The 57,671-nt window shown below is 65.1% G+C and carries 51 protein-coding genes (2 of these 51 only partly in view); 16 read left to right on the top strand and 35 right to left on the bottom strand.

The features are described from left to right. The 7 genes from smc to asnB all read right to left on the bottom strand — a co-directional run. On the bottom strand, positions 1-947 hold the start of the coding sequence (gene smc, locus HB634_RS07535; RefSeq protein ID WP_213948146.1) for a chromosome segregation protein SMC. The gene continues 2,554 nt to the left of window position 1, outside the view; only the first 947 of its 3,501 coding nucleotides appear in the window; it begins with the start codon at positions 945-947; its stop codon lies off the left edge, out of view. 146 nt (positions 948-1,093) lie between these two features. Continuing rightward, positions 1,094-1,357 carry a BolA/IbaG family iron-sulfur metabolism protein gene (locus HB634_RS07530; protein ID WP_213948145.1) on the bottom strand — a complete coding sequence of 88 codons (264 nt, stop codon included), beginning with the start codon at positions 1,355-1,357 and terminating at the stop codon, positions 1,094-1,096. Further along, entirely contained in the window at positions 1,354-1,653 is a 300-nt protein-coding gene (locus HB634_RS07525) for a YciI family protein (RefSeq protein WP_063574326.1), read from the bottom strand. Before HB634_RS07525 ends, HB634_RS07530 begins: the two co-directional genes overlap by 4 nt. Before the next feature lie 52 nt (positions 1,654-1,705). Further along, complete coding sequence (locus tag HB634_RS07520; protein WP_213948144.1) at positions 1,706-2,452, bottom strand: hypothetical protein; 747 nt, start codon at positions 2,450-2,452, stop codon at positions 1,706-1,708. A 76-nt stretch (positions 2,453-2,528) separates the two neighbouring features. After that, positions 2,529-4,061 (bottom strand): lysine--tRNA ligase, encoded by a 1,533-nt coding sequence (gene lysS, locus HB634_RS07515; protein ID WP_213948143.1) that lies wholly within the window; start codon positions 4,059-4,061, stop codon positions 2,529-2,531. A 57-nt stretch (positions 4,062-4,118) separates the two neighbouring features. Further along, positions 4,119-5,244, bottom strand: a protein-coding gene (gene prfB, locus HB634_RS07510) for a peptide chain release factor 2 (protein ID WP_157504152.1) whose coding sequence is annotated in 2 segments (ribosomal slippage) — positions 4,119-5,168 and positions 5,170-5,244 — 1,125 coding nt in all. Because the reading frame shifts where the segments join, the coding sequence is not laid out codon by codon here. A gap of 176 nt (positions 5,245-5,420) precedes the next feature. Then, positions 5,421-7,091 carry an asparagine synthase B gene (gene asnB, locus HB634_RS07505; protein ID WP_063572850.1) on the bottom strand — a complete coding sequence of 557 codons (1,671 nt, stop codon included), beginning with the start codon at positions 7,089-7,091 and terminating at the stop codon, positions 5,421-5,423. Between the two features lie 233 nt (positions 7,092-7,324). Between asnB and HB634_RS07500 the strand changes: the two genes are divergently transcribed. Further along, a complete protein-coding gene (locus HB634_RS07500; protein ID WP_213948142.1) occupies positions 7,325-7,753 on the top strand; it encodes a hypothetical protein in 429 nt (142 codons plus the stop codon). Here HB634_RS07500 and HB634_RS07495 read toward each other — a convergent pair. Further along, entirely contained in the window at positions 7,717-9,075 is a 1,359-nt protein-coding gene (locus HB634_RS07495; protein WP_213948141.1) for a formimidoylglutamate deiminase, read from the bottom strand. The two genes, HB634_RS07500 and HB634_RS07495, sit on opposite strands and share 37 nt — an antisense overlap. 54 nt (positions 9,076-9,129) lie before the next feature. On the opposite strand from HB634_RS07495, the gene HB634_RS07490 reads away from it, so the two are divergent. The 5 genes from HB634_RS07490 (at position 9,130) to HB634_RS07470 (ending at position 15,922) form a co-directional block, all read left to right on the top strand. Beyond that, the gene (locus HB634_RS07490) at positions 9,130-10,701 is read left to right on the top strand and encodes a bifunctional GNAT family N-acetyltransferase/carbon-nitrogen hydrolase family protein (RefSeq protein ID WP_063573158.1); all 1,572 of its coding nucleotides are present in this window, start codon (positions 9,130-9,132) and stop codon (positions 10,699-10,701) included. Further along, positions 10,698-12,053: a chloride channel protein gene (locus tag HB634_RS07485; RefSeq protein WP_082879233.1), complete on the top strand. Its 1,356-nt coding sequence runs from the start codon at positions 10,698-10,700 to the stop codon at positions 12,051-12,053. Before HB634_RS07490 ends, HB634_RS07485 begins: the two co-directional genes overlap by 4 nt. Then, on the top strand, positions 12,050-13,288 hold the full coding sequence (gene hutI / locus HB634_RS07480; protein WP_063573156.1) for an imidazolonepropionase: 1,239 nt from the start codon (positions 12,050-12,052) through the stop codon (positions 13,286-13,288). The genes HB634_RS07485 and hutI overlap by 4 nt, the downstream gene beginning before the upstream one ends. A gap of 106 nt (positions 13,289-13,394) precedes the next feature. Next, positions 13,395-15,173, top strand: a complete 1,779-nt coding sequence (locus HB634_RS07475) for a hypothetical protein (protein ID WP_213948140.1) — start codon at positions 13,395-13,397, stop codon at positions 15,171-15,173. 20 nt (positions 15,174-15,193) lie between these two features. After that, the gene (locus tag HB634_RS07470) at positions 15,194-15,922 is read left to right on the top strand and encodes a hypothetical protein (RefSeq protein ID WP_213948139.1); all 729 of its coding nucleotides are present in this window, start codon (positions 15,194-15,196) and stop codon (positions 15,920-15,922) included. A gap of 59 nt (positions 15,923-15,981) precedes the next feature. On the opposite strand, the gene HB634_RS07465 is transcribed toward HB634_RS07470, so the two are convergent. The 6 genes from HB634_RS07465 to gltX form a co-directional block, all read right to left on the bottom strand. After that, a complete protein-coding gene (locus HB634_RS07465; RefSeq protein WP_063572817.1) occupies positions 15,982-16,149 on the bottom strand; it encodes a 30S ribosomal protein THX in 168 nt (55 codons plus the stop codon). 84 nt (positions 16,150-16,233) lie between these two features. After that, a complete protein-coding gene (locus HB634_RS07460) occupies positions 16,234-17,199 on the bottom strand; it encodes a cation diffusion facilitator family transporter (protein WP_063572816.1) in 966 nt (321 codons plus the stop codon). Between the two features lie 36 nt (positions 17,200-17,235). Continuing rightward, positions 17,236-17,694, bottom strand: coding sequence for a MerC domain-containing protein (locus HB634_RS07455; protein WP_213948138.1), 459 nt, complete (start codon positions 17,692-17,694; stop codon positions 17,236-17,238). Between the two features lie 108 nt (positions 17,695-17,802). After that, on the bottom strand, positions 17,803-18,276 hold the full coding sequence (locus HB634_RS07450; protein WP_063572815.1) for a transcriptional repressor: 474 nt from the start codon (positions 18,274-18,276) through the stop codon (positions 17,803-17,805). Positions 18,277-18,316: 40 nt separating this feature from the next. Continuing rightward, entirely contained in the window at positions 18,317-18,625 is a 309-nt protein-coding gene (locus tag HB634_RS07445) for a hypothetical protein (protein WP_213948137.1), read from the bottom strand. Next, positions 18,618-20,021: a glutamate--tRNA ligase gene (gene gltX, locus HB634_RS07440; protein WP_213948136.1), complete on the bottom strand. Its 1,404-nt coding sequence runs from the start codon at positions 20,019-20,021 to the stop codon at positions 18,618-18,620. The genes HB634_RS07445 and gltX overlap by 8 nt, the downstream gene beginning before the upstream one ends. A gap of 133 nt (positions 20,022-20,154) precedes the next feature. On the opposite strand from gltX, the gene HB634_RS07435 reads away from it, so the two are divergent. The 3 genes from HB634_RS07435 to HB634_RS07425 all read left to right on the top strand — a co-directional run bounded on the left by HB634_RS07435 (position 20,155) and on the right by HB634_RS07425 (position 22,260). Then, positions 20,155-21,315: a glycosyltransferase family 1 protein gene (locus HB634_RS07435; protein WP_213948135.1), complete on the top strand. Its 1,161-nt coding sequence runs from the start codon at positions 20,155-20,157 to the stop codon at positions 21,313-21,315. Continuing rightward, positions 21,287-21,829 carry a phosphatase PAP2 family protein gene (locus HB634_RS07430; RefSeq protein WP_255548418.1) on the top strand — a complete coding sequence of 181 codons (543 nt, stop codon included), beginning with the start codon at positions 21,287-21,289 and terminating at the stop codon, positions 21,827-21,829. The genes HB634_RS07435 and HB634_RS07430 overlap by 29 nt, the downstream gene beginning before the upstream one ends. Before the next feature lie 83 nt (positions 21,830-21,912). Further along, the gene (locus HB634_RS07425; RefSeq protein ID WP_213948133.1) at positions 21,913-22,260 is read left to right on the top strand and encodes a type II toxin-antitoxin system RelE/ParE family toxin; all 348 of its coding nucleotides are present in this window, start codon (positions 21,913-21,915) and stop codon (positions 22,258-22,260) included. Between the two features lie 5 nt (positions 22,261-22,265). Here the strand turns inward: HB634_RS07425 and HB634_RS07420 are convergent, their stop codons facing one another. The 14 genes from HB634_RS07420 to HB634_RS07355 form a co-directional block, all read right to left on the bottom strand. Beyond that, positions 22,266-22,604 (bottom strand): XRE family transcriptional regulator, encoded by a 339-nt coding sequence (locus tag HB634_RS07420; RefSeq protein ID WP_063573299.1) that lies wholly within the window; start codon positions 22,602-22,604, stop codon positions 22,266-22,268. A gap of 984 nt (positions 22,605-23,588) precedes the next feature. After that, positions 23,589-24,467, bottom strand: a complete 879-nt coding sequence (gene accD, locus HB634_RS07415; protein WP_213948132.1) for an acetyl-CoA carboxylase, carboxyltransferase subunit beta — start codon at positions 24,465-24,467, stop codon at positions 23,589-23,591. 37 nt (positions 24,468-24,504) lie between these two features. Then, on the bottom strand, positions 24,505-25,305 hold the full coding sequence (gene trpA / locus HB634_RS07410) for a tryptophan synthase subunit alpha (protein WP_213948131.1): 801 nt from the start codon (positions 25,303-25,305) through the stop codon (positions 24,505-24,507). After that, positions 25,305-26,516 carry a tryptophan synthase subunit beta gene (gene trpB, locus HB634_RS07405; RefSeq protein WP_063572692.1) on the bottom strand — a complete coding sequence of 404 codons (1,212 nt, stop codon included), beginning with the start codon at positions 26,514-26,516 and terminating at the stop codon, positions 25,305-25,307. Before trpB ends, trpA begins: the two co-directional genes overlap by 1 nt. A 10-nt stretch (positions 26,517-26,526) precedes the next feature. Next, the gene (locus tag HB634_RS07400; protein WP_213948130.1) at positions 26,527-27,138 is read right to left on the bottom strand and encodes a phosphoribosylanthranilate isomerase; all 612 of its coding nucleotides are present in this window, start codon (positions 27,136-27,138) and stop codon (positions 26,527-26,529) included. Continuing rightward, a complete protein-coding gene (gene truA, locus HB634_RS07395) occupies positions 27,135-27,902 on the bottom strand; it encodes a tRNA pseudouridine(38-40) synthase TruA (RefSeq protein WP_213948129.1) in 768 nt (255 codons plus the stop codon). The genes HB634_RS07400 and truA overlap by 4 nt, the downstream gene beginning before the upstream one ends. 190 nt (positions 27,903-28,092) lie before the next feature. Then, complete coding sequence (locus HB634_RS07390) at positions 28,093-30,531, bottom strand: FimV/HubP family polar landmark protein (RefSeq protein ID WP_213948128.1); 2,439 nt, start codon at positions 30,529-30,531, stop codon at positions 28,093-28,095. A 170-nt stretch (positions 30,532-30,701) separates the two neighbouring features. After that, complete coding sequence (locus HB634_RS07385) at positions 30,702-30,992, bottom strand: hypothetical protein (protein ID WP_213948127.1); 291 nt, start codon at positions 30,990-30,992, stop codon at positions 30,702-30,704. Then, positions 30,992-32,020, bottom strand: coding sequence for an aspartate-semialdehyde dehydrogenase (locus tag HB634_RS07380; protein ID WP_063573739.1), 1,029 nt, complete (start codon positions 32,018-32,020; stop codon positions 30,992-30,994). The genes HB634_RS07385 and HB634_RS07380 overlap by 1 nt, the downstream gene beginning before the upstream one ends. A gap of 31 nt (positions 32,021-32,051) precedes the next feature. Further along, a complete protein-coding gene (locus HB634_RS07375; RefSeq protein ID WP_213948126.1) occupies positions 32,052-33,050 on the bottom strand; it encodes a D-glycerate dehydrogenase in 999 nt (332 codons plus the stop codon). Further along, positions 33,043-34,158, bottom strand: coding sequence for a chorismate synthase (aroC, locus tag HB634_RS07370; protein ID WP_213948125.1), 1,116 nt, complete (start codon positions 34,156-34,158; stop codon positions 33,043-33,045). The genes HB634_RS07375 and aroC overlap by 8 nt, the downstream gene beginning before the upstream one ends. An 18-nt stretch (positions 34,159-34,176) precedes the next feature. After that, a complete protein-coding gene (gene prmB, locus HB634_RS07365; RefSeq protein ID WP_213948124.1) occupies positions 34,177-35,097 on the bottom strand; it encodes a 50S ribosomal protein L3 N(5)-glutamine methyltransferase in 921 nt (306 codons plus the stop codon). 128 nt (positions 35,098-35,225) lie between these two features. After that, positions 35,226-37,367: a phospholipase C, phosphocholine-specific gene (locus HB634_RS07360; RefSeq protein ID WP_213948123.1), complete on the bottom strand. Its 2,142-nt coding sequence runs from the start codon at positions 37,365-37,367 to the stop codon at positions 35,226-35,228. Between the two features lie 8 nt (positions 37,368-37,375). Continuing rightward, positions 37,376-38,167: an inositol monophosphatase family protein gene (locus tag HB634_RS07355; RefSeq protein ID WP_213948122.1), complete on the bottom strand. Its 792-nt coding sequence runs from the start codon at positions 38,165-38,167 to the stop codon at positions 37,376-37,378. A 170-nt stretch (positions 38,168-38,337) separates the two neighbouring features. Here HB634_RS07355 and HB634_RS07350 point away from each other — a divergent pair, with 170 nt between their 5' ends. From HB634_RS07350 to HB634_RS07325, 6 genes are all read left to right on the top strand, one after another. Beyond that, positions 38,338-39,339, top strand: a complete 1,002-nt coding sequence (locus tag HB634_RS07350; RefSeq protein ID WP_213948121.1) for an ABC transporter substrate-binding protein — start codon at positions 38,338-38,340, stop codon at positions 39,337-39,339. Between the two features lie 28 nt (positions 39,340-39,367). Then, the gene (locus HB634_RS07345; protein ID WP_213948120.1) at positions 39,368-40,369 is read left to right on the top strand and encodes an ABC transporter ATP-binding protein; all 1,002 of its coding nucleotides are present in this window, start codon (positions 39,368-39,370) and stop codon (positions 40,367-40,369) included. Next, positions 40,366-42,024: an ABC transporter permease subunit gene (locus tag HB634_RS07340; protein ID WP_213948119.1), complete on the top strand. Its 1,659-nt coding sequence runs from the start codon at positions 40,366-40,368 to the stop codon at positions 42,022-42,024. Before HB634_RS07345 ends, HB634_RS07340 begins: the two co-directional genes overlap by 4 nt. After that, positions 42,014-42,769, top strand: a complete 756-nt coding sequence (locus HB634_RS07335) for a DeoR/GlpR family DNA-binding transcription regulator (protein ID WP_063571042.1) — start codon at positions 42,014-42,016, stop codon at positions 42,767-42,769. The genes HB634_RS07340 and HB634_RS07335 overlap by 11 nt, the downstream gene beginning before the upstream one ends. 133 nt (positions 42,770-42,902) lie before the next feature. After that, positions 42,903-45,923 carry a TonB-dependent receptor gene (locus HB634_RS07330; RefSeq protein ID WP_213948118.1) on the top strand — a complete coding sequence of 1,007 codons (3,021 nt, stop codon included), beginning with the start codon at positions 42,903-42,905 and terminating at the stop codon, positions 45,921-45,923. A gap of 10 nt (positions 45,924-45,933) precedes the next feature. After that, a complete protein-coding gene (locus tag HB634_RS07325) occupies positions 45,934-47,877 on the top strand; it encodes a CocE/NonD family hydrolase (protein ID WP_255548417.1) in 1,944 nt (647 codons plus the stop codon). A 59-nt stretch (positions 47,878-47,936) separates the two neighbouring features. On the opposite strand, the gene HB634_RS07320 is transcribed toward HB634_RS07325, so the two are convergent. The 6 genes from HB634_RS07320 to HB634_RS07295 form a co-directional block, all read right to left on the bottom strand. Next, positions 47,937-48,893 carry a LysR substrate-binding domain-containing protein gene (locus tag HB634_RS07320; RefSeq protein ID WP_063571045.1) on the bottom strand — a complete coding sequence of 319 codons (957 nt, stop codon included), beginning with the start codon at positions 48,891-48,893 and terminating at the stop codon, positions 47,937-47,939. Then, positions 48,884-50,014 carry a ferrochelatase gene (hemH, locus tag HB634_RS07315; protein ID WP_213948117.1) on the bottom strand — a complete coding sequence of 377 codons (1,131 nt, stop codon included), beginning with the start codon at positions 50,012-50,014 and terminating at the stop codon, positions 48,884-48,886. The genes HB634_RS07320 and hemH overlap by 10 nt, the downstream gene beginning before the upstream one ends. A gap of 2 nt (positions 50,015-50,016) precedes the next feature. Next, positions 50,017-51,276: a 5-aminolevulinate synthase gene (gene hemA, locus HB634_RS07310; RefSeq protein ID WP_213948116.1), complete on the bottom strand. Its 1,260-nt coding sequence runs from the start codon at positions 51,274-51,276 to the stop codon at positions 50,017-50,019. A gap of 66 nt (positions 51,277-51,342) precedes the next feature. Then, positions 51,343-52,779: a catalase gene (locus HB634_RS07305; RefSeq protein ID WP_213948115.1), complete on the bottom strand. Its 1,437-nt coding sequence runs from the start codon at positions 52,777-52,779 to the stop codon at positions 51,343-51,345. A 945-nt stretch (positions 52,780-53,724) separates the two neighbouring features. Beyond that, positions 53,725-53,937, bottom strand: a complete 213-nt coding sequence (locus HB634_RS07300) for a 4-oxalocrotonate tautomerase family protein (RefSeq protein ID WP_213948114.1) — start codon at positions 53,935-53,937, stop codon at positions 53,725-53,727. An 8-nt stretch (positions 53,938-53,945) separates the two neighbouring features. Continuing rightward, positions 53,946-54,680: an SDR family oxidoreductase gene (locus tag HB634_RS07295; protein WP_063573869.1), complete on the bottom strand. Its 735-nt coding sequence runs from the start codon at positions 54,678-54,680 to the stop codon at positions 53,946-53,948. A gap of 125 nt (positions 54,681-54,805) precedes the next feature. Here HB634_RS07295 and HB634_RS07290 point away from each other — a divergent pair, with 125 nt between their 5' ends. Beyond that, complete coding sequence (locus HB634_RS07290) at positions 54,806-55,732, top strand: LysR family transcriptional regulator (RefSeq protein WP_213948113.1); 927 nt, start codon at positions 54,806-54,808, stop codon at positions 55,730-55,732. A 98-nt stretch (positions 55,733-55,830) separates the two neighbouring features. Here the strand turns inward: HB634_RS07290 and HB634_RS07285 are convergent, their stop codons facing one another. Next, positions 55,831-57,671, bottom strand: the 3' end of a protein-coding gene (locus HB634_RS07285; protein ID WP_213948112.1) for an autotransporter outer membrane beta-barrel domain-containing protein. Its footprint extends 3,652 nt past the window's final position; only the last 1,841 of its 5,493 coding nucleotides appear in the window; the start codon falls outside the window, past its right edge — the gene reads right to left on this strand; its stop codon occupies positions 55,831-55,833.

Here is a 57,671-nt window from a genome sequence, read left to right as displayed (position 1 = left end):
CGTTCGCTGAGGTCGCGGTTGTGGCGCACCTGCTGTTCGACGCGCGCGATCTCGGCGCCGACCTTGTACACCTCGCCCTGCACCTGGTTCAGGTGCTCGCTGGCGCCCTGATGGCGCTCGCGAACGGTTTCCAGCTGCGCTTCGATCTGGCGCTGGCCGGCGAGATGCTTGTCGATCTCCAGCTCGGCCTCACGCAGGCCCGAGCCCTCGCCCTCATGCTGGCGATGCAGCGTGCGGTATTCGAGCGCGCGCAGTTCGGCTTCGCGGTGGGTGTGCTCTTCCTTGAAGGCCTTCCAACGCTCGGCTGCACGGGCCTGGCGATTGAGGTGGTCGAGCTGCTTTTCCACCTCGTCGCGCACGTCGCGGACGCGGTCGAGGTTTTCGCGCGTGGCCTTGATCCGGCTCTCGGTTTCCTTGCGGCGTTCCTTGTACTTGGAGATGCCCGCCGCTTCCTCGAGATGGGTGCGCAGTTCTTCCGGCGCCGCCTCGATGATCTGGCTGATCATGCCCTGTTCGATAATCGAATAGCTGCGCGGGCCCAGGCCCGTGCCGAGGAACAGGTCGGTGATGTCGCGGCGGCGGCAGCGCGCGCCATTGAGGTGATACGAGGACTGGCCGTCGCGACTGACGATGCGCTTGACCGAGATTTCCGCGAAGCTCGCGTACTCGCCCTGGATGGTGCCATCGCTATTGTCGAAGATGAGCTCAACCGTCGCCTGGCCCACCGGCTTGCGCGCGCTGGAACCGGAGAAGATCACGTCGGTGAGCGAATCGCCGCGCAGGCGGCTGGCGGCGGACTCGCCCATGACCCAGCGAATGGCGTCGATGATGTTCGACTTGCCGCAGCCGTTAGGGCCGACGACGCCGGTCATATTGGTGGGCAGGTGCAGCGTGGTGGGGTCGACGAACGACTTGAATCCCGCCAGCTTGATCGTGGTCAGACGCATTATGGTTTCCGTTGGGACGCGGCCGAGGGCTCCGTTCGGGAGCCACCCCCTGGCTGATCGGTCACTTTGCCAAAGGGGGGCGGGGTGCGCAATACGCGAAGCAGCATGAGGTTAAAGCGCTAACCCATTGTTTTTCGGCCTGACGATCACTCTCCGGGAGCTTTTGCCTCGATCGCGAGGGCGTGGATGCCGTCCGGCATCATGTCGCCCAAGGCAGCGTAGACCATGCGATGGCGCTCGATCGGGTTTTTTCCGGCAAAGGCCGGGCTGACGATGCGGGCGAAGAAATGACCCCTGCCCTCGCCCGAGTGCCCGGCGTGCTTGTGGCCCTCGTCGATCACGTCCAGCTCGACCGGGGCCAGGGCCTCGGTCAGCCGCTGGCGGATGCGCTCGACTTTCTCGACCGTCACGGCAGGACCACGCGGAACGGGCGAACCGTCACTTCGCGGTACACGCCAGCGCCGATGTACGGATCGGCGTCCGCCCAGGCCTGGGCGGCCTCGAGGCTTTCGAACTCGGCCACGATCAGGCTGCCGGTAAAGCCGGCCTCGCCCGGGTCCTCGGCATCGATGGCCGGAAACGGGCCAGCCAGCTTCAGGCGGCCTTCTTCCTTGAGCGCCGAGAGACGGGCCACGTGAGCCGGCCGCACGGAGAGGCGCTTTTCGAGCGAGTTCGGGTGATCGATACCGGTGATGGCGTAGAACATGAGAGGCTCCGGTCAGTAGACCGCGCATTGTATCGGCGGACGGGCGCCGCCGTCAGGTCGGCTTCGCTGCCGCAGCCGCAGGCGCGCTTGCGGCCGGCGCCTGGACAGGCGCCTGCTTGCCGTCCTTGTCCCCGTCTTCCTCGTCGTCCTCGTCATCGTCCCGGTTAACCGGGTACAGCGCGAATGTCGTGCACTTCGGCGCGCTGAGGGCGTGGAACGCCGTACGCGCCGAGAATGCGTTCAACACTTCGCAGCGGTTCCCACGCAAGCCAGCCAGGAGAGTCTCGGCAGCGCTCGTGGCGCCGGGAACGCCGCCGGGCGACGCCTTGACCGAGCCCCGGCCCACCAGGGTGCCAGTCGCGGTATCGAACACGGAGAAGGGCTGGTTCGCGGCCACATAGGAGACATGATCCTGATAGACACGGTTCGACCGTGCCGGAGGGAGGACGACGCGGTACCGGCTACCGATCGACGCCTCGACGCCCTTGTCCGGCTCGACAGGCTTCGGCGCCTTGAGGTCGACTTTGTAATTGACGAAATTCACCTTTCCGTCCATCCCCTGCGCCTTGGTGATGAGCGCGGCCCCCATCTGACGGCAGGCGCTTTCGCCCATGGCCCTGTCCATGGCACCCACGAAGCCGAGGAAACCGTCGTCGTCGAGCGGGCAATCCGGCACGTAAATCGTGGCCGGCAGCAGCGACTCGTCCAGCGGCAGTGGGGGTTTGATCACCGCCTGGCCGCAGCCGGCAACGAACAGAAGAACAGCCGCGAGAGACGGCACTCCAAGGCGCAAGCGCATAACGAGTCCTTTCGATAGGGGACGGGACGACCAGGGCGCGCCACCCCGGGGCGCCCTGGCGAAAATCAGAAGCTGGTCAGGCCTCGGGACGCATGGTCGGGAACAGCAGCACGTCGCGGATCGACGACGAGCCGGTCAGCAGCATGACAAGACGATCAATGCCGACGCCGAGACCGCCGGTCGGCGGCAGGCCGACTTCGAGCGCACGGATGTAGTCGGCGTCGTAGTGCATCGCCTCGTCGTCGCCGGCGTCCTTCGCGTCCACCTGGGCCTGGAAGCGCGCAGCCTGGTCTTCGGAGTCGTTGAGCTCGGAGAAACCATTGGCGAGCTCCTTGCCGTTGATGAACAGCTCGAAGCGGTCGGTGATGCCCTTGTCCGTGTCGCTTTCGCGCGCCAGCGGCGAAACCTCGACCGGGTGATCGGTGATGAAAGTCGGCTGGATGAGCGTGTGCTCCACCGTCGCCTCGAACACTTCCAGCAGGAGCTTGCCCCAGCCGTAGCCCGGCTTCACGTGGATGCCGAGACGCGTTGCATGCGCAGCCATCGCTTCGCGGTCGCGCAGGTCGGCCGGCTTGATCTCGGGGTTGAGTTCGAGCACGGCGTCTTCCATGCGCCAGCGACGGAACGCCGGACCGATGTCGATCGTCTCGCCGTCCCACTCGATCACCGTGTTGCCGACCACATCGGCGGCGGCCGTGCGGATCATGCCTTCGGTGATATCCATGATCTCGTGGTACGTGGCGTACGCCTGGTACAGCTCGAGCATGGTGAACTCGGGGTTGTGTCGCGTGGACACGCCCTCGTTGCGGAAGTTGCGGTTGATTTCGTAGACGCGATCGAAACCGCCGACGACAAGGCGCTTGAGGTAAAGCTCGGGCGCCACGCGCAGGAACAACGGGATATCGAGCGCGTTATGGTGCGTGGTGAACGGGCGCGCCGTGGCACCGCCCGGGATCACGTGCATCATCGGTGTTTCGACTTCCATGAAGCGACGCGGTTCGGCTTCGAGCCAGCGACGCACATGACTGATGATCTTCGAACGCAGCGCGAAGGTGCGGCGCGACTCCTCGGTGACGATGAGGTCGACATAGCGCTGGCGATAGCGCTGTTCGACATCGGCCAGGCCGTGGTGCTTGTCCGGCAGGCCACGCAGCGACTTGGTGAGCAGGCGGATCGACTCGACCTTGACCGACAGCTCGCCGGTCTTGGTGCGCATGAGCAGGCCCTCGGCACCGACGATGTCGCCGAGGTCCCAGCGCTTGAATGCGTCGTAGCCTTCCTCGCCCAGGGTGCCCTGGTGGACGAACAACTGGATGCGGCCCGTACCGTCCTGCATCTGCACGAAGCTGACCTTGCCCTGCCCGCGCATCAGGATGATGCGACCGGCGACAGTGACGCGCCGCGGTGCGCCCTCGATGGCCTCGGCCGTCCAGGTGTCCTTGTCGGCGAACTCGGCCTGCAGGTCACCCGCGAAGCTGTCCACCTTGAAGTCATTCGGGTAGGCAATGCCCTGTACACGCAGCGATTTCAGTTTCTCGCGACGCTCGGCGATGAGGCGGTTCTCTTCGGCGGCGGTAACGGGAGTGTCGGCGCTGGTGTCGTCGGTCATGGTGTGATTCTGGCTTCGTGTATGGAGTACGGGGGCGCAAATACGCCCCCGGGAACATCAGGCATCGAGACGCTTGGAGCCGGCTTCGAGGCCGGACTTCAGGCTGGCTTCGACGAATCCGTCGAGATCGCCATCAAGCACCTTCTGCGTGTCGGTGCGTTCAAGACCGGTGCGAAGATCCTTGATGCGCGACTGGTCGAGCACGTAATTGCGGATCTGGCTGCCCCAGCCGATGTCGGACTTGGTCGCTTCCAGCGCGTCCCGCTCGACGTTGCGCTTCTGCACTTCCAGCTCATAGAGCTTGGCTTTGAGCATTTTCATCGCGCGGTCGCGGTTGGCGTGCTGGCTACGTTCGGTCTGGCAGGCCACGACCGTATTGGTCGGGACATGCGTGATACGCACCGCCGACTCGGTCTTGTTGACGTGCTGGCCGCCGGCGCCTGACGAACGGTAGACGTCGGTACGCAGGTCGGCGGGATTGATGTCGATCTCGATGTTGTCATCGACTTCCGGCGAAACGAACACCGAGGTAAAGCTGGTGTGCCGGCGGTTGTCGGAATCGAACGGACTCTTGCGGACCAGGCGATGCACGCCGATCTCGGTCTTCAGCCAGCCATAGGCATAGTCGCCTTCCACACGAAACGTGGCCGACTTGATGCCCGCGACGTCGCCGGCGCTGACTTCCATCATTTCGGTTTTCCAGCCACGCGACTCCGCCCAGCGCAGATACATGCGCAGGAGGATTTCAGCCCAGTCCTGGGCCTCGGTGCCACCGGCGCCGGCCTGGACATCGACGAAGGCGGCAGCGGAATCGAGTTCGCCCGAGAACATGCGCTGGAACTCCAGCTTGCTCACGCGGTTGTCGATCTTGTTCAGGTCGGTGACGATCGACTGCAGGGTCTCGTCGTCGCCGTCGGCGGCGGCCATCTCGAGCAGTTCTTTCGAATCCGCGAGCGAGCCGGACATCTCGTCGATGCCGGTGACGATGCCATCGAGCGTGGAGCGCTCGCGACCCAGCTCCTGGGCGCGCTTGGGGTCATCCCAGACTTTGGGATTCTCCAGCTCGCGGGTTACTTCTTCGAGGCGTTCTTTCTTGACTGCGTAGTCAAAGATACCCCCTAAGCGACTCGACGCGGCCCGTGAGGTCCGCAATCTGCGCGAGGATCGGATTGGTCTCGATCATGGTTGGCTTGCCTGCTGGTGCGGCACGGAATCGTGCCGGCTAAAGCGGCTAATCGTAACAAATTCAGCGGCGCCCTGCTCCTGTGGGAGCCGCTTCAGCGGCGATGGGGTGATTGCCTCACCCTGGCCCGCTATCGCGGGATCGCCGATGAATCGGCTCCTGCAGAGCGGTGTGTCTCAGGCTGGGAGGGCCTCCTGGTGGATGCCGCGGACCGACCGGCCGGAGGGATCGGCGGCAGCGGCAAAGGCGGGATCCCACTCGAGGGCGGCCGGCGACGAGCAGGCGATCGACTTGCCGCCCGGCACGGTGGCCGCGCAGGCCTCGCCGGGGAAGTGCTTTTCGAAGAGCGTCCGGTAGAAGAAAGCCTCCTTGGTGGCTGGGGTGTTCAGGGGAAAGCGTGCCCCCGCCGCGGCGAACTCGCGATCGGAAACCATGGCCTCCGCGTGCGCCTTGAGCCCGTCGATCCAGCCGTAGCCCACACCGTCACTGAACTGCTCCTTCTGCCGCCAGAGGATTTCCTCGGGCAACGCACCTTCGAAGGCTTCGCGCAGGATGCCTTTCTCGATGCCCTTTCGCGCCACCATCTTCGCTTCGGCGTCGAAGGCCATGGCGATATCGAGGAACTCGGTATCCAGGAAGGGCACGCGTGCTTCCACGCCCCAGGCGGACATGGACTTGTTCGCGCGCAGGCAATCGTAATAGTGCAGCGCGTCCAGCTTGCGGATCGTTTCCTCGTGGAAAGCCCGGGCCGAAGGCGCCTTGTGGAAATACAGGTAGCCGCCAAAGATTTCGTCCGAGCCCTCGCCGGACAGCACCATTTTCACGCCCATCGCCTTGATCCGCCGGGCCAGCAGGAACATGGGTGTGGAGGCACGGATCGTGGTGACATCGTAGGTTTCGATGTGGCGAATCACCTCGGGCAGCGCGTCCAGGCCTTCTTCGAAGGTGTAGCGGAAGCCGTGGTGCACGGTACCCAACGCTTTGGCGGCGACCTCGGCGGCCGCAAGGTCCGGCGAACCTTCCAGGCCAATGGCGAACGAATGCAGGCGCGGCCACCAGGCCTCACCGCGATCGTCTTCCTCGATACGGCGACGCGCGAAACTGGCCGCCACAGCGGCAACGAGCGAGGAATCCAGGCCGCCGGAGAGGAGCACACCGTATGGCACGTCGGTCATCATCTGCCGATGCACGGCGGCTTCGAAGGCCGCACGGAGATCCTTCGGCTCGATCGAATGTCCCGCCGTGGCGTCGTAATCGCGCCATGCGGGCGTCCAGTAGCGCACCGCCGCGCCCACCTCGCTGTCGTAAACATGGCCCGGCGGGAAAGGTGCCACGTCCGCGCATACCCCGACCAACGACTTCATCTCCGACGCCACGCAGAGGCGCCCTGCCCGATCATGGCCCCAGTAGAGCGGGCACACGCCAAGGGCATCACGTGCGATCAGGAAACGGCGACGGCCGGCGTCCCACAGGGCGAAGGCGAAAATACCGTTGAGCTGGCCAAGGAAGTCAGCACCATGCCGGCGATAGAGCGCGTTGATGACTTCGCAGTCCGAGCCCGTGGTGAAGGCGTAGTCACTCGCGGCGCGAAGTTCGCGGTGGTTGTAGATCTCGCCGTTCACGGCCAGCGCGAGGTCGCCTTCCGGCGAACGCAGCGGCTGGGCGCCGCTCGCGGGGTCGACGATGGCGAGGCGCTCATGCACCAGGATCGCACCCTGGTCGACGTAGACGCCGCTCCAGTCCGGGCCGCGGTGGCGCTGCCGTTGGGAAAGCTCCATCGCCTGCGTACGCAGGGCAACCAGGTCGTCGCCGGCCGCGAGGCCGAACATCCCGAAGATCGAACACATGGCCTTGTCACTCCTGATCGGTAGAACGAAAAAAGGCCCGCCTGGTGAGGGCGGGCCTTTGGTGTGTGGGGTGATTTCGCTAACCCGCCTACACGCCGACCCTCCCGAGGTTCCGGGCATTATTGGTATTGGCGTTATTGGTGGTGAGGCGAATCATGGGTTGAATAGAGCATGATCTGGGAGGTGATGCAAGCACCCGTTCGCCGATGAATCGGCTCCTACAGGATCTCCCTATGCCCGCCCTACTCGCCCTCGCCCTGCTCGCCACCGCCCAGCCCGCGCCCATCTGGCTCGCTGGCGACTGGGAGCCTTACAGCAACGCCTTCATCGGGCTGCGCATGCTCCACGTCGACAAGAACACGCTCAGCTGGAAGGATTGCAGCAACGCCAGCTTCGACGTCGTCGACAGCAGCGACAACAGCGTCACGATCCGGCTGGCAAAGGGCAGCACGTGTACGCTCGACGACGAGCCTCCGACGCACGTGGACACGGTCCGCTTCACCCTTCGCGACAATCATTGCGACCTGGGCGTATCGGTATATGCCTCACCGGAGGCGGCGAAACGTAACGAGCCTTCCGCCGAAGGTCTCTACGGCAAACCGAAGTGTCCGACCGGCCCCTCGTCTCAGGCGGCGGCCAGCCTCTCCACGACCACGCGGTAAGCCTTGGCCGCCAACTGTTCGGCGGCGTGTGCAAAGTCGCGCACGCGCCACTGACCGCCGACCATCACATCACGCACGAGCGGCGTGTTACCGGCGAACAGGAAGCTGTCGATCACGTCAGCTTCGTCCCGTGCCGCGAGCAACGGTGAACGATCGTCCAGCACGAGAAGATCGGCACGCGCACCGTCGGCCAGCCGTGCGATATCCGTCGCCGCGGCCAATGCGCCACCTTGCAGGGCACGTTGCCAGAGCGCCGTGCCGACGCTCTCTTCCGGCCGCCGCGCGGTGACGTTGCGATGACGCGTGATCAGGCGCTGGCCGTACTCCAGCCAGCGCAGCTCTTCCACGGGCGAGACGGAAATGTGTGAGTCCGAGCCGATACCCAGCGTGCCGCCCGCGTCGAGGAAGGCGGCCAGCGGGAACAGCCCGTCGCCGAGATTCGCCTCCGTGGTCGGGCACAAGCCCGCCACCGCACCGCTTTTCGCGAGGCGATCGGTTTCGTGCGGGGTGAGATGCGTGGCATGGATGAGGGTCCAGCGCGCGTCGACGTCAGCGTGGTCGAGCAACCATTCAACGGGGCGCGCGCCGCGCACGGCAAGACAGTCCTGCACTTCTCCGATCTGTTCGGCGATGTGGATATGGATGGGCAGCTCGCGACACACGCTGCTGGACAGCAAGGCGCGCATGGCATCTTCCGGCACGGCGCGCAGCGAGTGCAGTGCGATGCCCAGGCGCAGCATGTCGTTCTGCAGGGGCGCAAGGCGCTCCAGAAGTGCCACGTACTGACCCACGTCGTGACGGAAGCGCTGCTGCCGCTCGTTCAGCGGGCGACCGTCGAAGCCACCGGTCATATAGAGAACCGGCAACAGGGTGAGGCCAATGCCGGCCTCTTTCGCCGCCTCGATGAGTGCAAGCGACATCGCCGCGGGTTCGGCGTAATGCACGCCCCGTGGCCCGTGATGCAGATAATGAAATTCACAGACCTGCGTGTAGCCCGCTTTCACCATCTCGATGTAGAGCTGGGTAGCGATCGCCTTGAGGTCATCCGGGTCGATCGCCTCGGCGAAGGCATACATCGTCTCGCGCCAGGTCCAGAAGCTGTCCTCCCCGGGGCCGCGCCGCTCCGCCAGTCCGGCCATCGCGCGCTGGAAGGCATGCGAATGCAGATTCGGCATGCCGGGCAATACGAAACGGCCGATCCGCTCGGCCGTCGCACCGGACGCCGCGGCGAACCGGGCACCGGACACCGACAGGCCTGCGCCACCCGCCTGCCAGGTACCGTCCTGCCAGAGGAAATCCGCGGTCAAGGGGGTCTGTGACATGGGGGTGTCCTGTGGGATCCAGCGGGCATGTTAACCGACGGGCATAATGCGGGAATGACCGAGATCATCGCCGCTCAATCGCCGAAGCTGCTGCTTCGTCTGGCGCGTCCGACCGACGTGCCTGAACTCGTCGCCCTCACCGCCCGCGTCTACACGCCCGAATGGGGCCATTCGCCGGAAATGTTGCAGGGCCAGCAGACCCACTTCCCCGAAGGCCAGTTCGTGGTCGAGTACGAGGGGAAGATCGTCGGCTTCTGCGCCACGTTCCGCATCAACGAGGCCGTGGCGCTCGCGCCGCACACCTGGATGCAGATCACCGGCGGCGGCTTTGCCTCGCGCCATGACCCGAAGGGCGACTGGCTCTACGGCATGGAAGTGGTGGTCCACCCGGATTACCGCGGCATGCGCATCGGGCAGCGCCTGTACATGGCGCGCAAGCGACTGTGCACCGACCTGAAACTCCGCGGTATCGTCTTCGGCGGCCGCATGCCGGGACTGGCCCGCGCGATCGCCCGCTACGGCAGCGCGGAAGGCTATGTGCAGGCCGTGGTCGACGGCAGCCGTCGCGATGCCACGCTCAGCTTCCAATTGCGCAACGGTTTCGAAGTCATTGGCCTGTTGCGCGAATACGTGCCGTCGGACCATGAATCGCTCGGTTACGCGGCGCACCTGATCTGGCGCAACCCGCAGCTCCACGATCACCCGGATACGCCGAAGGTCTCACAGAGCCATCGTCTCCCGGATTCCGTGCGCGTGGCTTCGGTCCAGTACCAGCAACGGCGGATCAGCTCCTTTGCCGAATTCGCCACGCAGGTCGAATACTTCGTCGATATCGCCGCCGATTACGACGCCGACTTCGTTGCCTTTCCCGAGCTGATCACGCTGCAGTTGCTCTCGATCGAGAACGCCGAGCTGTCGCCCGTGGATTCCATTCGTCGACTCTCCGAGTACACCGACGAGGTCAAGGCGATGTTCCATCGGCTGGCCGTGCACTACAACATCAACATCATCGGTGGTTCACACCCGACACGGCAGCCGAACGGCGATATCCACAACGTCTGCTACGTGTGCCTGCGCGACGGTTCCATCCACGAGCGCGAGAAGCTGCACCCTACCCCCAGCGAGCGCAACGTCTGGAATATCACCGGCGGGGATACCGCGGCGACGATCCAGACCGACTGCGGACCGATCGGCGTGATGATCTGCTACGACTCGGAATTTCCCGAGGTGGCCCGCCACCTCACGGACCAGGGCGCACTGATCCTGTTCGTACCGTTCTGCACCGACGTGCGCGAGGGCTACCTGCGCGTACGTTATTGCTCGCAGGCGCGCGCCATCGAAAACCAATGCTACGTGGTGCTTTCCGGCAATGTCGGCAACCTGCCCGGCGTCAACAATTTCGACATCCAGTACGCGCAGAGCTGCATCCTCACACCAAGCGACCTGCCCTTCGCCCGTGACGGTATCGCCGCGGACTCCACACCCAATATCGAGACCGTCTTGTTTGCCGACTTACGCCTGGAAAATCTCGCCCGTGCCCGCAACTCTGGCGCGGTGACGAACCTGAAGGACCGTCGCTTCGACCTCTACCAGGTGCGCTGGTCGCGCATGCCGGAGGGCAAGTGAATCTCGATCGACTCCGGGCGTTCGGCCAGCACGACTGGCTGTCACCCGAGCAATGGCGCCGCCGCATCCTGTTCTGGAGCGGCGCCATCGTGGTCGGCCTTGCCGCCGTGCTCTTCGCGAAGGCCGCGGATTTCGCCTTTGAGCTATTCCACAGCGTGGCCTCGCACGGCTGGTGGGTGCCGCTACTGATCACGCCTGCCGTGTTCGCCCTGCTCTGCTGGCTCACCCAGGGAGCCCTGAAGGCCACTCGCGGGTCCGGCATCCCGCAGGCCATCGCCGCGCTGAAAGTGGAGGACGAAGACTTCCGCACGCGCCTGCTCTCGCTCAAGGTGGCCGCAGGCAAGATGGCGCTCACCCTTGCCGCCTTGCTCGGTGGCGCTTCGGTCGGTCGCGAAGGACCCACCGTGCACATCGGCGCGGGACTGCTGTATTCCATGGGGCGCCGGTTCGGATTCGACGATCCCACGGCCGCCGGCCGGTTCATCCTTGCCGGCTCGGCCGCCGGCCTCGCCGCGGCTTTCAACACGCCACTGGCCGGTGTCGTCTTTGCCATCGAAGAAATGTCCGGCACGTTCGAACACCGCATCAGTGGCACGCTGCTCACCGCCATCGTCGTGGCCGGTGTCGTCTCGCTGGGCATCGTCGGCAACTACGCCTACTTCGGCGATATCACGGCCGCCTTGCCACTGGGCAGGGCATGGATCGCCGTCCTTCTCACCGGCATCGTCGGTGGCCTTGCCGGCGGCCTGTTCGCGCGCCTGATCATTCCCTCGGCTACCGGCTTTCGCGGGGCGATGGGGCGACTGCGCGCCCGCCAGCCCGTGGTTTTCGCCGCGGCCTGCGGCCTCGCACTCGTTCTGCTCAGCCTGCTGAGTGCCAACGGCCTTTACGGCACCGGCTATGGCCAGGCGCGTGACATCCTCCAGGGCCACAGCGACACCGGCCCCCTGTTCGGCGTGCTCAAGTTCCTCGGCAACATCGCTTCGTCGTGGGCTGGTATTCCGGGCGGCATCTTCTCCCCGGCACTAGCCGTGGGGGCCGGCCTCGGGGGCAACATCGCCCAGCTCCTGCCCAGCGCGGACAACTCGGCCGTCGTGCTGCTCGGCATGGCGGCGTATCTCGCCGGCGTCACCCAGGCGCCGCTGACGGCCGTCGTGATTTCGCTGGAACTCACAGCCAATCACCAGATGGCGTTGCCGATCATGGCGGCCTGCCTGCTGGCGCGAGCGGTCTCTGGCCTGGTCTGCCGTGTTCCCGTCTACAAAGCACTGGCCGATGTGCTCATCGACAAATACGAGGAGGAGCGCGTGCGCCGCGACTCTCCCGCTACCGAAGGAGCGACACCCGCATGACCACCGATGACCGCTGGGACGGCCTGCTACTGGACGTCGGCCTCGCCACGCTCGTCGACAATGGCGTGCCCTATGGGGCGATCGCGGACGGTGCGATCGGCTGGCGCGACGGCGTCATCACGTTCGCGGGGCCGCGCAGCGCATTGCACGGCGAGCCCCATGCGCTGGCGCACCGGGTCGAATCCTTGCCCGGCACCTGGGTGACACCCGGCCTCATCGACTGCCACACGCATCTGGTCTTCGGCGGCGACCGTGCGCAGGAATTCGAGCAACGCCTCGAGGGCGCGACGTACGAGGAGATCGCGCGTGCCGGCGGCGGCATCGTCTCCAGCGTGCGCGCGACGCGTGCGGCCAGCGAAGACGAACTGCTGCGACAGTCCCTGCCGCGTGCGAAAGCCTTGCTGGCCGACGGCGTGACCACGCTGGAAATCAAGTCCGGCTATGGCCTGGAGCCCGACGCCGAGCGGCGCATGCTTCGTGTGGCGCGGCGTATCGGTGTCGAGCTGGGCATCGACGTGCGCACCAGCTTCCTCGGCATGCATGCCCTGCCGCCCGAATACGCGGGACGCCGCGACGACTACGTCGCCCTGGTCTGCGACACCATGCTGCCTTCGCTGGCCGAAGAATCGCTGGTCGATGCGGTCGATGCATTCTGCGAAGGCATCGGCTTCACCCATGCCGAGACCGAGCGACTTTTCCGCAAGGCCAGCGAACTGGGCCTGCCGGTCAAGCTCCACGCGGAACAGCTGTCCGACCTGGGCGGTGCGGCGCTGGTCGCGCGCTACGGCGGCCTCTCCGCAGATCATCTCGAATGGACGAGCGAAGACGGCGTGCGCGCCATGGCGCAGGGCGGGACCGTGGCCGTGTTGCTACCCGGCGCCTACTACGCCCTGCGCGACACCCGCCCGCCGCCCATCGAAGCATTCCGTCGGCACGGCGTAGCCATGGCCGTGGCCACCGATCTCAATCCCGGCACATCCCCCCTCCTGTCGCTTCGCCTTGCGATGGGCATGGCCTGCACCCTGTTCCGCCTGACGCCCGAAGAAGCGCTTCGTGGTGCGACGATCCACGCCGCGCGCGCGCTCGGCCTCGACGACCGCGGCGTCCTTGCGCCGGGTCGGCGTGCTGATCTCGCCATCTGGAACATTCGCCATTTACCGGAGCTTTGCTACTGGATTGGCGGTGATCTGTTACACGAAGTGCGAGTGGCCGGCGAGCGTCCCAATACGACGTAATCCGCGCGATTTTTCCGAATTGTTCCATCGATAGGCGGGAACTTCTCGCCTAAGATCGTTGATGTCGATCTCGCGTGGCACACGCCGCGCGTTGTAAGGAACACCGTTGAACGCACCACCGCCAGCACACCGCGGGAATCGCGCCACGTCCCGCCGCGTCGCAAGCCTGATGTTCGCCCTGTCGCTGCTCGGCGCGTGCGCCGATCCCCGGGAGACCGCCGTCGAACGCGCCACGCGTGCCCGGCAGATGCGAGACGTGTCGCGCATGCTCGACGCGATGGAAGCCCCGCCTTCGTCCGCCAGCACGGCGCCTGGACTTGCCCGCCATCCCGCCGTGGCCACCCTCCTGTTGGCACCCGCAACGGCAAACGCTCCCACCCCGGAGCCTGCTGGCGACCGGCTCGTCTGGGTGCTGGCCGTCGTGGCCATGATAATTGGCGGCGTCCTCGCCCATTTGACATGGCAGCGTCGGCGCCGCGCGCGGCGCGCGCCATCCCCACCCCCGTCGATAGCGGGTGCATTCGCCGACGTCACCCCCTTGGCGCCCTCCGAGGCCACCGAGATGAAATCGCCTGAATGGGTCTACGAAGACTCACCGTACGCCACCCCGCTGCTCTACGTGGTCCCCGAGCCGGTCGACCTGCTTCTGTCACCGACACACGCGCCCGAGGCAGCGGCCTCCCCACCCGCCTCGTTCGTTCGGGTGGCTTCGCTACTGAATGCACTCCACGCCATCGATGCGAGCCCCGCCCTTCACCTCATCGGCGACGAGCGGTTTCCGGAAATTCGCCGCGTCGGCGAAGGCACGACCAGCGTCGAAGCCTGGCAAGCCATCCTCGAGGACGCAGGCAAAGATGGTGATGACGACGCCCGGCTGGCACGCTGGCTTTTGCCGGCCATTCTCGTGCTGCGCTCTCGCGACCATCACCGGCGAGGCGCCGAGGCGCCACTCGAGGAGGCCGCCCAGCGTACTCGCGACGGGATAAATCGCGCGACCGACACGGATCGTCCGCACTGGGTAGCCCGCGCCATTCGTGTGGAGCTGGCTCGCATCGAGCGCCTTTCGGGAGCGACACGATTGTTTGCCCTGCGCGCGCTCCAGGCCCGCCAGGCCGTCGACCTCGGCGCGGAAGAAACGCCCGTGCTCGACGCATGGATCGACGTGCAGCTGACCTGGGCGGGCTGGTTGCTCGGTGGTGGCGCGTCCGCGCGACAGGCCGAAGCCGAAGCCCTGTGCGATCGTCTCGCGACCATCGGGCCGGAGGCGATGACGCGCGCCCTGCGTCGGCGAGCGGAGGTCTTCCTCCAGCGAGCGGAAGGCGCGAAAGGCGCGGCACGCCTCGCCAGCCTGGACCGCGCGCAGGCCCTGCTCGAAGAAGCTCACACGCGCGACGGCGAGGCCGAAACCGCGCTCCTGCTCGCGCGCTGTGCGCGACTGCGCGCCATGGTGCTACCACCCGCCGATGCCGTCGACGCCTGCACGCTGGCGCTCACCCACGCCTTTCTCGCCGAGCAACATCCCGCCTGGCGAATGGACGCGCTCGAATGTCGCCTCGCTATCCAGCTGACCTACGAATCGTTACCTGGCCGCGCTATCCAGGGCGAAGTTGCCGCATCGTTGGGACGCGAACTCGCATCCATGGAGGCCGATTCCGTCGGTGCACGCACCGCCATGGCGGCGACGCGCCTGCGCGAAGGCGATTTCGCCGGCGCCAGCGCACTGTGCGAGGCCGCATGGCGCAGCGGTGGTGGCGACAGCCATCTGCTCAACCTCTGGCGCGACACGTGTCGCGGCTGGACCCAGACAGCCGACACCACCGGCCATGACCGCCATGCGCTCGCCCAGGCCGTGCGCCAGCTGGCAATCGCACGCGCCACTCTCTAGAACAGGAAGGCAGTACACCCATGAATTCCCCGCATCCCCCCAACGGCGCGTCTTCCCCGTTCTGGACCACGCGCTATGGCATTACCGCGGCAGTCGCCACCGACAACGTCGTCGCGCGCTCACTCCAGCTCTATGGCGAATGGGCCGAGCACGAGACCAACCTGCTCAGCGGGCTCATCGAAGAGGGGCAGACCATCCTCGAGTTCGGCGGCGATTTCGCCGCACATGCGCTGTGGATGGCTCACGCCGTCGGTCCCCTTGGACAGGTGCATGTCGTGGAACCGCGCCGCATACGATTCCAACAGCTGTGCGCGAACGTGGCGCTCAACCAGCTCGACAATGTTTTCACGCATCCGGCCTGGCTGGGTCGCAGCACGGGGCTGCACTCGTTTGGCGCGAAAGAGGCCGTTCGCGCGATCACGATCGACAGCCTGCAACTGGAATCGGTACACCTGATGAAGTTCAACCTCGCCGACACGCTCGTGGACGCGCTTGCCGGAGCCACGGAGACCCTGCGCGAGCACCGTCCCCTGCTCTACGTACGCCTGTCCGGGATGGACCAGGCGGCGGCGGAAATCGCGTCGATCAAGGCCCTCGGTTACCGTGTGTGGTCGCACGTACCCTATCTGTACAACAGCGATAACCACGCCGGCATCGAAAACAACATCTTCCCCGGCATCGTCCAGCAGAACGCGATCGCCGCTCCGGCGGACGGCCACTTCGAGTTCGGCGACCGGCTCGAGCTCTGAATCGGGCCCAACAAAAAGCCCCGCAATGCGGGGCTTTTCATCTCACGCTGGAAAGGCAATTAAGCCTTCTTGCGCGGGGCCGCCTTCTTGGCGGCAGCGGCGGCCGGCTTGGCAGCAGCCGGCTTTGCAACGGCTGCACCGGTGACGACGTCAACGTGCGGACGAGCGTTGCCATAGCTATGACGGTTGATCTTGCCGCGACGGGTGCGGCGATCGCCCTTGCCCATGGGAAACTCCTTGATTCTGAATAATGATGAGGAACGGCCCGCCATCGTATCAGCGGAGCCGCAAATGGCAAGCCTGAGCCCCGTTCAGGGAACGCCCCGGCCGCCCTTACCACAGCCTTCGAGCTCGTCCGGACACGGGCCCGGGTCGAACTGGACGGTGGCATGACCCACCTGCCAGCGCTCGATGAGCATGGTCTTGATGGCGGTGAGACAGCGCGACTGATCGGCACCGGGCTTCAGCTCGGCATGCAGCGTGGCCATCCGCGAGCCGGCCGTGACCTGCCAGACATGCACGTGGTGGATGTCGAGGATGTTCTCGTCCGCCTCGCGCAGGCCCTTTTCGATATCGGACAGGTGCACGCCTTCGGGTGTGCCTTCGAGCAGGATATGACCCGAGCGACGCAGCAGCGACCACGCACTGCGCAGGATCAGCAGCGAGACCAGGATCGACAGCACGGGATCCGCCCAGAGCCAGCCGGCCCAGCGCACGGCCAGGGCCGCGAGCACCGCGGCGACCGAGCCGAGCAGATCACCGAGGACATGCAGGCTGGCGCCGGCGATGTTGACGTCGTCAGGGTCGTGACCGTGCAACGTGCGAAGAACCACCACATTGGCAACGAGGCCGATCAGCGCCACCACCAGCATCACACCGGACAGGATGGGCTGGGGATCGAAGAGCCGCTGCACGGCCTCGACGATGATGAAGGCGACCAGCGCGAACTGCGTCAGCGCGTTCACGAAGCCGGCAAGGACCTCGATACGGCCGTAGCCGAAGCTGCGCTGCGCGTCGGCAGGTCGTGCGGCGAACCGCGCCCCGAGGAAGGCCAGCAACAGGGCCAGTGCATCGACCAGCATATGACCCGCATCCGCCAGCAGGGCCAGCGATCCGGAGACCATGCCTCCGGCCGCCTCCACCAGCAGCATGATCAGGGTGAGGACGAAAGCGAACAGCAGCTTCTTCTCGCTGCTCCCTTCGAAGTGGCTATGGTCGTGCGCGTGCGCCTCGCCGTGCGAGTGGCCGGCGTGGGCTTGGGAGTGATCGTGTGCCATGCGCGAAGGCTAGGGAATCGTGCCGCGGTTACACAATCACGGGTGCGCGCAGGACGGGCCGTGGATGTGGCCCGCATGCTCGCTGCGGTCTACTCGCAGGTTAACGAAATGCGCCGAAGCCAGCAGGAAACCGCCGCACGCAACGAGCACGCTATGAATGATGAGCGAGTCGCTGTGCAGGAAGGTCACTCCCAGCACCAGCAGCATCAGGCCAGGTGTCGCCAGGATCAACGGCAGGCGGCGGCGATGACGGCGGAAACCGGATATGAGCGCCGCGCTGGCCAGGACGCATGCAAAAGCGACGAAGCCCGCTTCGAAACGGTGGTCGGCGAGAAACGAAAGACCCAGCACCGGAAGCAGCGCCAGCACGAAAGGCAGCGCGGCGCAGTGGATGGCGCAAAGGAACGACGCCGTCGCACCGACGCGGTCGGCGGCGTGCCACCAGCGCCGGGGCGCCTCTGAATCGACTGGGGATTCGACAGGGAGATCGGTCATGAGATGCATAGCGTGACTTCTTGGACGGGTCCAGGCAAGCAATGCTACTTTATAACATTGCAGAAGCCAAGCAAATCAACGATTTCTGTACCCGGCCCCACACAAGGGCTACCGACAGTTCTTGCAGATGCCGTGGACTTCGAGGGTCTGGGCCTGCGGACGGAACCCCAGGGCCTTGGCCTGCAACTCGATCAGCTCCGCGACGCGCTCGTCGCAGACCTCCTGCGCGCACTGGCACTTGTCGCAGATCAGGAAGGGCACCTGATGCGATTCGGCCGGATGGTGGCAGGACACGTAGGCGTTGATGGACTCGAGCTTGTGGATGAAGCTGTTCTCGAGCAGGAAATCGAGCGCCCGGTAGACCGTCGGCGGCGCGGCGTTGCCGTGCTTCTCGCGAAGCCTGTCCAGCAGGTCATAGGCCTTCACGGGCTTGCCTGCACTGGCCACCAACTCGAGGACTTCCCGGCGCAACGGAGTCAACCGCAGGCCACGCTCATTCGAGGCGTGCTCGACCGCCGCGACGAAGCTGCGTGCGTCGTCGTGGTGCTCGTGGTCATGTCGGTGGGCGGCTTGCGTGGTCACATCGAAATCCTCGTGTGCGTCAGTCTAACATGAGGCCACGTCAACGCTTTTTCGAGCCCGGCAGCGGGGGCGGCTGGGGGCCTGCACCGGCCGGTGGCGCCGGCGGAGCCCGCTTTGGCAGGAAGGGAACGACCCAGCCGAAGGGACCCAGTAACAGCGCCCCGACGATGCCTGCTGTGGTCCGGCCGCGCCACCAGCCCAGCAGCGCGCCGACGACGACGAAAAAAACCTGCCAGGCGATCAGGTTCCACCAGGGCACCAGGCCCATCAGGTTGCTGAAGATGCGCAGGGCGGCACCGGGGTCGTCGGGATCGACGCCTTGCATCGCCCGGGCGAGAAGCTCATCCACGCGAGCGGGCGAGCGCCTCGTCGATGCGCGAGATGGCACCCTCGCGGCCCGCCAGGAAAATCGTGTGCTCGATGGACGGCGACACCTGGGTTCCGGTCATCGCCACGCGCAACGGCGCGGCAACCTTGCCCATGCCGAGCTCCAGCGCAGCCGCCACGCGCTCGACTGCGCCATGGATGGCTTCAGGCGTCCAGTCGGGTAGTGCGGCCATTTCAGCCTTTGCGGCCTCGAGTGCGGCCGGGGCCGTCTCGTTGCGCAGGTGCTTTTCGATAGCCTTGTCATCCCACTCGACGATCGGGCCGTACCAGATCTTCGCGCGTTCGGCCATTTCCTTGAACGTCTGCACGCGGTCGCGCAAGGCGACGACGACATCCGCCGGATTCGGACCCTTCGAGGCGTCGATACCGATCCTCTCAAGGTGCCAGGCCAGCTCGGCGCCGAGCAGAGCCGGATCGTCCGTCTTCAGGTAATGCTGGTTGAGCCAGGACAGCTTGGTAACGTCGAAACGCGATGCCGCCTTGTTCACATCGGCAACGTCGAACAGGGTCTTCATTTCGTCGACCGAGAAGATCTCCTTGTCGCCATGCGACCAGCCCAGACGCACGAGATAGTTGAGCAGCGCGTGTGGCAGGAAACCATCGTCGCGGTACTGCATGACGCTTACCGCGCCGTGACGCTTGGACAGCTTCTGGCCGTCCGGGCCAAGGATCATCGGCAGGTGCGCGAATTCAGGTACCGCCGCGCCCAGGGCCTTGTAGATGTTGATCTGGCGCGGCGTGTTGTTGACATGGTCGTCGCCACGAATCACTTCGGTGATGCCCATGTCGATGTCGTCCACGACAACCGCGAAGTTGTACGTGGGAAAACCGTCCGAGCGGAAGATCACCAGATCGTCCAGTTCTTCGTTGGACCACTCGATGCGCCCCTTCACCTTGTCGTCGAAGACAACACTGCCGGTAGCGGGATTCTTGAAACGGATGACCCGGTTCGGGTCATCGCGCTGCGGCTCGTTGCGATCGCGGTAGTAGCCGTTGTAACGCGGCTTAACACCCGCCGCCATGGCCGCGTTGCGCATCGCCTCGATCTCTTCCTTCGTCTCGTAGGCGTAGTACGCCTTGCCCTCGCGCAGCAGCTGGTCGGCGACCTCGCGGTAGCGCTCCATGCGCAACGTCTGGTAGTACGGGCCTTCGTCATGCACCAGTCCGAGCCAGGACATGCCGTCGAGAATGGCCTGCACGGCCTCCTGGGTGGACCGTTCGCGATCCGTGTCCTCGATTCGCAGCACGAATTCACCGCCCCGACGGCGGGACTCCAGCCAGCAATACAGCGCGGTGCGGGCACCGCCGATATGGAGGTAGCCGGTAGGACTGGGAGCGAAGCGGGTACGGACGGTCATCGTTGGGGTCGTCAGGCAGGCAAGACCGCGATTTTAACCCAGCCCCGCTGTCATATGCCGGTCATGCCCTGATAACCGCGCGGACACGCCATTGCGCGAGCATGCGTCAAGCCAGGCCAGAAGGGGCACCGCCATGCGAGTGGGCATCGTCACCGAGACCTACGCACCGGACGTGAACGGGGTAGCCCTTACCGTCCAGACGCTCGCCCGCGGACTTGTCCGGCGAGGGCACACGGTCGACCTCATCCGGCCGATCCACCCGGATACGCCACCGCTGGCCGACGCGGGCATGGATGTCCTCGCCGTCGAAGGCGCCGCGATGCCGCGATACTCCGGCCTTCGCTTTGGCCTCCCTGCCCGCTTCCGTATCGAACGCCGCTGGCGCGCAGAGCGCCCGGACGCGATCTATGTGGCGACGGAAGGCCCCCTCGGCTGGACTGCTGTCAGCGCTGCTCGCCGACTCGGCATTCCGGTCGCGACCGGTTTCCACACACGCTTCGACTTCTACGTGGGCCATTACGGTTTCGGCGCACTCACGCCTTTCGTGCGCCGCTATCTCGCCCGCTTCCATCGCCGAGCGCAGACCACCCTGGTGCCCACCGGCCAGCTGGCGGGCGAGCTCAACGATCTCGGCGTGCATGACGTGCGCGTCCTGCGCCGCGGCGTCGATACCGCGCGCTTCCATCCGGAGCATCGCAACGACGCGCTGCGCGAGAGCTGGGGCGCCGGTGCCGATACACCAGTGGTGCTCAGCGTGGGACGCGTCGCGCCCGAAAAGAATTTGCACGTTGTCATCGAGGCCTATCGTGCCCTGGTTCGGCGGGTGCCACAGGCCCGCTGCGTCATCGTCGGCGACGGTCCGGGGCGCGCCGCACTCGAGGCGGCCAATCCGGACGTGATCTTCGCCGGTACGCGTCGTGGTGAGGAGCTGGCGGCGTTCTACGCCAGCGCTGACCTGTTCGTCTTCCCCAGCCTCACGGAAACCTTCGGCAACGTGGTACTCGAGGCGATGGCATCGGGCATACCGGTCGTCGCCTACGCCGAAGCCGCCGCGCGTGAGTTCATCCGCAACGGGCAGAACGGTATTCGTGTCGCGCCAGGCAACGAAGGTGGCCTGATCGAACGCGCCGCCACCCTCGGTGCGGATACCACGGTGCGCACAGCCATGGGCCATGCAGCCCGCGCCTCCGTCGCCGGCCTTTCGCCCGAGTCCGTCGTGAACGACTTCGAAGCCATCATGCGGTCCCTTTCCGAGGAGAATGTCCATGAACGCAGCACCGCCGTCGCCGCGTAGGGCGAGCCTCGACCGGCGCATGTGCGTCGCCGCCAATCGCTGGGGCGCGCGCCGGGCCATCGGCATCTTCTTCGGCGCCATCAGCCGGCTGGGTGATGGCGTGTTCTGGTATTCGCTGATGACGGTCATCGCACTGGTCGGCGGCTGGCACGGCGTCGCCGTGGCGGCACAGATGGCCGTGACCGGTCTGACCGCACTGATGCTCTATCGCGTATTAAAGCGCTGGACGCGCCGCCCGCGCCCGTTCCGCACCTGTCCCGGCGTGATCGCGCACGTGCCGCCACTGGACGAGTTCAGTTTCCCGTCCGGCCACACGTTGCAGGCCGTCGCATTCACCGTCGTCGCGGTGGCGCACTACCCCATCCTGGCGCCGTTCCTGATCGGTTTTGCGGCGCTCGTCGGCGCGTCCCGCGTGGTGCTCGGCCTGCATTACCCGAGCGATGTACTGGCTGCGACGGTGATCGGCGCGGGTCTCGGGACGCTGTCGTTGTGGGCTGAGCGCGTGTTGGTTTGAAGCCAGGCCAACCGGAGGCATTAGCCGACATACAGGGATAATGCGAATCACGATGCTTTGCTCCGGGTTTACCGGAGCACGTCGTGGTGAAGAAAGGATTCGAATTCGTTTCCGCTGCCGCGAAGCGGGATTTTCGCGCATTGCCTGTGGATGAGCAGACGGCCTTCCTGTCTGACTTCGACTCACTTCAGCAAGGACTTTCTCCCTCTTCGTCCATCACTTACCTGGTGGGCAGCGTTGGCAAGGGAGCATTCGAACTAAAGCGCAACGGGAGCCCTGCCCACCGGGTCGTGTGCTGCCTGAAATACCTCGATACGTTGTTCGTCCTACATGCCTTCGCAAAATCGACCAACGGTGTTGATACGAAAAACATCGCAACGGCGAGCGCACGATACAAGGAACTCATGGGACGCGTACGTGACAGAGGCTAACGCGCCTATGCGTACTCGACTGCGCGAGCCTCGATCCGACCGATAGGTTCCGGCTCGAACGAAACCATGATGCCGACGCGGATACGCCCCATGTAACCGTTGAGCGTTGCAGAGGACAAGGCTGTGATCTTGCCTGTCATCAGCTCGCTTACCCTGGGTTGCGGCACACCGAGCACCTCGCCAATGTCTGCCTGACTCAGGGCCTTTGCCTTGAAGTATTCGCGAAGCGCGGCCATGACTCGGGACCGGTACTGCAGGTCAGCCGCCTCGGCCGGATCGTCGGTGATCGCGTCGAACGGATTTTCGTAGCGAAGCCGGTGTGGATCGTTAGGGACATTCGACATGGGGAGTCTCGGATATACGGTTTTCTGTATATTACCCACCCGGATGACCTCGTCAAGGCGATTCCCGTCAGGGTTTGCAGACGCGTCGTATCAGCGCGGCGACCGGAACGTGCACGTCGCGGCTCTCCGCCAAAAAAAGAGCTTCGCGGAAGACCGGGGCCCGGCCGCACGGGCTTCAGGCGGGGCAGTCTTTCGCACGTCGCACGTCGCACGTCGCACGTCACACCTCGCACCTCGCACCTCGCGCATGGCTCGCCTTCGGCTTCGCGGGCTCGGCTTTGCCATCGCTCTCTACACTTGGGCGTCTCGCGGGGAGACCTTGGTGCCCACCCTCGCTGCTCAGACACGTCCTCCGCGTTCGACAAGGAAAGGCCGCTCACGCGGCCCATGGTTCTATTTGGCCTACGGCCGCTCCACTTGTGCGGAACTCGCCTCGAGGGTGGACACCAAGGTCTCTCACGACGATACGGTCAGCGGGAAGGAGAGCCGTTGCGTGGTGCCGTCGTCGGGACCGGCCGGTCCCGGAACCCGCGCCGATGCGGAAGCGGTTGCTGGCACCGGTTGCCGGTCACGTCCTCGCGTCTGTGCCTGCGTGCCGGCGTGCCTGCCGACGACGCTGCCGCGCGCTTTGGCTCGACCCACGCGAACCTCACGGTCCGGGAGAGCCTTCGGTGCCCACTCTCGAGGCGAGTTCCGCACAAGTGGAGCGGCCGCAGGCCAAATAAGTACACGGCCGCGCAGCGGCCTTTCCGCTACGAAACGCGGAGGACGTGTCTGAGCAGCGAGGGTGGGCACCGAAGGCTCTGCGCCGCGACGTCTGCACGCCGACGGCTCTGCGCCTCACCGTCTTCAGCGTCCCCGGCATTCCGCGAAGAACCAAAAAAAAGCCCGACCTGAGTCGGGCTTGCTTGCTCCGCGATAACACGCTGTCACGGCGAAGGGTTTCGGCAACGTGGATATCGCCGCTGAAGCGGCTCCCACATATCACGCCGCGGCGCGCGGCGCCTTCTGCATGATGCCGAGCATCGCGCCGAGCTTGTCGCGCATTTCGCGGCGGTCGACGATAACGTCGATGGCGCCGTGCTCGACCAGGAAGTCGGGACGCTGGAAGCCCTCCGGCAGGGTCTCGCGAACGGTCTGCTCGATGACGCGCGGACCGGCGAAGCCGATAAGCGCCTTCGGCTCAGCCACGTTGATGTCACCCAGCATGCCCAGGCTTGCGGAGACGCCACCGGTGGTCGGATGCGTGAGCACCGAGATGTACGGCACGCCAGCGTCGCGCATCCGTGCCAGGGCGGCCGAGGTCTTCGCCATCTGCATCAGCGAGAACAGGCCTTCCTGCATGCGCGCGCCACCCGTGGCGGCGAAGCAGACCAAGGCACTCTTGTCGGCCAGGGCGCGCTCAGCGGCACGGGCGAACTTCTCGCCGACCACCGAACCCATTGAGCCGCCCATGAAGGCGAATTCGAAGGCCACCGACACCACCGGGCGATCCAGCAGGCGGCCGGACATCGCGATGAGCGCGTCTTTCTCGCCCGTTGCCTTCTGAGCGGCAGCGACGCGGTCCTTGTACTTTTTCTGGTCCTTGAACTTCAGCGCATCGACCGCTTCCATCTTCGGCCAAAGCTCGGTGGTGCTGCCCTCATCGAAGAAGGCATTCAGACGAACACGCGCACTGATCGCGTGGTGGTGACCGCACTTCGGGCACACCATCAGCGACTTTTCCAACTCCGGCTTGTAAAGGACGGTGCCGCAACCGGCACACTTTTCCCACACGCCCTCGGGCACCTTGCCCTTGTTGTCGCCGGCCGCGCGCTGCTGCGCGCGGGTCTTCGGCGTCATGATTTTCTGCAGCCAGTTCATGGTTCTCTCCGTGTATCTGTTCTAACCCAACGGCCGTTCAGCGCGCGTCGAGCGCAGCGCGGATCGGCGCGAGGAAGTCGTGTGCCCTGCCGGCGAGATCGTCCGCCGAGGTCGCGCCGGAGAGGCGATCGACCAGGGCGCTGCCGATGACCACGGCGTCGGCAAAGGCGCCAATCGCCACGGCACTTGCCGCGTCGCGAACACCAAAACCGACGGCCACCGGAGCCTTCGACCGGGCCCGGATGCCTGCCACGCGCTCGGCGATGTCGCCGGTGCTCAGCTGGGCCGCGCCGGTGATGCCAGCGAACGACACATAATACAGGAACCCCGAAGCCGCCTCGCTCAGGGCGGCCAGGCGCATCTCGGTAGTGGTCGGCGAGGCCAGCAGGATCTGGTCGAGACCCACCGCACGGAGCGGCGCGAGCACGTGCGACTCCTCGAGCGGACAATCCACCATAAGGACGCCATCGACGCCCTTCTCTATGGCATCTTCGGCGAACTCCTCATAACCGTACATTTCGACCGGATTGAGATAGCCCATCAGGACGATCGGTGTTTCATCGTCGGTCTCACGGAATGCTGCGACCCAGGCAAGCACGTTGTGCAACCCGACGCCTTTGCCGATAGCACGCTCACTCGCGTGCTGGATCACCGGGCCATCGGCCATGGGGTCGGAAAACGGTACCCCCAGCTCGATCACGTCGGCGCCGGCGGCAACCAGGGCGTGCAACATCGGCACGACGGCGTCGGGCAGTGGATCTCCCGCGGTGACGAAAGGAATCAGACCGGTGCGACCGGCGGCCTTCAGCGCCGCGAAACGGCGTTCGATACGGCTCATCAGAGTTCGATTCCTTCACGCTCGGCGATCGTGTGCACGTCCTTGTCGCCACGACCGGAAAGATTGACGAGCACCAGGCCGTCCTTGGGCAGTTCACGCGCGAGCTTGATGCCCTGGGCGATGGCGTGGCTCGACTCCAGCGCGGCGAGGATGCCCTCGGTGCGCGCCAGCAGGTGGAAGGCCTCCAGCGCTTCGTCGTCGGTGATGCCGACGTACTCGGCACGGCCGGCGTCTTTCAGGAAGGCATGCTCGGGACCGACGCCCGGGTAGTCCAGGCCGGCGGAGACGGAATGCGTCTCGACGATCTGTCCATTGGCATCCGACAGCACGTAGGTGCGGTTACCGTGCAGCACGCCCGGCTTGCCCGCAGCGAGCGAGGCGGCATGCCGACCGGTTTCGATGCCATCACCCGCAGCCTCAGCACCCACGATGCGCACATCGCGGTCGTTGAGGAAGGCGTGAAACAGGCCGATCGCGTTCGATCCGCCACCGACACACGCCGTGATCACGTCCGGCAGGCGACCGAACTGCTCGAGCACCTGCTCGCGCGCTTCGCGCCCGACGATGGCATTGAAGTCTCGAACCATCTGCGGATACGGATGCGGACCCGCCACCGTGCCGATAATGTAGAAGGTGTCCGCGACGTTGGTCACCCAGTCGCGCATCGCTTCGTTGAGCGCATCTTTCAGCGTCTTCGAGCCTGACGTGACCGGCACCACGTCGGCGCCGAGCAGACGCATGCGGTAGACGTTGATTTTCTGGCGCTCGATGTCCACGGCGCCCATGTAGACCACGCACTTCAGGCCCATGCGCGCGGCAACCGTCGCGCTGGCCACGCCGTGCTGGCCAGCACCGGTCTCGGCGATGATCCGGGTCTTGCCCATGTGCCGGGCCACAAGCGCCTGGCCCACCGTGTTGTTGATTTTGTGCGCGCCCGTATGGTTCAGGTCTTCACGCTTGAGCAGGATGCGCGCGCCGCCGACATGCGCGGAAAGGCGCTCAGCGTGATACACCGGGCTGGGACGACCGACGTAGTACTTGAGGTCGCGATCGAGCTCGGCGATGAAAGCGGGATCCTTCCGCAACTTCTCATAAGCAGCGGTCAGTTCGGCGAGTGGCTCCATGAGCGTCTCAGCCACGTAGATGCCGCCGTAAGCCCCGAAGCGACCATGCGCATCCGGGTAGGCGTGGAAATCCGCAATCTCGGTCATTGCCTTCTCGTTATCTTCGTACAGCAGAAATGAAGCGTTCCATCTTAGCCCGATCCTTAATGCCGGGCGACGACTCGATCCCGCTGGAGACATCCACCGCCCAGGGCCGCGCCACGCGAATGGCCTCCGCCACGTTGTCGGCATCCAGGCCACCGGCCAGGATCAGCGGCTGCGCAAGATCCTTCGGCATGAGCGACCAGTCGAAGCGCTGGCCACTGCCGCCCTGCTCGCCAAGGCCGTGGCCGTCGAGGAGCAGACCGGCTGCCCGCGGGAACTGCCGGAGGCGTTCGAGCGCGCCCTCGCCCTCACCCATGGCGATGGCCTTCGTGTAGCGCACACCAAACGCAGCGCATGCCTCGTCGGTTTCGCCACCGTGGAACTGAAGCATGTCCGGACGCAGCACGCGCAGCACTTCGTCGATATACGCAGGCTCATCGTCCATCACCAGCGCCACGCTCGTGATGTAGGGAGGCAGGGCGTCGCGCAGGCGCGCGGCGGCAGTCGGCTCGATGTATCGCTTGCTCCGGCGGGTCATGACGAAACCGATGGCATCGACGCCCAGCCGCGCAGCCAGCTCGACATCCTCGAGCCGGGTAAGGCCGCAGAACTTGATCCGGGTCATAGCGTCACTTCCGCCGGCAGGCCCCAATGGGATTCGTAGAGAGGGCCGATAAACGTCAGGCCTTCGGCAGGCGCCGTCGCACCGGCCACCTCACGGTTGCGGCCGGCGAGCAGTTCGGCCATCCAGCCGGCGTCCTGCTCGCCACGACCGATCGGCAGCAGCGAGCCGACGATATTGCGGACCATGTGGTGCAGGAAGGCATTCGCCTCGATCTCCACCACGACATGGATGTCTTCGCGAAACACGCGGATCGAACGCACGTTGCGGCGCGCATGCACGGCCTGGCAGGAAATGGCCCGAAATGCGGAAAAGTCGTGCTCGCCGACGATCGCCTGTGCCGCCTCGTTCATTGCTTCGGCGTCGAGCTGGCGCCGCTCCCAGGCGACGAAACGCGCATCGAGCGCAGGCCGGACGAAACGCGGCAGGATGCGGTAGCGATAACGGCGCCCGCGCGCGGAAAAACGCGCGTGGAAATCGTCCGGGACCGGCTGGGCCCAGGTGACTGCCACCGAATGCGGCAGATTGGAACAGGCGCCGAGAATCCAGCCGCGCAGGTCGCGAACCACGTCGGTGTCGAAGTGCACGACCTGGCAACGGCCATGCACGCCCGCGTCGGTGCGGCCGGCGGCGGTCACCTCGATCGGGGTATGGGCGACGAAGCTGAGCGCCCGCTCCAGCGAACCCTGGACGGTCTTCGCGTGACTCAGCCGCTGCCAGCCAAGGAAGTCGGTGCCGTCGTATTCGACGCCAAGGGCAATACGCATGGGGCGGTTCGGTACGGTGGAAACGGTAAAGGGTAGCACCCCATCGCCGGCATAGCCGGCCCACACATGCAGAAGCCCCGGGGTGGCCGGGGCTTCTGTTCAGAGCTCGCCGATGAATCGGCTCCTACAAGGGCATCGCCGATGAATCGGCTCCTACATAGAGGCATGCAGGTAGTCAGCAGGGCGATCGTCAGACGATGTCGTTGAGGATCCGCTTGGCGGTGTCTTTCTGCATCTGCGTGCCTTCGGACAGCACCTCGTCGAGCATGAGGCGTGCGCCTTCGGCGTCGCCCATGTCGAGATAGGCGCGGGCCAGGTCGAGTTTGGTGTCGACCGGGTCATCGCTGAAGCTTTCCGGATTGTGATCGGCGATCGGCTCTTCGTCCGGGAAGTTCGGCTCGTCGAAACGCGGGAGGTCGTGGGCGGATGTAGCAGCCGCTTCGGTCTCTTCGTTGAACGACCAGGACGCACGATCGTCGCTCACCGGAACCGGCTCGTTCAAACCGTGGTCGGTCGAACCGTGTGCCGGCACCTCGGTGTAGAGGGAGTCCGGTGCATCGACGTCAAAGACGTCCGGTGCGTTGGGGCGGCGATCGGCCTCGGCGCGCTGCACCGGCGTCAGGTCGAAGTTGAAGTGGTATTCGCTGTGCTTCTGCGGCGCCTGCACGGCGGGACGATCTTCCTCGTCCGCACCGGTGACGTACGTGCCCAGATCGAACTGCTCCAGCGCAGCGGCCTCATCGGCGGAATGCACGTGACCGGGTTCGTAATGGTCGTACGGCTCGTCGATCTCGTCGACCGGCACGCCACCGAACAGCGGATGGGTGGGAGCGAGGTCTTCGCCCATCGTCACCACTTCGCGCCATTCCGGCTGCTCGGGATCCGCGACGTGGGCGAACATCGCCTCGGCAGCGGCTTCGAAATGTTCGACGTCGCGGCGACCGTAGTACAGGCTCACCAGCTCCAGGTGCAGGCCGATATCGTCCGGGTGCTCGGCCAGCGCGTCCAGGATCTCGCGCTGGTCCTGGTCCATCGCATCGTTGTGGCCGAAGGTGTCGAAGTTCGGTTCACGCGCGAAACGATCGGCCAGCGAGGCCGAGGCGGGTCCGGCCACGGCCGAGGGCTTCTTCCGGCCGAACACGGCTGCCACCAGAAGCAGGAGGATGACGATCGCGCCGCCGCCCCAAGCCCAGGTCTGCAGATACCAGGGATCGTCTTCCACGACCGGCGCCGGGCTGAACTTATGCACGGGGGGCTTGGCGGCCGGAGCCGGCGACGCCGCGGCGGGTGCCTGGACCGGCGTCGTGACGACAGCGGGAGCGGCCACCGTGGCCGCATGCGCAGGCACGGTGGCGGCCGTCGAAGCAGCCGTCGAAGCTGCTGCCGGCGTGGCGGCAGGCGCGGCAGCCGCTGCTTCCTGAGCCGGCGCAGCCGCCGTGGCGGCCGGTGCGGGCTGCCCCGCGGCCTTGCGCGTTTCAGCCAGCTTGCGCTGGAGCTCGGCAATTTCCGAGTCCTTCAGGCTGATCAGGCGCTGGTTCTTCGTGTTGATCTCTTCGAGGTCGCCAATGCGCGACTTCAGCTCGGCGCCCTGCTGCTTGAGCGAGGCGACGGACTCCTGCGAGGTCGTCAGTTCCTGCTTCAGGCCGGCGACCTGGGCGTCGCCCTTGCCGTCCTTCGTACCGGCTCGGGTGGAAGCGGCGTCGCCGCCCTCCTTCGAGGGGACGATGGCCAGGCGATCGTTGGCGGGAGCAGCGGCCTTGGCCGGGCCCTGTGCTGCGCCGGTGGAGGCTGCGTCGGCAACCACCGAGGGCGAACGCGCCGTGCCCGAGCGCCATGCCTCGTTCTGGCGGCGTACTTCCGCCAGAGCAGCCGCGGCCGACTGGGCCTGGATGTCGTCGGTGGAAGGGATGCGCAATACCGCACCGGTTTTCAGCGCGTTGATATTGTCCCGGAAGAAGGCGTCCGGATTGGCCTTGTGCAGCGCCAGCAGGACCTGGTTGATGTCGGCGCCACTGGTGTGATCGCGAGCGATCGTCGAGAGGTTCTGGCCACGTTGAACCGTGACCGAGCCATCGCTGGCGCCCGAGGGAGCGGCGGCGGCGCGGGGCGCCGCCGGGGTCGCTTCGCTACGCGAAGCCCGCGACTCGCTGCGCGCAGGCACGCGAGAGGGCACCTCCGACGTCCGCGACGGCTTGGCCGCAGGCGTGCTGGCCGTGGCGCCGGCCGTCGATGCCGGCGTGCCCGGCGGGTCGAGCAGCATCGTGATCTCGCGGACGACCTTGTTGCCGTCGGTCGAGACCTCGACGAGGAAGTCGAGATAGGTATCGCGTATCGGCGCGCTACTGGTCACCTTGATGACCGGCTGGCCACTGGCGTTCTTGCCCACCGCGAAGCTAAGCGCCACAGGCAGACCACTGCGGTTCAGACCCGCACGCGAGAACGCCTCTTCCGAGGCGAGGGCGACATGGATGTTATCGGCCTTGGCCGACACCCCAGTCAGTGGAATTTCCGCTACCAGCGGCTGGTCCATGGTCGAGCGCACCTGGACAGCGCCCAGGTCCTGCGCCAGGGCATGTCCGCCCCCCGTGGCAAGCGCCAGCATGATCGACAGCTTCAACGTACGGTTCATCACTCGCTTCCCCCGAACTAATACCATGCTGACGGCACGCCTCTTTCGGGCGGTCGGCCGCGAAGGCGCCACTGTAGTGCACCCCAGCAACAACTAACAATAGCGACTACGGGCAGTTACACGACAACGTTGCTGTCGTTCACGAGGCCCGTACACGCCCCCCTTACATGTTATGGCTTGCGCTGGGCGTCCAGCTGACGCTCGAGTTCGGCGATTTTCCGGTCCCGATCGTCCAGCTGGCGGCTTGCGGCTTGTGTATCCGACTCCAGCGCATCGACGCGTGCCTTGAGCTGCCGCACGTTGGTGTCCTCGGCCTGCACCTCCCCGTGCACCGCCGTCACCCTGGCGCGGGTGGCGGCGGCCGGGTCGGCCTGCGCCGCCTTCGTCTGGGTTTGCTGGGCGGCGATCGCCAGGGGCGAGGACACGACGAGCAGGCAGGCGATGGCGGCGCGATGGGTCATTACAGATAGTCCTCGATCAGGATCTCCGCGATCTGCACGGCGTTGAGTGCCGCACCCTTGCGGATGTTGTCGGCCACGACCCAGAGGTCGAGGCCGCGCTCATGGGAAATGTCTTCGCGGATGCGGCCGACGTAGACCGGATCCTGGCCGGCGGCATCGCCGACAGGGGTCGGGTAACCGCCGGGCTTCCGCTCGTCCTTCACGACCACGCCCGGCGCCTTCTCGAGCAGTTCGCGGGCGCGTTCGGCCGTGATTTTCTCGCGGGTCTCGATGTGCACCGCTTCCGCGTGACCGTAGAACACCGGTACGCGGACAGCCGTCGGGTTCACCTGGATCGTTGGATCCTCGAGGATCTTCCGGGTCTCCCAGACCATCTTCATTTCTTCCTTGGTATAGCCGTTAGGCTGGAAGTCGTCGATCTGCGGGATGACGTTGAAAGCGATCTGCGCCGGAAATTTCGCGCTTTCGACCGGCTGGAAGTTGAGCATCTGGGCGGTCTGCTTGCCGAGCTCCTCGAGACCGCTACGACCTGCGCCGGACACCGACTGGTAGGTGGCGACGTTGATTCGCTCGATGCCCACCTCGCGGTGGATGGGGGCCAGCGCCACCAGCATGCCCATGGTCGAGCAGTTCGGATTGGCGATGATGCCGCGCACCGTGTAATCGACGATCGCGTGCGGGTTCACCTCGGCGACCACCAGGGGGATGTCGTCCTGGTAGCGGAACTCGGAGGTGTTATCGATCACGACGGCACCGGCAGCGGCGGCACGCGGCGCGTGCTCGCGACTCACCGAACCGCCGGCCGAGAAGAAGGCGATATCCACGCCCTCGAAGTCGTATTTGGCGAGATCCTGGACGACGTAAGGTTTTCCGGCGAAGTCGACCGTACCGCCCGCCGAGCGCTCGCTCGCCAGGGGAACCAGTTCGCTAACCGGGAAGTCCCGTTCGGCGAGGATCGAAAGGAGGGTTTCGCCGACTGCGCCGGTCGCACCCACCATGGCCACCTTGTAACTCGTCTTCTTGCTCATTTTCGCTTTCGTCAGGGCGTGGAGGAACAGGTCAGCTGGCGTCGGCCAGCACACCCGGATTGATGATCGTGGGTGGCCGGCCGGCGTGAGGACCATGTCCGAACGCCGCCAGCACATTGTCCACAGCCAGCGCCGCCATATCGCGACGTGTGTCGCGACTTGCGCTGGCGATGTGCGGACTGAGCACGATATTTTCGATTTTCAGCAGATCGGGGTGTACCGAAGGCTCGCCTTCGAACACATCGACCCCCGCCGAGGCGATGGTGCCGGCGGCCAGGGCTCGGGCCAGCGCGGCATCGTCGACGATGCCACCGCGGGCGATATTCACCAGAACCGCGGTCGGCTTCATGGCCTTCAGCTCGGCCTCGCCGATGGCATGGCGGTTTTCCGGCGTGTACGGCAGGACCAGGATCAGATGGTCGGACCGGGCCAGCAGGCTGGCCTTGTCGACGTAGGTCGCCGCGCATTCGCGCTCGAGCGCGGCATCGAGCCGCGACCGGTTGTGATAAATGACCGGCGCCCGGAATCCGGCCGCACGACGGGCAATGGCCTGGCCGATCCGGCCCATGCCGAGGATGCCGATGGTCTTGCCGTGCACATCCGCGCCCAGCCAGCCCTCGAAACGCGAGCCGTGCCACTGGCCGTCGCGAAGCCAACGTTCGGCCTCACCGACGCGGCGGGCGGCGGCAAGCATCAGCGCCCAGGCGTAGTCGGCCACGGTTTCGTTGAGGACATCGGGCGTGTTCGACGCACCGACGCCACGCCGGGTCAGGGCATCGATATCGAGGTTGTTGTAGCCCACGCCCAGGTTGGCCACGAAGCGTAGCTTCGGCGCGCCTTCGAGCACCTTGCCGTCGATCTTGTCGGCGAGGCCGACGATGGCGGCGTCGCTATCGGCGAGCCGCTCGGCCAGTTCAGCCGGGGAGAACGCGCGTTCTTCGGCCTCGGCGTGCACGTAGAAATGATCACGCAGGCGATCGATGATGTCGGGGAAGAACGGCCGGGATATCCAGACCTTCGGCTTAGTCATGCGATGTCCCCTGCAGCGTGCCGGGAATCCGCGGCGGTACCGCGCCCACATCGCCGCACTGGGCGCGATGGCGCAGGGCCTGGTCCATCAGCACAAGGGCCAGCATGGCTTCGGCGATGGGCACGGCGCGGATACCCACGCAGGGATCGTGGCGGCCCTTGGTGACGACCTCGGTCGGCTCCCCTGCCCGGTCCACGCTGCGGCCGGGAATCAGGATGCTGGAGGTCGGCTTGAACGCCATGGAGACCACCACGGGCTGACCCGAAGCGATGCCACCGAGGATGCCGCCCGCGTGGTTGGAGAGGAACCCATCGGCGGTCATCTCGTCGCGGTGCTGGCTGCCGCGCTGGGCCACGGCGGCAAAGCCGTCGCCGATCTCCACGCCCTTGACCGCGTTGATCGACATCATGGCGGCGGCGAGTTCGCCGTCGAGCTTGCCGTAGATGGGCTCGCCCCAGCCGGCCGGCACGTTGTCCGCGATGACAGTGACTCGCGCACCGACGGAATCGCCCGACTTGCGCAAGGCGTCCATATAGGACTCGAGTTCGGGAATCTGCGCGGCGTCAGGCCAGAAGAACGGGCTGGTCTCGATAGCTGCCTCGTCGAAGCCGCGAGGCACGACGTCGCCGATCTGGGAGACATGGCCGCGAACGGTCACGCCGTAACGTTCGGCCAGCCATTTCTTGGCCACCACACCGGCGGCGACGCGCATGGTGGTCTCGCGTGCCGAGGACCGGCCACCGCCGCGGGGGTCCCGCACGCCGTACTTCTGCCAGTAGGTGTAGTCGGCGTGGCCGGGGCGGAAGGTATCGAGGATGTTGCCGTAATCCTTGCTGCGGGCATCCGTATTGCGGATGAGCAAGGCGATCGGCGTACCGGTGGTGACACCCTCGTAGACCCCCGAAAGGATCTCGATGTCGTCCGCCTCACGGCGCTGCGAAGTATGTCGCGAGCGCCCGGTAGCACGGCGCTCGAGGTCGGCGCGGAACTCACCGGCATCGAGCGCGAGGCCGGGAGGACAGCCGTCGATCACGCACCCGATCGCCGGGCCATGGCTTTCGCCGAACGTGGTGACGGAGAGGAGCTTGCCGAACGTATTGGAGGACACGGTGCTTCCGATAGGGGTTTAGTTTCTCGCGGCACGCGCAGCGGCGATATCAGCGGCATGCTCGAGCAGGTCGCGGCGCTCCAGCGCGAAGATGCCCATCTGGCCGACCTTGAACTCCAGCCAGACGAAGGGCAAACGCGGCAGCAGCGCGACCAGTGCATGCTCGCTGTCACCCACTTCGACGATCAGCAGGCCATCTTCGCTGAGATGGTCGGCGGCTTCATCGAGGATGCGCAGCGTGATGTCCAGTCCATCATCGCCGGATGTCAGGCCGAGGACCGGTTCATGGCTATATTCGGCCGGCATGGCGGCGTATTCGTCATTGGTGACGTACGGCGGATTGGAGACGATGAGGTCGTAGACCTCGCCCTTCACGCCTTCGAAGAGATCCGACTTGATCGCCCGCACGCGGTCTTCGGCGTGCTGGTAGGAGATGTTCTCGTTGGCGAGCGACAACGCATCGTCACTGACATCGACCAGGTCGACCTGCCAGTCGGTGTTGTACTCGGCCATGGCGATGCCGATACAGCCCGAACCTGTGCAGAGGTCGAGCGCGCGCTCCACATGGCGGTCGTCCAGCCACGGGGTGAAACGGCTTTCGATGAGCTCGGCAATGGGCGATCGCGGCACGAGGGCGCGGCGGTCGCTCTTGAACTTCAGGCCGGCGAACCAGGTTTCGCCTACCAGGTAGGCCACGGGCACGCGCTCGGCAATACGGCGCTCGATCAGGGCGAGGACCTTCTCACGCTCATCGGACACCAGTTTGCCCGTGCCATACGCCGGCGGCAGGTCCGGCGGCAGGTGCAGGGCGGCCAGGACCAGGTGCGTGGCTTCGTCGATCGGATTGTCGTGGCTATGCCCGAAGGTCAGGCCGGCGGCCGAGAAACGGCTGGCGCCGTAGCGGATGAAATCGATGATGGAGGACAGTTCGCTGGTCACGGGCTGGGGCTTTCGGTGTGGCTGGCTCGTGAGTATAGCCGCCCCGCTTTCTGTAGGAGCCGATTCATCGGCGATGGGTGCTCGCCTTACCCTGGCCCGCTGCCGCGGGATCGCCGATGAATCGGCTCCTACGGGGAATCGTTAGCTTTGCCTGGGCCCGGATCGCTGGTGGACGGCCGGCCATCCTCGTGGTGCCCGGCGAAGCGCCGCAGGTAGCGAGGCGCGTTCGGCACCGTGATCGTGACGTCATACCAGCCCGCGCTGGATGCAAGGTCCAGGGCGAGCGTCTGGTTGGCGCCCGTCGCGAGGGTCACGACCCGGGGCTCGCCGCGGCTGTACGCATTGGCGACGCAGCAGACGACGGGCGCCGCGCCCCGGTTGCTCAACACCACGTCGACAGCACGTGCCCCTGCCGTGCCGTGAACGCTCGCCTCCAGCGCATCATCGGCAAAGCCGCGCATGGCGGCGAAATAACCGTTCGGGCCATGGATACGCCGGCTGTATGCGTCGCCGGCGCTCGCAACCTTCCATTCGTCGACAATGCTGGCGCCAGCACTGACGGCGTAGCGCCGCGGCGGGGCCTCCCGGTCCAGACCGTCGTAAACGAGGAATGCCGCGCCAGACGTTCCTGCGTTGGCAAAGACGATACGGCTCCTGCCTCCGAGGAGGCGGTGCTCGACCGTCCACGCATAGCCGATCGCACGTGCCGGACGCACGCCGGGCTCCTGCGCGGGCATCGATTGCGACGAGGGAACGTTGATCGGCGCCTTGCCAGGCGAGCCTTCGGGCAAGGCGATCGTCGGCATGTGGTTGTCGGCCGTGCCTGCGAAATCGAAGGCACTCGTCAGGTCGCCGCAGATCGATCGGCGCCAGGTGCTGATGTTGGGCTCGTCGACGCCGAACCGTTTCTCGAGGAAACGCAGTACCGAGGTGTGGTCGAAGGTTTCCGAGCACACCCAGCCGCCACGGGTCCAGGGTGAGACCACGATCATCGGCACGCGATTTCCGACTCCCACGGGTTGTTCGCCGCCGGGATCGCTGCCAGGCACAAGAGGCGCGACGATCCGCGGATGCGCATCGAGGTCCATGATCTCGTCGGAAAGACCCGCGACCAGATCGTCCGAAACGACGCCTTCGCCGCCCTGCCCGCTCTCCAACGGCGGCGCCGGCGGAACCACGTGATCGAAAAAGCCATCGTTTTCGTCGTAGTTGAGGAACAGGACGGTGCGGCCCCACACCTTGGGGTTCGCCGTGAGGGCATCGAGAACACTGCGGATGTAGAACGCACCATCCGCCGGGGAGGAGGTCGGATGCTCGCTGTATTTGTACGGCGCGACGATCCAGCTCACCTTCGGCAAGCGATCGTGCCGCACGTCCTCGCGGAGTTCCCGAAGCGTATGCGTCGATACGCCATTGCGTACCAGCGAACCGGTCGGATCGGCGCCCTCTTTCACCTGGTACTTCGCGAAGAACTCGAGCGAGTTGTCGGTGTAGTTGTCGGACGGGGAATCCGGTTCGCCGGTGCCGCCCTGGTAAACACGCCAGCTCACGCCGGCCTTTTCCAGCCGCTCCGGATACGTCGTCCATGTGTAGCCGTTGGTATCGGGACGCTCTTCACTGCCCGGCCCGTTCAACTTGCGACCAAGCCGGCCAGACGGATCCGAGGTGCCGCTCCACAGGTAGATGCGATTGATCGCCGTGTCGGCCAGAGCAGACGCGTGGTAGGCATCGCAGACCGTGAAGGCATCCGCCAGGGCGTAATGAAACGCGGCGTCCTCGCGGCGCAGATGCGCCATTGTCAGTACGTCCTGCTTCTGTTCGATCCAGCGGTCGCTGCGGCCAAGATTCCACGCGCCGTGGCCGGTGCTCCAGCCATGGTCGGTGCCTTCATGATGGTCACCGCTGGCGTGCGTATCCAGGTGGAAGGGATAGACCCAGGCCACGTCATCGGCCACGCCACGCGATTTCCAATACTTCGTATGCGTCGTCGCGACCGGCTGGCGCCAGATGGGATCGCCATTGGCCAGTTCCACCACGCGGGGATCGGCGAAGCCACGTACGCCACGCAGACTACCGAAGTAGTGATCGAACGAGCGGTTCTCCTGCATGAGGATGACCACGTGAGCCACGTCCGCGATCGTGCCCGTTCGTCGGTCCGGCGGTGTCGCCAAGGCGCGCGCGATGGAGGCAGGAAAACCCTGGGCGAGCAGTGACGCCGCCACCGTGGTCCCGGCGGCATGGAGGAAACGACGGCGATCGCGGGAAACCATGAAAGGGTTCAGTCCTTGGCAAGCGATTCGATCAGGGCGGCATGCAGGGCCGGTGTCGCGGCGGCGACCACGCGACCGCCGCTGTCCAGGCCGAGTGTGCGGCCTTCCCAGTCGGTGATGACGCCACCTGCCGCCTGGACCACCGGCGCGATGGCCAGATAGTCGTACGGCATAAGATTCGCTTCTATCACTGCATCGATATGACCGGACGCCAACATGCCGTAACCGTAGCAGTCGCCACCGAAGCGGCGGGTATACGCGGCGCGGCTGGTACGGTCGAAACGCGCCCATTCGTCGGGCGTGAACATGTCCGGCGTGGTCGTGTACAAGGTAGCCGCTTCCAGCGCCGTGCATCCGCTGGTGCGGCAGAACGCACCGTTCATCGTCGTGCCGACGCCCACATGGCCGATCCAGCGCTCGTCGAGTGCCGGCATGTCGAGGATGCCGAGCATGGGCTTGCCGTGGCGAAGCAACGCGAGCAGCGTACCCCACAGCGGCCAGCCCGAAATGAAGCTGCGCGTACCGTCGATGGGATCGATCGACCAGACGAACTCGGCGTCGATACGGGTCGCGCCGTATTCCTCGCCCAGCAGGCCGTGATCGGGCCACGCGTTGCCGATACGTTCGCGAAGCATGGATTCCACACCCCGGTCGACGGCTGTCACGGGGCTCATGTCACCCTTCAGGGTGACGTCGACCGGCTGGCGGAACCGGGGCAACGAAAAGGCGCGTGCATTGTCGGCGATGCCCGTGGCAAACACCTCGAATTCCTTCCGCTCCGCGGCGGACAACGATTCCATCAACGACACTCCTGGGCTGAAAAAAACGTGCGCGACCTAGCGTTTGCACGTTTCGGATTGATGACAAAAACGAAAATTCTCTGCTGGACCATATGCCCCATGTTTGCAAATATACCCAAATCGCCACAAGGATGTGTCATCTTTCAACCCTGGGGACTGGACTGGCAACCATGCACGTATACCGCCAAATCGGAAGCGTTCTTGCGCTGCTCGCGGCATGCGGTAGCGTGCGTGCCGGGGACCTGACCGTTTACTCGGCACTGGAGAGCGACGAGATAGCCATCTATCTCGCTGCCGCAAAGAAGGCCCTGCCGGACATCGACGTGCACGTGCTGCGCCTGTCCAGCGGCGATCTCGCCGCACGCTTGCTTGCCGAGTCGGCCGAGCCACGTAACGATGCGATCTGGGGGATGGCCGTCACCGATATGCTCGATCCCCGCATCGCCGCCCTGCTCACGCCGGTGCACGGTAGCAACATCGACCGCATGCCTGCGAGCTTTCGAGGGAGCGATTCGACGTGGTTCGCCCCGACCGGCTACCTTGCGGCGCTTTGCGTCAACCGGGATGCGCTCGCAGAACGCGGATTGCCCATGCCGCATACGTGGCGCGACCTCACCTCGCCGATGTATCGCGGTCAGATCGCCATGCCCGATCCCGCATCGTCGGGGACCGGCTACATGGTGCTTTCCTCACTATCGGATGCAGGGCGTAACGCCGAAGGCATGCGCCTGGTCACCGACATAGCACGCAATGTCGGCCAGGAAACGCTCTCCGGGTCGGCACCTTGCAAGCTGGCGCGCATCGGCGAATTCCCCATCGGTATCTCGTTTGCGTTCTCCGCCATGCAGTCGATTCGCCAGGGTTACCCGGTGACCATGGTGATTCCCGCCGATGGCGCGGGCTACGAACTCGAAGGTTCGGCCATGATGAAGAGCGCCTCCCACGTCGCCGAGGCAAGGCGCTTTCTCGACTGGACAGCCTCCGCCGATGCCGCCGCGTTATATCGAGGCTTCAAGGAGATCGTGGCCACGCCAGGCAGCGAACCCACGGACGAACAACTTCGGCAAGGCCTGCCTGCCCATCTCGTCGCGACGCTACCCGCGCGCGATTTCGCCACTGCCGCGCGTGAGCGCGCGGCACTCATTGCCAGGTTCAAGCAGCTGACGCGCTGACGCGCCGGCTGCCGGGGAGACGAGGGGAATGCATCTTCGCATCGATGACATCGCGAAGGCCTGGAGCGGACATACCGTGCTCGACGGCGTGTCGTTCCACGCCGGCGAAAGCGATTTCGTCTGCCTGCTCGGCCCCAGCGGCTGTGGCAAGACCACCCTGTTGCGTATCGTCGCTGGCCTGACCGCGCCTGACAGGGGCCGGATCATCCTCGACGGGCAGGACATCACCGCCCTGCCCGCGCGGGAACGTCGCATGGGCCTGGTTTTCCAATCGTATTCGCTGTTTCCCGACATGACCGTGGCCGCCAACGTCGGTTATCCGATGCGCTTGCGCGGCGAATCGCCGGCCGCAATCGCCACCCATACCGGTGAATGGCTGGAGCGCGTGGGTCTGGGCACGCTGGCCACACGGTTTCCGGACCAGCTTTCCGGTGGCCAGCAGCAACGCGTGGCGCTGGCTCGCGCGCTGGCGGCCAATCCATCGATGCTGCTGCTCGACGAGCCGCTCTCCGCGCTTGACCCGGCTATCCGGGGCCAACTGCGCGGGGAGATTCGTGCCCTGCAACGCTCGCTAGGCATCCCCACCATCATGGTCACGCATGACCAGGATGAAGCGTTGGCCATGGCCGACACCATTGTCTGCATGAACGACGGGCGTATCGAACAGATCGGTTCGCCGCGCTGTCTCTATGAGCGGCCACGCACGCGCTTCGTCGCCGACTTCATCGGTCATGCCAACCTGCTGCCGACAGGCTTCGTGCGCGAGACCCTGCCGGCCTTCCTCGAACGCCGGCCGCCCGGCCCCGATTCGACCTTCGAACTCTGCCTGCGTCCCGAAGACCTGCTCATCGACGCGGATCCGCGCGGCGAAGGTGTCATTGAAGACATCACCTTCCTCGGCAACCTGGCGCGCGCCCATATCGCGTGGCGCGGCCGCCGCGTTCTCGCCGAACTGCCTGGCCGCAGCCCCCTCGTTCGCGGCGAAGCCGTATCGATCGATGCCGTACGCGGCGCGTGGGTGAGTACGTGAGCAGCGTCGTCGCACCCCGTGCCATCGCCCGCCCGCGATTCGGCGCCGCCTTGCTACTGGCGCTTCCGCTCCTTGGCCTGTTGTTGTTCTTCGTGCACCCGTTGCTGACCGTGCTCTGGCGCAGCGTCACCGATGCGAACGGCGCATTCACTCTTGCCAACTACGGGCGTCTTCTCGACGATCCGGGCCTGCCTCGCGCGGCGCTTCGCAGCCTGAGCATCGGCGTCGCCACGACGTTTACGACGATGGCGTTCGGCCTTTGCCTTGCCATGACCCTGCACCGCTCTCGCCTCCGCGGCAAGTTCCTTATCCGCGGCGCGCTGCTGCTGCCGATGCTGGCGCCGTCGCTGGTGCTGGGTCTCGGACTGGTCTGCCTGCTCGGCCGTAACGGCCTGGTCCATCGCCTCACCGGGATACCGACGGATATCTACGGGTTCTGGGGTTTGCTGATCGCCAATACGCTTTATGGCCTGCCGCAGGTCGTCATCATCGTTTCGGCGGCGCTGGAGCGCACGCCGGCACGCCACTACGATGCCGCGGCATCCATGGGTGCGACACCATGGCGCCAGTTCATCGACGTCACCCTGCCGCGCCTGCGCTTCGCCTTACTCGCCGCCGCCTTCCTGGTCTTCACCGAAACGCTCACGGATTTCGGCAGCGCCGTGGTCGTCGGTGGCAGCTACCGCGTGCTCGCCATGGAGATTTACAGCGAAGTGGTCGGCCAGCTCGATTTCGCCATGGGCGCCACGCTCGGCGTGGTGTTGCTGGCGCCGGCGTTGCTTTCGGTATGGCTTGGCCGCCTCGCGAAACGTCGACAGGACAGTGGCGATGCGAGCCCGGGACGCGCGCTCGTACCGGAGCATCATCCCTTACGCGACGCGGTGCTCGGCACGGTGGCGGCGATCGCCCTCTTGCCCGTGGTCGCGGTGGTCGGCACCGTGGCCTATGTGAGCGCCGTCAAGCTATGGCCTTACGATCGCACGCTGACGCTGGCCAATTACACCGGCGGCATGCCCGACGGTTACGGCCCGGTAGCGACGTCACTTGGCGTCTCGCTGCTCGCCGCCGTGGTCGGCGTCGTGATGATCTTCGCGCTATCGGCGGGACTGCGCCGTGCCTCGCCACGCATCGCTCGCCCGCTGCAGGTCCTCGCATCGCTGCCCGCCGCCGTACCCGGCATGGTGCTCGGCCTCGGTTACGTGCTCACGTTCAACCATGGCGCGCTCTCGGGATGGTTCTACGGCAGCGCCGCCATCGTTGCCGCGTGCAGCCTCTACCACTACCACGCACAGGCCTTTCTCACGATGCAAACCGGCATGCGCCAGGTGCCGGATGCGCTCGAGGATGCCGTCGCGTCGTTCGGCGGCGACACGCGCCATGTCCTGCGCGACGCCGTGCTGCCGTTTGCCATGCCGGCGGCCATTTCCACCTTCTTTTATCTGTTCATGCGCTCGCTGGTGACGTTGTCGGGCGTGATCTTCCTCGTGACACCCGGTCTGGGACTTGCGTCCGTCGCCGTCATGCGACTGGACGAAAACGGGTTCCTCGCCCAGGCCGCGGCGTACGCCATGTGCGTCGTCGTGGCCGGCGCACTCGCCCTCGGGGCGATGCGCCTCCTCCTCCACGTACTCAAGGACCGACGCCATGTGGCATGAAGAAAGGCACACCCGCATCCGCGACCTCCTCCGCACCAGCGGTCAGGTTTCCGTCGAACGCATCGTGACGGAGCTGGGTGTATCGCGCGAGACGATCCGCCGCGATCTCGTCGAGCTGGCCGAGCGTGGCGAGATCCGCCGCGTGCACGGTGGCGCGGTACTCACCGGCGACGAACCGCCGATCGACGTGCGCCACGCGACCCGCGTGCGCGAGAAGCGCGCCATCGCGAAGAAAGTCGCCAGCCTGGTGGAAAGTGGCCAGACCATTTTCATGGACGCTGGCAGCACGATGACCCTCGTTGCCGAGGCGCTCGCCACGCGTAGCGGCCTCACGATCGTCACCAATGCCGTGGACGTCGCCGCACGCTTCGCGGCGCGTACCGGCAACGAGGTGCACCTGCTCGGTGGCCGTTTCAACGCGCAGATTGGCTGCACCGGCGGCTCCGGCACCATCGCCGAGATAGCGCGCTACCAACCCCACCTGGCGATCCTGTCGCCGGTGGGCATCGAGGGAAAAGCCGGTGCCAGCAGTTTTGAAATGGAAGAAGCCGAAATCGCGCGAGCCATGTGCGCGAATGCACGCCGCATCGTGATCGCAGCCGATCATTCAAAGATCGGTGTGCGCAGTCGCGTTGCCTGGTGTCCCGCCGATCGCATCGACGTGCTGGTCACCGACCGGCGCTCGGAGAAGTCGCGGGCGATTGCCGCGATCGGCAAGGCCATCGGCGAGATCGAGTACGCCTGATCCTGCGGGCCTGCGCAAGCAGGCCTGGTCGATCCACCTGAAACAACAAAGTGCCAGGAAGGCCCTGTTCCACCCAACGTTTAGATCGATTGAAACCTCACTGTCACGTCAAAAGACCTTCCGGAGCATCCCTATGAGTTCCCGCATCACCCTCCGACGCACCCTACTCTGCGCCGCCGTCGCGGCCTCTCTTACCGGCATCGCCCATGGCCAGGCGACGTCCGGCCGTATTGCCGGCCAGGCCCCCGTGGCCGCCGGTGAAACCGTCCTGATCGAAGGTAGCAACGGCATCACCCGCGAAGTCAACGTTGACTCGCGTGGCCGCTATGTCGCCGAAGCATTGCCGCTGGCCACGTACAAGGTCTCGCTCAAAGCCGATGGCAAGGTCGTCGACTCGCGTGACAACGTCACGCTGCGCGTGGGTGCGGCTACCGATGTGTCGTTCGATGGCGGCGCTGCCGCCAATGCAAGCGGCGCTCAGGATCTGTCAGGCGTTACCGTCTCGGCGAACAACCTGCCGACAATCGACGTCGCCACCGTCGCATCGAGCACGGTCATCACCGCTGCAGAGATGGCCCGCCTGCCACTGGCCCGCACCGCTGAAGGCGTCGCCCTGCTCGCACCGGGCGCCGTGGCCGGCTACAGCGGCTTCAAGGGCGCCATGGGCAACTCGCTGGTCAGTTTCTCGGGCTCCTCGGTGACAGAGAACGCGTATTACATCAACGGCATGAACACTACCGATCCGCTCAGCGGTTTCGGTGGCATCAGCCTGCCTTATGGCGCCGTGGACCAGGAAGAAGTGTTGAGTGGCGGTTACTCCGCCATGTACGGCCGCTCGGACGGCGGCGTGATCAGCCAGGTCGGCAAGCGCGGCACGAATGAATGGCACTTCGGCGCCCAGGTGCTGTGGGAACCCGATTTCGCCCGTGCCGACGCGCGCAACATCACCTACGGCCACAGCAACCCGGCGCCTCCGGGTACGATCGAACAGCGCAACGACGACAACCACGAGTGGACCTCCACGGTCAGCGCGTATGCCGGCGGCCCGCTGATCAAGGACAAGCTGTACATCTTCACCGCCTTGGAAATGGCACGCACCGAAGGCAACAGCATCGGCGACGTCAACCACTCGTACGACACGAAATACACGTACAAGGATCCGAAGTGGTACGGCAAGATCGACTGGAACATCAACGACAGCAATATCCTCGAGCTGACCGGCGTCAGCCAGACGCATCGCACCAACGGTAACGAGTACGACTACGACTACAACACGAACACCAAGGGCGATTTCGTCAGCACCGACACGACGTACAAGACCAAGGCCATGGTCTACACGGCCAAGTTCACCAGCTACATCACGGACGACCTGACGCTCACCGCGCTCTACGGCAAGTCCAAGCTCACCTATTACAACGAGCCGCCGAACACTGGCGTCACCGGGCCGTTCATCGGAAACTCGTCCGCGGAAAACCCGGCGATCACAGGCGGCACGCCTATCACCAACGGCCAGACGCTGGATACGATCGACAATCCGGATCACACCTCGACCAACCGCAACCTGCGCGTCGACCTGAACTACAAGATCGGTAACCACTCCATTACGGCCGGTATCGATAATCAGGATTCGCACGACATCGACGATGGCACCACCATCGGCGGCGACGGCTACGAGCTGTGGTACGCGAAACAGGATCCGAACCTCAACATCAGCGACAGTCCGTTCGTCGACAAGCCGGGCAATTACCCGGGCGGCGAAACCGGCTACTACGGCTATATCCGCCACTACAACACGCTCGCCTCGGTGCGCGTGAAGCAGCGTGCGCAATACGTCATGGACGATTGGCAGGTAACCGACAAGATGCTGCTCTCGCTGGGCATCCGCAACGACCAGTTCACCAACTACAACCCGACCGGCCAGGCCTACCTGCGCCTGACCAAGCCCCAGTGGGCGCCGCGACTGGGCTTCAGCTACGACGTGCTGGGCGATTCCAGCATGAAGATCTACGGCAACGCCGGTCGTTACTTCCTGGCCATGCCCGCCTCGGTGGCCCTGCGCACCTCGGCCGGCTCGCTCGCGACCAACCAGTACTTCACCTATACCGGGATCGACGCCGGCGGCATGCCGACCGGCATGACCTTCGTCAACTCGGCCACCGGCGGCGCCGTGTCTCCGAACGGCGAGTACGGCCAGCCGCCCGATCCGCGCACGGTCAGCGCGAAGAACATCAAGTCGGAGTACCAGGACGAGTTCATTCTTGGCTTCGACCAGCAGATCAATGCGTCGTGGATCTGGGGCACGAAGGCTACCGTGCGCAAGCTGCGCACCGCGTTGGATGACGTCTGCGACAACGGCGCCATCACCCGTGCCGCGGTCGCCCAGGGTGCGGATATCGACGCAACGACGGTGGGCAGCTGTTATCTGTCCAACCCGGGCCGCGCGAACGTTTACCAGCTTGCACAGCAGAACGGCGGTTACTACAACGTCACGGTCACCAACGACGACTTCGGTTTCACCCAGCTCAAGCGCAACTATTACGGTCTGGATACCTACCTGTCGCATCCGTTCGACGGCAAGTGGTCGGCCAAGGTCGACTACCTTTTCTCGCGTAGCTACGGCAACACGGAAGGCCAGGTGCGTTCGGACGTGGGCCAGGGCTCGGTCTCGGCCACGCGTGACTGGGACTACGCCACGCTGATGGAATACGCCAACGGCGACCTTGCCAACGATCGCAAGCACCAGATCAAGCTCTACGGCTCGTATCAGGTCACCCCGGAATGGATGGTCTCGGCCAACCTGACGATCCAGTCCGGTACGCCGAAGTCCTGTCTGGGTCGTTACGGCGCGGATGAAAGCGATCCGTCCGGCTATGGCAGCTACTATCACTACTGCTTCGGCGTGCCGTCGCGTCCCGGCGACAAGGGACGCAACCCGTGGGAAGAGCTGATCGACGCCAATGTCGAGTACCGTCCGCTCTGGGCCGACCGCAAGCTGGCCTTCAACGTCTCGGTATTCAATCTGCTCAACCAGCAGCGTGCGCAGGCCCTTAACCCGGTTTCCGGCAGCACCAAGTCGGTGAATGACGGCTACAACCAGGTCATCAGCTACACGCAGCCGCGTTACGCCCGCTTCGGCATCACCTACGACTTCTGACGGAGAGGTCATGCACGCACTACTGCGACTGGGTATCGTCGCGCTCGCCGCCGGGGTCCTCGCGACCCCGGCGGTCGGCGGCGAGAAGACCTATGACAATCTGCCGACGGAAACGCCGGCCCATTTCACACCGACGAATGCAGGGTTCGATTTCGAACGCCGCACGGTCGACATCCCCATGCGCGACGGGGTGACGCTGCACACGGTGATCCTGCTGCCCAAGGGCGCGAAACGCGCGGGCATGCTACTCACACGCACACCTTACGGCGCCGACGGCATGGGGCATCGGGCGGACAGTCCGCACCTCGGACCCACCCTGCGCGGCTACGACAACCCGTCCGACGTGATCGTCCAGGACGGCTACATCCGGGTTATCCAGGACATCCGCGGCAAGCACGGCTCCCAGGGCGACTTCGTGATGAACCGGCCGCCAGTCGGCCCTGGCAACCCGACGCCGATCGATGAATCCTCGGACATCTACGACACCATCGACTGGCTGGTGAAACACGTGCCGGAGTCGAACGGCAAGGTCGGCATCATCGGCATCTCCTACGACGGCTTCGAGGCGATGATCGCCACGATCCATCCGCATCCCGCCCTCAAGGTGGCTGTGCCGATCAACCCGATGATCGACGGCTGGATGGGGGATGACTGGTTCCACCGCGGGGCGTTCCGCCAGCAGATGATTCCCTACATCTACGGCATGGTGAACTCGCGCGAGAGCAACATCGGCTGGTCCAGCGGCTACCGCGATGACTACGACCTCTACCTGCGTGGCGGCTCGGCCGGCGATATCGGCCGCGCTTACGGTATGGAGGCGCTCGGCTTCTGGCAGAAGGTGCTCGCACACCCCGCGTATGACAGTTTCTGGTCCGGGCAGGCGCTCGATAAGATCGCCGCGAAGGAACCCATGACCGTGCCGACCATGCTCGTGCACAGCCTGTGGGACCAGGAAGACAACTACGGTGATATGGCCGTCTATCGGGCACTCGCGCCGCGCGATCCCGAGCACAAGAAGGTGTGGCTTGTCATCGGGCCATGGCGGCATGCCAAGACCTGGGAGAAGGCGAACACCATCGGCGCACTCGATCTGGGCAGCGATACCGGCACGACCTTTCGTCAGGAGATCCTGCGCCCCTTCCTCGCCCAGTACCTGAAGGACGATGCGCCGAAAGCGAATATCGCGCCGGTCAATGCCTTCGTTACCGGCGATAACACGTGGCGCAAACTGGATACGTGGCCGTCCGCCTGTCGCTCGGGTTGTGCCCCGGCGATGCAGCGCTGGTATGCGGAAGCCGATGGCGGCCTCGGTGTTGCGGCTCCGTCCCAGGGCTCGGACGATTACGTCTCCGACCCCGCCAAGCCGGTGCCCTATCGCGTACGCCCCATCCAGGCGTGGTCACACGGCGCGCCCGACCAGGTGGATAGCTGGCCCGAGTGGCTGGTGGACGACCAGCGCCAGTTCGCCACGCGGACCGACGTGCTCACTTATGTTTCCCCCGTACTGGACAAGCCGATGGGTGTCGCCGGCGAACCGCTGGTGCATCTGCTCGCCTCGACCAGCGGTACGGACAGCGACTGGGTGGTCAAACTGATCGACGTTTACCCGGATGAAGTGGAAGACAAGCCGTCAATGGGTGGATACCAGCTACCGATCGCCATGGAGATTTTCCGCGGCCGCTACCGCGAGGGCTACGACAAACCCGCCGCACTCACACCGGACAAGCCGCTGGATTACCGTTTTCCCTTGCCCACGGTGAACCACGTGTTCCAGCCCGGCCATCGTGTCATGGTGCAGATCCAGTCCAGCTGGTTCCCGTTGTATGACCGGAATCCACAGACGTTCGTGCCTAACATCTTCAATGCAAAGCCCAGCGACTATCGCAAGGCAACGCAAAAGGTCGTGCGGGACGGCAGTAACGGAACGTTTGTAGAACTACCGGTCGTCAAATAGTAACGAGCGCCCCGCTCGGTAGAAGCCGATTCATCGGCGATCCCGCGGCAGCGGTACCATTACTCGCGAAAATCGGAATCCGCAACAAGCCGCGGATGTCTCACCTCCCGAAGTGTCTGAGCCAGCGCGCGGAAATCATCCGCGCGCTGGTCCGACTTGCGCCATGCCAGCACGATAGTCCGGGCAAAATCGTCCGGTAGCGGCAGATAGCGCATGCCCTGCACGCGCGTCGTCGCCAGCTGCGGCATGAGCGTGCAGCCTTCACCAGCGGCCACCATATAGCGCAGCGTCTCCAGGCTCGTGCCCTGGCGCTGATCGGGAGCAACGTCGTCGCACGCGGCCAGCGCCTGCTCGCGCAGGCAGTGGCCTTCTTCCAGCAAGAGCCGCTCGCGAGGCTTCAGCGATGCCCAGAGATCCCCGGTTTCCGTGTTTGCCGGATGATCCTCACGGCATGCCAGCCAGAAGGGCTCCTGAAAAACCGCAACGCAGCTCACCTGCGTATGGGTGACCGGCGCGGACATCAGCACGACGTCGAGTTCGCCGCGAAGCAGCGCATGGACAAGATCGTCCGTCTTCCCTTCGCCGAGTTCGAGGGATACAGCCGGGAAGGCCTTCTGGATATCCGCCAGAACGTATGGGAAGTAGTAGGGCCCGAGCGTAGCGATGGCCGATAGCCGCAACGTGCCGCCGAAGGCATGCTCCGGGCGCGACGCGATATCCAGCAGACGTCTCCCTTCCACAAGTATCTTGCGCATCTGTTCCACGAGGCGGGCGCCCTGCTCCGTGACCAGGATTTTCCGCGTGGTCCGCTCGAAGATCACCGTCCCCAACCGCTCCTCCACTCGACGAATCTGCACTGAAAGCGAGGGCTGGGTGACGTGGCAGCGCTCGGCCGCACGCATGAAGTTTCCAAGATCCGCCACGGCAACGACGTATTCCAGATCGCGCAATGACAGCCCTGCGAGGTTGCCACGTTCGCTGGCCGGATCCTGGCGGGTCGCATGCTTCACAGCCATCCCTGCGTCTCCTCCAGCACGCGGTCGCACAGCACCGCCATGCCATCGTCGCTGTCGTTAAGGCAAGGAATCAGCGTAAATGCCTCGCCGCCAGCGTCCCGAAAGTAGTGGGCGTTCTCGCGACCGATCTCATCGATCGTCTCGATGCAATCCGCTGCGAAGCCGGGAGAAATGACCGCGATGCGACGGACACCCTCGTGAGCGAGTTGACGCATGGTGGCCTCGGTATACGGCTGCAGCCAGTCCGCATAGCCGAATCGTGACTGGTAGCTGATACGGAACCGCGTCGCCGGCAGATTCAGTGCATCGCGAAGCAACTCGCCGGTGTGTTGGCACTGCTCGTAATAGGGATCGCCGAGGGCGATGTTGCGCTGGGGAATACCATGGAAGGAAGCAACGATCACCTCGGGCTCCTCCGCGAGCCTTTCCAGTGTCGTCCGCACTGAACGGGCCAGGGCTTCGATATACGCCGGCTCATCGAAGTACGCCGGCACCACGCGAACTGCCGGCTGGTTGCGCAAGCCTCGTAACACCTCGAACAGCCGGTCATTGGCTGTTGCCGTGGTCGTTGCCGAATACTGCGGGTAGAGCGGAAACATCAGGAGTCGCTCGCATCCCTGCGACATAAGACGAACCACGGCGTCCTCGATCGACGGGTTGCCATAGCGCATACCCCAATCGACAGCCACCCGGTCCTCTCCAAATATCTCTGCCGCCCAGGACGCCAGTTTTGTCGCCTGGTTTCGGGTCACGGTTTTCAACGGGCTCTCGTCGAGGTCGTGATTCCAGATGCGTTCATAGTCCTTGCCTTTGACCGCGGGCCGGCGCAACAACACGACGCCCTGGAGAATGGGCTGCCAGACGAGCTTCGGCAGTTCGATCACGCGCTGGTCGGAGAGGAATTCCGCGAGGTAGCGACGGACAGAGCGGTAGTCGGTGCCGTCGGGCGTGCCGAGGTTGGAGAGGAGGATGCCGACTTTGCCTCGGGTGACCGGAGTGGCTGCCTGTGTTTGTGGACGCAGCGTCGATCGGGGCAGGCTCGCTGTGCTGGTGGTGGGCATTCGCCGCTGGGGCGGCTCCCATGCGTGGAACAGCGCGGTGTTCGGGTCTGTGGCGGTCATAGTCAGCCTCCGGCGGCTACCGTGAGCGAAGGATGGTCGCGCTCGGCCACCGGCTTGCCGAGCGGCAGGCCAAGTTCATTCCAGACGTCGACGAGGGCCCGCCTGAGCTGTTCGACCAGTGCCGCATCGTGGAAAGGCGTGGGCGTGATGCGCAGGCGCTCCGTGCCACGCTGCACGGTGGGATAATTGATCGGCTGGATGTAGATGCCGTGGCGATCGAGCAGCAGGTCGCTCGCCCGCTTGCACAGGTCAGCGTCGCCGACCAGCAGCGGCACGATATGGGTTTCGCTCGGAATGAGCGGCAAACCGGAAGAAGCCAGCGCGGCCTTGGTCGCATGCACCGCCTGCTGCTGTCCCTGCCGTTCCGACTGCGACGCCTTGAGATGGCGGACCGACGCCGTGGCTGCTGCTGCGACCGGCGGCGGCAGCGTGGTGGTGAAAATGAAACCGGGCGCGTGCGAACGCACCGCATCTACGACGGCCTTGCGACCCGCGATGTACCCGCCCAACGTGCCGAAAGCCTTTGCCAGCGTCCCCTCGATAACGTCGATGCGGTGTGCCACGCCCTCACGCTGGGCGATGCCACCGCCGCGCAATCCGTACATGCCCACGGCATGCACTTCGTCGATATAGGTCATCGCGTCGTACTTTTCGGCGAGATCGCAGATAGCCCCGATGGGCGCGATGTCTCCATCCATCGAATAGACGCTTTCAAAGGCGATCAGCTTCGGTCGATTTCCTGCGCGAACCAGGAGATCTTCCAAGTGTGCCAGATCGTTGTGACGCCAGATGCGCTTGTCGGCACCCGAGGCGCGTACCCCCTCGATCATGGAATTGTGGTTCAGCGCGTCCGACAGGATCACGCAATCCGGCAGGAGCCGGGCTATCGTTGCGATACCGGCAAGATTGGATACATAGCCCGAGGTGAAGACCAGTGCGGCCTCCTTGTCGTGCAGATCGGCCAGTTCATCCTCGAGTTCGATAATTGCGTGGTGGTTGCCGGAGATGTTCCGCGTCCCGCCCGCGCCGGCGCCCATGGTCCGTGCAGCGTGGCTCATCGCCTGGATCACGTCCGGGTGCTGACCCATGCCGAGGTAGTCGTTGGAACACCAGACGGTGACTTCCTTCGCGCCATCCGCCCCGTGGAGCATGGCCTTCGGAAACCGACCCACCTGGCGTTCCAGGTCGGCGAACACGCGGTACCGGCGCTCCTGCTTGAGGGCGTCGATGCTGCGTTCGAAGTAAGAGAGGTAGTCGACCATGGTTGCCTCGTCGTTCTTGCCTGAACAAGAGGGGCCGTTTCCGGCCCCTCTGTTGTTACCGTGCTATCAGCCGAGCTTCGCCACCGCGTCGGCGATGCCCTTGCCGTAGTCCGGGTGGCAGGCCGTGCAGTTGTCGATATGACGCTGGACCACCGGCTGCGAGGCACCCTTGATGGCGCGGGCCGTGTTATCGAACAGCGTCTGCTTCTGCGCCGGGCTCATCATTTCGAACAGCTTGCGCGGCTGCGAGAAGTAGTCGGTGTCTTCGCGATGATTCCAGCGCTTGGCCACCGTCTCGCCGATTTCCAACGGCGGCTCGGAGAAGTCCGGCTGGGCCTGCAAGGCGCCACGGCTGTTCGGCTCGTAGCTCGTCGAGCCACCCCCGTTCCCGTCGACGCGCATCGCGCCGTCACGGTGATACGAGTGGACCGGGCAACGCGGGGCATTCACCGGGATCTGCGCATAGTTCACGCCCAGACGGTAGCGCTGCGTGTCGCCGTAGGAGAACAGGCGCCCCTGGAGCATCTTGTCCGGCGAGAAGCCGATGCCCGGCACGATAACGGCGGGTGCGAACGCGGCCTGCTCGATATCCTGGAAGAAGTTCTCCGGATTGCGGTTCAGCTCGAAGAAGCCGACTTCGATCAGCGGGTAATCGCCATGCGGCCAGACCTTGGTCAGGTCGAACGGGTTGTACGGCGTATTGGCCGCCTCGGCCTCCGGCATGATCTGCACGTACAGCGTCCAGCGCGGGAATTCCTTGCGCTCGATGGCCTCGTACAGGTCGCGCTGGTTGCTCTCGCGGTCCTTGGCGACCACCTGCCCGGCTTCGTCGTCGGTGAGGTTCTGGATACCCTGCTGGGTCTTGAAGGTGAACTTCACCCAGAAACGCTCGTTGTTCGCATTGATGAAGCTATAGGTGTGGCTGCCGAAACCATGCATGTGGCGGAACGACTTCGGCACACCGCGCTCGCTCATCACGATGGTGACCTGGTGCAGGGCCTCGGGCAGCAGCGTCCAGTAATCCCAGTTGTTGTCGGCGCTACGCATGCCGGTGCGCGGGTCGCGCTTGATGGCATGGTTGAGGTCCGGGAACTTCAGCGGATCGCGGATGAAGAACACCGGGGTGTTGTTGCCGACCAGGTCCCAGTTGCCCTCTTCCGTGTAGAACTTCATGGCAAAGCCGCGGATGTCGCGCTCGGCGTCGGCCGCGCCACGCTCGCCGGCTACGGTCGAGAACCGCGCCATCATCTCGGTGGTCTTGCCCACTTCGGAGAAGATCTTCGCGCGGGTGTACTGAGTGATGTCGTGGGTCACCGTGAAGGTACCGAAAGCGCCGGCGCCCTTGGCGTGCATGCGGCGCTCGGGAATGACTTCACGATCGAAGTGGGCGAGCTTCTCGAGGAACCAGACGTCCTGCAGCAGGGCCGGGCCACGCGGGCCGGCGGTCATCGTGTTGTTGTCGTCGGCGACGGGGGCACCGAATACGGTGGTCAGCTTGCTCATGGGTCTTACCCTTGCTGGTGTTCGTGGGAGAGGCGTGCGGTGGGGGCCGCGACGTGGGTGCAACGTTAGGTCCCGTCGACTGATAAGGGAAATTCATATTTGTGACGGGGTCGATAGGGACTGACTATGGATCGGGCCAATGCCTTCTCTCCATAGGATCAACGACGTCCTATCACCAACGATTGAAAGATTCGCGTATTGCTGCGTCCGCTCGCGGGCGGCTCGGCTTGCGCCATCGCTCTTTACACTTGGGCGTCTCGCGGGGAGACCTTGGTCCCCATCCTCGCTGCTCAGACACGTCCTCCGCGTTCGAAAAGGAAGGCCGCTCACGCGGCCCATGTATCTAACTGGCCTACGGCCGCTCCACTTGTGCGGAACTCGCCTCGAGGGTGGACACCAAGGTCTCTCACGACGATACGGTCAGCGGGAAGGAGAGCCGTTGGCGTGGGTGTGGCCGCCCAAGCGGGCCGTTACGGCGGTCGTGCTGGCATGTCATTTCCGGCTCCTCGGTGAGCCTTCGTAGCCACCGCGCTGCCTCGCGCGGACGATCGCAACCGGCGCGACGCGGTTGACCGCTTAACGATGGCGACGCGCCAGCAGCCGAAGCGGCGTTGCTTCGTCGGCTCGACCCGCACGAACCTCAAGGATGGGAAGAGCCTTCGGTGCCCACCCTCGAGGCGAGTTCCGCACAAGTGGAGCGGCCGTAGGCCAAATAAGTACACGGCCGCGCAGCGGCCTTTCCGCTACGAAACGCGGAGGACGTGTCTGAGCAGCGAGGGTGGGCACCGAAGGCTCTGCGCCTAACCCCTTCACGCAATCGGCGGCGCGCGAGCCGCTAAAAACACGCACTCGCAACGCGAGCGAACCGACCCCTTCGGCGCCCTGGCATTCCGCGAAGGACCAAAAAAGCCGCTGAGTTTCGTCAGCGGCTTTGGATGTCGGTAATCAGAGCGGGCCGGGATTCGGTGGCCGCAACTTCGACGTGGGCAATCCCTTGTAGCCCCAATCCTCCATCGGCACCTCGTCGATGACCACGAAGGTCACCTCCGGTGGTTTGCCAAGGACGCGCTCGAGAGTCTCGGTGATCTCGGCGATGACCTGGGCTTTCTGCTCAGGCGTATTGCCTTCTTTGGTGATACGAACGTTGACGTAGGGCATGTTGGCGATTACCAGCGACCGGCGGTGCCGCCGCCGTCGACCGGCAGGACCACGCCATTGATGAAGGAAGCCTGCGCGAGGTAAACCACGGCCTCGGCGATTTCTTCCGGCGTACCCAGGCGACCGGCAGGATTCAGGCCACTGAGGAAGTCGTGTGTCTCGGGTGAGTGCATCGGGGTGTCGATGACGCCCGGCGCCACGGCATTGACGCGCACGTTATGGCGCGAAAGCTCGATCGAAAGTCCACGTGTCACGGCGTTCAACCCACCCTTGGTCAACACAGCCATCGTGCCCGGGACATTACGATCCGGCTGCATGCCTACCGATGCCGTCACGTTGACGATGCTGCCCTGGTTGCGAGAGACCATGTGGCGAGCGACGACCTGGGTGGGATAGATGAAGCCACGCAGGTTGGTGTCGATCACCGAGTCGATTTCCGCCGCGGTGAAGTCGATGAAATCCCGCGCGACGAAAATGCCAGCGTTGTTCACCAGCACATCGACCTGGCCAAAGGCTTCCAGCGCGTGATCGAGCAGGCGCTCGGCGGTTTCCGGCAGGCTGATGTCACCCGCCACGCCGAGGAACCGGTCCGGGTTGCCGAGTTCAGCCGCTGCCGTGTCGAGGCGCTCCTGGGTGCGGGCGTTACCGACGACGTTGTAACCGAGGTCAAGGAAAGCCTTGGCGATGGCGAATCCAAGGCCACTGGAGGCACCGGTGACGATGGCTGTCTTGTTCGTGCTCATGAGGATTGAACTCCTGATTGTGTGTTCCGGGGCCAGGCGGCGCCGGGCTGGAACACAATCTATTGCTACGGCAGACAGGGATAAATAAGATCCGGGACACAAGACTCATTACACGGTGTAACGTCATGCAGAGGCAGTTCGACGACCTGATGCTGGGCAGCATCGAACTGTTCTGCCTGGCCGGCGAGCTTGGGGGCTTTACCGCCGCCGCCACGGCGGCCGGGGTCACACCGGCGGCGGTGAGCCGCTCGGTGGCCCGCCTGGAGGCACGACTCGGCGTTCGCCTGTTCGTCCGCACGACCCGAAACATCCGCCTGACCGAGGCGGGACGCGTTTACCTCGACCAAAGCCGCCAGGCACTCGCCCAGTTCGCCGAAGCCGAGCAGATGGCGACGGGCCAGCAGGGGCGCGCCGCCGGTCGCCTGCGTATCAGCGTACCCACGACCTACGCGCACTACCGCTTACTCCCGCTCTTGCCCGCGTTTCACCGCGAGCACCCGGATGTCCTGCTCGACCTGCACATCAGCAATCGCAACATCGCCTTTGCCGACGATGCGTTCGACCTCGCCATTCGTGTGCGAGCGCAGGCGGACTCCACCATGATCGTGCGCCACCTCGAAGACGCGGCGCTTGTAGTAATCGCCTCTCCGGCTTATCTCGAACGCAGGCCGCCCCCTCGAACACTCGCCGAGCTGGCGACGCTGGAATGCATCCAGTTCGACCTGCCCAGCAGCGGGCGGCGGATTCCGTGGTTGTTTCGGGAATCCGGTGACGATGTGGAGTTCGAAGCCGAGAGCGCATTCACCGTGGGCGAGGATGTGCTGGGCGGGGTGACGCTTGCCCGCGCGGGAGCGGGTGTGTTTCAGACGTACCGTTTCATCGTCGAGCGTGACCTGGCTGAGGGCACGCTCGTTGAATTGCTGCCACAACTTGGCGGGCGGTCACGTCCATTCAATCTTCTTTACCCGCACAGCCGGTTTGTTCCGTTGCGGGTGCGGGCGTTTATCGATTTTCTTACGGAGCGCGTCGCAGACGGGGCCCGCCTTATGTAGGAGCCGATTCATCGGCGAATGGGTGCTAGCCGAGAACCTGCCCCCGCTGCCGCGGGATCGCCGATGAATCGGCTCCTACAAGGGCAAGAGCATCGCCGTCAGAAATCCCAGCGTGCTCCCAGATTCAGACCCCAACCGCGTGTCCCAGCATCGCCGAGGTTCTTCTGCCAGTCCGCCTCGCCGTAGACGGACAACCGATTTGCCCAACCCACGGTGCCGCCGAAACCGATCTCACCCATGCGCCCGAAGCTGCCGCCGGTGAACTCCTGGGTCAGATCGAGCCCTTCCGCGCCGACGTCCACCTTCGCGTTGCCGCCCCAGCCGCGGATGTAATTCACCCGCACGTACGGCGTCGCCTTGCGCCCGGTGTCGCTGACCCAGGTGCGGTCGAAGCGCAGCCCTGCCCGGCCGATGGTTTGCTCGAACGTCTGGAAGTGCGTGGTCACCCCATCGCGATCGACCTGGTCGTGCAGGCTGATGTTCTGGCGTGACAACTGCAACTGCGGCTCGAGTTCCCATCCGTCGTCGAAGCGCCACGGATACCCCGTCTCCACCGAGCCCGTCCACCCGGACGCACGCAAACGCGCTTCGCTCTTCGCGCGCGCCGTGTCGACATCGCCCTGTTGCCGGTCACCCGAAGCCACGACGTCGACATAGAAGCCGTTCGCGCGCTGCCAGGTGACGAACATGGCGACGGAGTTACCGTAGAACTTCGCGTGACTGTGGCCATCCACGGCCTTCGGGTCGAGCGTCGTCGTGCCATGGGTGTACGCGACACCGGCGCGCAATGCCGAGCTGTCCGTATCCAGGGCGAAGATGTTCGTGCCGACCTGTACGGCGCGCGTATCCACGTCGGCGTCGTAGCCGAATTCCTTGAAGGAGCGATCGGTGGAATACGTGTAGTCGCCACCGATGAAACGCACGAAAGCTTCTCCGCCCAGCCCTTCACCCTTACCATCCATATCTCGGATCTCGCCGAGGCGACGGTGCAGGTTATCGACGTTCTGATAGCTGTACATCGCAAGTGCCGAGGGCGAAACGATATAGGCCGGCACCTGCGGAACGACTGCCCGGCGGGCATTCGCCGACGGTAACGATGCCACTGTGGGCACGGTGGGAAGCGTCCCGGGTGGCGATCCGGCGGGAGGCGGTGTGGTCCCTGGCGGAGACGGGGGCGCCACGTAAGGCGCACCCGCAGGGGGTGTGGGAGCCGGTGTGATCGTCGTGGGCGCGGGACACGGGCCGTCGCAGACCAGTATGTTGGCGAGACGGTAGTCCCAGAAGTTGTTGCCTGAGGTGGCACCGGTGACGACGCGCTGCGACGCATCGCTACTGCCGGGCGCGAAGGCATACAGTCCGTACTGCCACGGCCCTACGGCGAGATATCCGCCGTTGAGGCGGAACGCCCCGCCTGTCGAAGCACCCGCCACCTGCACGACCGAAATACCTTCGTTCGCGCTGACATAGCCGTTCGCATCGAGATCGGTCAGCGCACCCGTACTGGTCGTGGCAGGCGTGATATTGAGGAGCGTCTCGCCACTGGCGTCACCCCGCACGAGCAGGCGGTCGGTCGACTGGTTGCCGAGCGCCCCGCCCTCGTTGAGGTCGGTCACCAGGTTGATGCGACCACCACTGGCGCTGTACGAACCGTCGATGTCCAGGGTATTCCCTGGCGAACCCGCTCCGTTGGTGAGATCGATGGTGCCCGCGTTGCTCACGTTGGCCGAACCAGGCGCAGCACCAAAAATCACCGGATGCACGTTGTCTCCGGCAAACAGCGTGGACGTCGGATCGATGATTACGTCGCTGTTGGCAAGGTGCACGTTATCGGTCAGGGTGAACGCCGCACCATTGGCAAAGGTGATCGTGTTCCAGCCGCTGCCGAGGTTGATGCCTTTGCCGAGGGTGTCCGTGGCGAAGGAGCCACCTCGCGCCTGCG

The organism is Luteibacter sp. dw_328 (assembly GCF_018449605.1).
GTDB lineage: Bacteria > Pseudomonadota > Gammaproteobacteria > Xanthomonadales > Rhodanobacteraceae > Luteibacter.
This window is presented reverse-complemented; position numbering and strand designations above follow the sequence as displayed.

Excerpts from the sequence above, each read along its gene's own strand:
- HB634_RS07465 (WP_063572817.1), bottom strand. The coding sequence starts at position 16,149 with ATGGGCAAGGGCGATCGCCGCACCCGTCGCGGCAAGATCAACCGTCAT.
- trpB (WP_063572692.1), bottom strand. The coding sequence starts at position 26,516 with ATGACCGAGATTGCGGATTTCCACGCCTACCCGGATGCGCATGGTCGC.
- HB634_RS07355 (WP_213948122.1), bottom strand. The coding sequence starts at position 38,167 with ATGGAATCGTTGTCCGCCGCGGAGCGGAAGGAATTCGAGGTGTTTGCC.
- HB634_RS07380 (WP_063573739.1), bottom strand. The coding sequence starts at position 32,020 with ATGAGCAAGAAGACGAGTTACAAGGTGGCCATGGTGGGTGCGACCGGC.
- HB634_RS07325 (WP_255548417.1), top strand. The coding sequence starts at position 45,934 with ATGCACGCACTACTGCGACTGGGTATCGTCGCGCTCGCCGCCGGGGTC.
- HB634_RS07460 (WP_063572816.1), bottom strand. The coding sequence starts at position 17,199 with ATGGCACACGATCACTCCCAAGCCCACGCCGGCCACTCGCACGGCGAG.
- HB634_RS07375 (WP_213948126.1), bottom strand. The coding sequence starts at position 33,050 with ATGACTAAGCCGAAGGTCTGGATATCCCGGCCGTTCTTCCCCGACATC.
- HB634_RS07490 (WP_063573158.1), top strand. The coding sequence starts at position 9,130 with ATGACCGAGATCATCGCCGCTCAATCGCCGAAGCTGCTGCTTCGTCTG.
- accD (WP_213948132.1), bottom strand. The coding sequence starts at position 24,467 with ATGAACTGGCTGCAGAAAATCATGACGCCGAAGACCCGCGCGCAGCAG.
- trpA (WP_213948131.1), bottom strand. The coding sequence starts at position 25,305 with ATGAGCCGTATCGAACGCCGTTTCGCGGCGCTGAAGGCCGCCGGTCGC.
- HB634_RS07350 (WP_213948121.1), top strand. The coding sequence starts at position 38,338 with ATGCACGTATACCGCCAAATCGGAAGCGTTCTTGCGCTGCTCGCGGCA.
- HB634_RS07525 (WP_063574326.1), bottom strand. The coding sequence starts at position 1,653 with ATGTTCTACGCCATCACCGGTATCGATCACCCGAACTCGCTCGAAAAG.
- HB634_RS07400 (WP_213948130.1), bottom strand. The coding sequence starts at position 27,138 with ATGACCCGGATCAAGTTCTGCGGCCTTACCCGGCTCGAGGATGTCGAG.
- hemA (WP_213948116.1), bottom strand. The coding sequence starts at position 51,276 with ATGGTCGACTACCTCTCTTACTTCGAACGCAGCATCGACGCCCTCAAG.
- HB634_RS07520 (WP_213948144.1), bottom strand. The coding sequence starts at position 2,452 with ATGCGCTTGCGCCTTGGAGTGCCGTCTCTCGCGGCTGTTCTTCTGTTC.
- asnB (WP_063572850.1), bottom strand. The coding sequence starts at position 7,091 with ATGTGTTCGATCTTCGGGATGTTCGGCCTCGCGGCCGGCGACGACCTG.
- HB634_RS07455 (WP_213948138.1), bottom strand. The coding sequence starts at position 17,694 with ATGACCGATCTCCCTGTCGAATCCCCAGTCGATTCAGAGGCGCCCCGG.
- HB634_RS07495 (WP_213948141.1), bottom strand. The coding sequence starts at position 9,075 with ATGTCACAGACCCCCTTGACCGCGGATTTCCTCTGGCAGGACGGTACC.
- HB634_RS07470 (WP_213948139.1), top strand. The coding sequence starts at position 15,194 with ATGAATTCCCCGCATCCCCCCAACGGCGCGTCTTCCCCGTTCTGGACC.
- HB634_RS07390 (WP_213948128.1), bottom strand. The coding sequence starts at position 30,531 with ATGAACCGTACGTTGAAGCTGTCGATCATGCTGGCGCTTGCCACGGGG.
- HB634_RS07300 (WP_213948114.1), bottom strand. The coding sequence starts at position 53,937 with ATGCCCTACGTCAACGTTCGTATCACCAAAGAAGGCAATACGCCTGAG.
- HB634_RS07435 (WP_213948135.1), top strand. The coding sequence starts at position 20,155 with ATGCGAGTGGGCATCGTCACCGAGACCTACGCACCGGACGTGAACGGG.
- HB634_RS07335 (WP_063571042.1), top strand. The coding sequence starts at position 42,014 with ATGTGGCATGAAGAAAGGCACACCCGCATCCGCGACCTCCTCCGCACC.
- lysS (WP_213948143.1), bottom strand. The coding sequence starts at position 4,061 with ATGACCGACGACACCAGCGCCGACACTCCCGTTACCGCCGCCGAAGAG.
- HB634_RS07430 (WP_255548418.1), top strand. The coding sequence starts at position 21,287 with ATGAACGCAGCACCGCCGTCGCCGCGTAGGGCGAGCCTCGACCGGCGC.
- HB634_RS07330 (WP_213948118.1), top strand. The coding sequence starts at position 42,903 with ATGAGTTCCCGCATCACCCTCCGACGCACCCTACTCTGCGCCGCCGTC.
- hemH (WP_213948117.1), bottom strand. The coding sequence starts at position 50,014 with ATGACCGCCACAGACCCGAACACCGCGCTGTTCCACGCATGGGAGCCG.
- HB634_RS07420 (WP_063573299.1), bottom strand. The coding sequence starts at position 22,604 with ATGTCGAATGTCCCTAACGATCCACACCGGCTTCGCTACGAAAATCCG.
- HB634_RS07295 (WP_063573869.1), bottom strand. The coding sequence starts at position 54,680 with ATGAGCACGAACAAGACAGCCATCGTCACCGGTGCCTCCAGTGGCCTT.
- HB634_RS07385 (WP_213948127.1), bottom strand. The coding sequence starts at position 30,992 with ATGACCCATCGCGCCGCCATCGCCTGCCTGCTCGTCGTGTCCTCGCCC.
- HB634_RS07290 (WP_213948113.1), top strand. The coding sequence starts at position 54,806 with ATGCAGAGGCAGTTCGACGACCTGATGCTGGGCAGCATCGAACTGTTC.
- HB634_RS07500 (WP_213948142.1), top strand. The coding sequence starts at position 7,325 with ATGCCCGCCCTACTCGCCCTCGCCCTGCTCGCCACCGCCCAGCCCGCG.
- HB634_RS07305 (WP_213948115.1), bottom strand. The coding sequence starts at position 52,779 with ATGAGCAAGCTGACCACCGTATTCGGTGCCCCCGTCGCCGACGACAAC.
- HB634_RS07345 (WP_213948120.1), top strand. The coding sequence starts at position 39,368 with ATGCATCTTCGCATCGATGACATCGCGAAGGCCTGGAGCGGACATACC.
- truA (WP_213948129.1), bottom strand. The coding sequence starts at position 27,902 with ATGCGTATTGCCCTTGGCGTCGAATACGACGGCACCGACTTCCTTGGC.
- hutI (WP_063573156.1), top strand. The coding sequence starts at position 12,050 with ATGACCACCGATGACCGCTGGGACGGCCTGCTACTGGACGTCGGCCTC.
- HB634_RS07320 (WP_063571045.1), bottom strand. The coding sequence starts at position 48,893 with ATGGCTGTGAAGCATGCGACCCGCCAGGATCCGGCCAGCGAACGTGGC.
- HB634_RS07360 (WP_213948123.1), bottom strand. The coding sequence starts at position 37,367 with ATGGTTTCCCGCGATCGCCGTCGTTTCCTCCATGCCGCCGGGACCACG.
- gltX (WP_213948136.1), bottom strand. The coding sequence starts at position 20,021 with ATGACCGTCCGTACCCGCTTCGCTCCCAGTCCTACCGGCTACCTCCAT.